The 57,671-nt window shown below is 38.5% G+C and carries 58 protein-coding genes and 4 tRNA genes (1 of these 62 running past the window's edge); 39 read left to right on the top strand and 23 right to left on the bottom strand.

All coding sequences use genetic code 11. From position 1 onward, the window contains the following. Positions 1-944, bottom strand: the 5' portion of a protein-coding gene (locus tag BMW38_RS04750) for an MgtC/SapB family protein (protein WP_092706232.1). 328 nt of this gene lie to the left of the window's left edge; 944 of the gene's 1,272 nt are visible here — the first part of the coding sequence; it begins with the start codon at positions 942-944; its stop codon lies beyond the left edge, outside the window. 288 nt (positions 945-1,232) lie between these two features. Between BMW38_RS04750 and BMW38_RS04745 the strand changes: the two genes are divergently transcribed. From BMW38_RS04745 to BMW38_RS04730, 4 genes are all read left to right on the top strand, one after another. After that, positions 1,233-2,990 carry a GspE/PulE family protein gene (locus BMW38_RS04745; protein WP_092706229.1) on the top strand — a complete coding sequence of 586 codons (1,758 nt, stop codon included), beginning with the start codon at positions 1,233-1,235 and terminating at the stop codon, positions 2,988-2,990. A gap of 80 nt (positions 2,991-3,070) precedes the next feature. Next, complete coding sequence (locus BMW38_RS04740; RefSeq protein ID WP_092706227.1) at positions 3,071-3,430, top strand: NirD/YgiW/YdeI family stress tolerance protein; 360 nt, start codon at positions 3,071-3,073, stop codon at positions 3,428-3,430. Positions 3,431-3,533: 103 nt separating this feature from the next. Continuing rightward, positions 3,534-4,196 carry a response regulator transcription factor gene (locus tag BMW38_RS04735; RefSeq protein WP_092706225.1) on the top strand — a complete coding sequence of 221 codons (663 nt, stop codon included), beginning with the start codon at positions 3,534-3,536 and terminating at the stop codon, positions 4,194-4,196. Then, positions 4,193-5,533, top strand: coding sequence for a sensor histidine kinase (locus BMW38_RS04730; RefSeq protein ID WP_092706223.1), 1,341 nt, complete (start codon positions 4,193-4,195; stop codon positions 5,531-5,533). Before BMW38_RS04735 ends, BMW38_RS04730 begins: the two co-directional genes overlap by 4 nt. A gap of 71 nt (positions 5,534-5,604) precedes the next feature. Here BMW38_RS04730 and BMW38_RS04725 read toward each other — a convergent pair whose 3' ends face one another. Then, positions 5,605-5,775 carry a hemin uptake protein HemP gene (locus BMW38_RS04725; RefSeq protein WP_004643472.1) on the bottom strand — a complete coding sequence of 57 codons (171 nt, stop codon included), beginning with the start codon at positions 5,773-5,775 and terminating at the stop codon, positions 5,605-5,607. A 136-nt stretch (positions 5,776-5,911) separates the two neighbouring features. Here BMW38_RS04725 and BMW38_RS04720 point away from each other — a divergent pair, with 136 nt between their 5' ends. Continuing rightward, on the top strand, positions 5,912-6,814 hold the full coding sequence (locus BMW38_RS04720) for an NUDIX domain-containing protein (protein WP_092706221.1): 903 nt from the start codon (positions 5,912-5,914) through the stop codon (positions 6,812-6,814). Between the two features lie 25 nt (positions 6,815-6,839). On the opposite strand, the gene BMW38_RS04715 is transcribed toward BMW38_RS04720, so the two are convergent. After that, on the bottom strand, positions 6,840-7,391 hold the full coding sequence (locus tag BMW38_RS04715) for a hypothetical protein (protein ID WP_092706219.1): 552 nt from the start codon (positions 7,389-7,391) through the stop codon (positions 6,840-6,842). A gap of 21 nt (positions 7,392-7,412) precedes the next feature. Then, on the bottom strand, positions 7,413-9,809 hold the full coding sequence (gene mrcB, locus BMW38_RS04710) for a penicillin-binding protein 1B (protein ID WP_092706217.1): 2,397 nt from the start codon (positions 9,807-9,809) through the stop codon (positions 7,413-7,415). A gap of 185 nt (positions 9,810-9,994) precedes the next feature. Here mrcB and BMW38_RS04705 point away from each other — a divergent pair, with 185 nt between their 5' ends. From BMW38_RS04705 to BMW38_RS04695, 3 genes are all read left to right on the top strand, one after another. Then, the gene (locus tag BMW38_RS04705) at positions 9,995-10,903 is read left to right on the top strand and encodes an NAD(+) kinase (protein WP_003650688.1); all 909 of its coding nucleotides are present in this window, start codon (positions 9,995-9,997) and stop codon (positions 10,901-10,903) included. After that, complete coding sequence (locus BMW38_RS04700; protein WP_004643467.1) at positions 10,900-11,172, top strand: YeaC family protein; 273 nt, start codon at positions 10,900-10,902, stop codon at positions 11,170-11,172. The genes BMW38_RS04705 and BMW38_RS04700 overlap by 4 nt, the downstream gene beginning before the upstream one ends. Positions 11,173-11,234: 62 nt before the next feature. Continuing rightward, positions 11,235-11,642: a hypothetical protein gene (locus BMW38_RS04695; RefSeq protein WP_092706215.1), complete on the top strand. Its 408-nt coding sequence runs from the start codon at positions 11,235-11,237 to the stop codon at positions 11,640-11,642. A gap of 38 nt (positions 11,643-11,680) precedes the next feature. Here BMW38_RS04695 and BMW38_RS04690 read toward each other — a convergent pair whose 3' ends face one another. Next, a complete protein-coding gene (locus BMW38_RS04690; protein ID WP_092706213.1) occupies positions 11,681-12,676 on the bottom strand; it encodes a glycosyl transferase family protein in 996 nt (331 codons plus the stop codon). Positions 12,677-13,179: 503 nt separating this feature from the next. Here BMW38_RS04690 and BMW38_RS04680 point away from each other — a divergent pair. After that, complete coding sequence (locus BMW38_RS04680) at positions 13,180-14,538, top strand: dicarboxylate/amino acid:cation symporter (RefSeq protein WP_092706211.1); 1,359 nt, start codon at positions 13,180-13,182, stop codon at positions 14,536-14,538. 163 nt (positions 14,539-14,701) lie between these two features. Continuing rightward, complete coding sequence (locus BMW38_RS04675) at positions 14,702-15,847, top strand: acyl-CoA dehydrogenase family protein (RefSeq protein ID WP_092706209.1); 1,146 nt, start codon at positions 14,702-14,704, stop codon at positions 15,845-15,847. 52 nt (positions 15,848-15,899) lie between these two features. Here the strand turns inward: BMW38_RS04675 and BMW38_RS04670 are convergent, their stop codons facing one another. Next, entirely contained in the window at positions 15,900-16,526 is a 627-nt protein-coding gene (locus BMW38_RS04670) for a hypothetical protein (protein ID WP_092706207.1), read from the bottom strand. Positions 16,527-16,633: 107 nt separating this feature from the next. Continuing rightward, positions 16,634-17,578: an alpha/beta hydrolase gene (locus BMW38_RS04665; RefSeq protein WP_092706204.1), complete on the bottom strand. Its 945-nt coding sequence runs from the start codon at positions 17,576-17,578 to the stop codon at positions 16,634-16,636. Positions 17,579-17,765: 187 nt separating this feature from the next. On the opposite strand from BMW38_RS04665, the gene pheA reads away from it, so the two are divergent. The 4 genes from pheA to BMW38_RS04645 all read left to right on the top strand — a co-directional run bounded on the left by pheA (position 17,766) and on the right by BMW38_RS04645 (position 23,371). Then, complete coding sequence (gene pheA, locus BMW38_RS04660; protein WP_003650703.1) at positions 17,766-18,875, top strand: prephenate dehydratase; 1,110 nt, start codon at positions 17,766-17,768, stop codon at positions 18,873-18,875. A gap of 107 nt (positions 18,876-18,982) precedes the next feature. Next, complete coding sequence (locus BMW38_RS04655) at positions 18,983-21,229, top strand: bifunctional prephenate dehydrogenase/3-phosphoshikimate 1-carboxyvinyltransferase (protein ID WP_213031099.1); 2,247 nt, start codon at positions 18,983-18,985, stop codon at positions 21,227-21,229. A gap of 127 nt (positions 21,230-21,356) precedes the next feature. Beyond that, a complete protein-coding gene (locus BMW38_RS04650; RefSeq protein WP_092706200.1) occupies positions 21,357-21,740 on the top strand; it encodes a hypothetical protein in 384 nt (127 codons plus the stop codon). 170 nt (positions 21,741-21,910) lie between these two features. After that, positions 21,911-23,371, top strand: a complete 1,461-nt coding sequence (locus BMW38_RS04645; RefSeq protein ID WP_092706198.1) for an aminoacyl-histidine dipeptidase — start codon at positions 21,911-21,913, stop codon at positions 23,369-23,371. 34 nt (positions 23,372-23,405) lie between these two features. Here BMW38_RS04645 and rtcA read toward each other — a convergent pair whose 3' ends face one another. The 5 genes from rtcA to BMW38_RS04620 all read right to left on the bottom strand — a co-directional run bounded on the left by rtcA (position 23,406) and on the right by BMW38_RS04620 (position 28,068). Beyond that, positions 23,406-24,452: an RNA 3'-terminal phosphate cyclase gene (rtcA, locus tag BMW38_RS04640; protein WP_092706196.1), complete on the bottom strand. Its 1,047-nt coding sequence runs from the start codon at positions 24,450-24,452 to the stop codon at positions 23,406-23,408. Positions 24,453-24,711: 259 nt separating this feature from the next. Further along, entirely contained in the window at positions 24,712-25,170 is a 459-nt protein-coding gene (locus tag BMW38_RS04635; protein ID WP_092706194.1) for a DIP1984 family protein, read from the bottom strand. 13 nt (positions 25,171-25,183) lie between these two features. Further along, on the bottom strand, positions 25,184-25,567 hold the full coding sequence (locus BMW38_RS04630; RefSeq protein ID WP_092706192.1) for a DUF7684 family protein: 384 nt from the start codon (positions 25,565-25,567) through the stop codon (positions 25,184-25,186). 2 nt (positions 25,568-25,569) lie between these two features. Continuing rightward, positions 25,570-26,838 carry an RtcB family protein gene (locus BMW38_RS04625; protein ID WP_092706190.1) on the bottom strand — a complete coding sequence of 423 codons (1,269 nt, stop codon included), beginning with the start codon at positions 26,836-26,838 and terminating at the stop codon, positions 25,570-25,572. Positions 26,839-27,093: 255 nt separating this feature from the next. Then, positions 27,094-28,068 (bottom strand): ribonuclease Z, encoded by a 975-nt coding sequence (locus BMW38_RS04620; protein WP_092706188.1) that lies wholly within the window; start codon positions 28,066-28,068, stop codon positions 27,094-27,096. A gap of 67 nt (positions 28,069-28,135) precedes the next feature. On the opposite strand from BMW38_RS04620, the gene rtcR reads away from it, so the two are divergent. Then, positions 28,136-29,740: an RNA repair transcriptional activator RtcR gene (gene rtcR / locus BMW38_RS04615; RefSeq protein ID WP_092706186.1), complete on the top strand. Its 1,605-nt coding sequence runs from the start codon at positions 28,136-28,138 to the stop codon at positions 29,738-29,740. Between the two features lie 60 nt (positions 29,741-29,800). Here the strand turns inward: rtcR and BMW38_RS04610 are convergent, their stop codons facing one another. Next, the gene (locus tag BMW38_RS04610; RefSeq protein WP_092706184.1) at positions 29,801-30,433 is read right to left on the bottom strand and encodes an alpha/beta hydrolase; all 633 of its coding nucleotides are present in this window, start codon (positions 30,431-30,433) and stop codon (positions 29,801-29,803) included. A gap of 125 nt (positions 30,434-30,558) precedes the next feature. Between BMW38_RS04610 and yaaA the strand changes: the two genes are divergently transcribed. Both yaaA and BMW38_RS04600 read left to right on the top strand, forming a co-directional pair. Then, positions 30,559-31,332, top strand: a complete 774-nt coding sequence (gene yaaA, locus BMW38_RS04605) for a peroxide stress protein YaaA (RefSeq protein WP_092706182.1) — start codon at positions 30,559-30,561, stop codon at positions 31,330-31,332. A 19-nt stretch (positions 31,333-31,351) separates the two neighbouring features. Beyond that, positions 31,352-31,981: an HD domain-containing protein gene (locus tag BMW38_RS04600; RefSeq protein WP_092706180.1), complete on the top strand. Its 630-nt coding sequence runs from the start codon at positions 31,352-31,354 to the stop codon at positions 31,979-31,981. 148 nt (positions 31,982-32,129) lie between these two features. Here the strand turns inward: BMW38_RS04600 and BMW38_RS04595 are convergent, their stop codons facing one another. From BMW38_RS04595 to BMW38_RS04575, 5 genes are all read right to left on the bottom strand, one after another. After that, a complete protein-coding gene (locus tag BMW38_RS04595) occupies positions 32,130-32,915 on the bottom strand; it encodes a thiazole synthase (protein WP_005039404.1) in 786 nt (261 codons plus the stop codon). A 13-nt stretch (positions 32,916-32,928) separates the two neighbouring features. Continuing rightward, complete coding sequence (gene thiS / locus BMW38_RS04590) at positions 32,929-33,126, bottom strand: sulfur carrier protein ThiS (RefSeq protein WP_003650729.1); 198 nt, start codon at positions 33,124-33,126, stop codon at positions 32,929-32,931. Positions 33,127-33,139: 13 nt separating this feature from the next. Beyond that, entirely contained in the window at positions 33,140-33,505 is a 366-nt protein-coding gene (locus BMW38_RS04585) for a DUF423 domain-containing protein (RefSeq protein WP_004643452.1), read from the bottom strand. Positions 33,506-33,615: 110 nt separating this feature from the next. After that, the gene (gene rpoH, locus BMW38_RS04580; protein ID WP_003650733.1) at positions 33,616-34,482 is read right to left on the bottom strand and encodes an RNA polymerase sigma factor RpoH; all 867 of its coding nucleotides are present in this window, start codon (positions 34,480-34,482) and stop codon (positions 33,616-33,618) included. Positions 34,483-34,615: 133 nt separating this feature from the next. After that, entirely contained in the window at positions 34,616-34,861 is a 246-nt protein-coding gene (locus BMW38_RS04575; RefSeq protein WP_004643450.1) for a sulfurtransferase TusA family protein, read from the bottom strand. Positions 34,862-35,236: 375 nt separating this feature from the next. On the opposite strand from BMW38_RS04575, the gene BMW38_RS04570 reads away from it, so the two are divergent. Together BMW38_RS04570 and rhlB are read left to right on the top strand one after the other, a co-directional pair. Further along, positions 35,237-35,449, top strand: coding sequence for a cold-shock protein (locus BMW38_RS04570; RefSeq protein ID WP_000126912.1), 213 nt, complete (start codon positions 35,237-35,239; stop codon positions 35,447-35,449). Positions 35,450-35,551: 102 nt separating this feature from the next. Then, entirely contained in the window at positions 35,552-36,703 is a 1,152-nt protein-coding gene (gene rhlB / locus BMW38_RS04565; protein WP_003650737.1) for an ATP-dependent RNA helicase RhlB, read from the top strand. Between the two features lie 39 nt (positions 36,704-36,742). Here rhlB and BMW38_RS04560 read toward each other — a convergent pair whose 3' ends face one another. Continuing rightward, positions 36,743-37,123 (bottom strand): hypothetical protein, encoded by a 381-nt coding sequence (locus BMW38_RS04560; protein WP_005046134.1) that lies wholly within the window; start codon positions 37,121-37,123, stop codon positions 36,743-36,745. 209 nt (positions 37,124-37,332) lie between these two features. Here BMW38_RS04560 and BMW38_RS04555 point away from each other — a divergent pair, with 209 nt between their 5' ends. The 12 genes from BMW38_RS04555 to BMW38_RS04500 all read left to right on the top strand — a co-directional run bounded on the left by BMW38_RS04555 (position 37,333) and on the right by BMW38_RS04500 (position 49,687). Next, positions 37,333-37,908, top strand: coding sequence for a nitroreductase family protein (locus tag BMW38_RS04555; RefSeq protein WP_092706178.1), 576 nt, complete (start codon positions 37,333-37,335; stop codon positions 37,906-37,908). A gap of 34 nt (positions 37,909-37,942) precedes the next feature. Next, a complete protein-coding gene (locus BMW38_RS04550; RefSeq protein WP_004643449.1) occupies positions 37,943-39,016 on the top strand; it encodes an NAD(P)H-dependent glycerol-3-phosphate dehydrogenase in 1,074 nt (357 codons plus the stop codon). 56 nt (positions 39,017-39,072) lie between these two features. After that, positions 39,073-39,528: a SixA phosphatase family protein gene (locus BMW38_RS04545; RefSeq protein WP_003650745.1), complete on the top strand. Its 456-nt coding sequence runs from the start codon at positions 39,073-39,075 to the stop codon at positions 39,526-39,528. A 22-nt stretch (positions 39,529-39,550) separates the two neighbouring features. Further along, entirely contained in the window at positions 39,551-40,690 is a 1,140-nt protein-coding gene (gene gspL / locus BMW38_RS04540; RefSeq protein WP_092706176.1) for a type II secretion system protein GspL, read from the top strand. Then, positions 40,690-41,169, top strand: a complete 480-nt coding sequence (gspM, locus tag BMW38_RS04535) for a type II secretion system protein GspM (protein WP_092706174.1) — start codon at positions 40,690-40,692, stop codon at positions 41,167-41,169. Before gspL ends, gspM begins: the two co-directional genes overlap by 1 nt. A gap of 89 nt (positions 41,170-41,258) precedes the next feature. Beyond that, positions 41,259-42,263: a quinone-dependent dihydroorotate dehydrogenase gene (locus BMW38_RS04530; RefSeq protein WP_004643444.1), complete on the top strand. Its 1,005-nt coding sequence runs from the start codon at positions 41,259-41,261 to the stop codon at positions 42,261-42,263. A gap of 6 nt (positions 42,264-42,269) precedes the next feature. Further along, on the top strand, positions 42,270-42,857 hold the full coding sequence (locus BMW38_RS04525) for a CvpA family protein (RefSeq protein WP_092706172.1): 588 nt from the start codon (positions 42,270-42,272) through the stop codon (positions 42,855-42,857). A gap of 25 nt (positions 42,858-42,882) precedes the next feature. Then, positions 42,883-44,424, top strand: a complete 1,542-nt coding sequence (gene purF, locus BMW38_RS04520; protein WP_092706170.1) for an amidophosphoribosyltransferase — start codon at positions 42,883-42,885, stop codon at positions 44,422-44,424. Between the two features lie 78 nt (positions 44,425-44,502). Beyond that, positions 44,503-46,392, top strand: a complete 1,890-nt coding sequence (locus BMW38_RS04515) for a M48 family metalloprotease (protein ID WP_092706168.1) — start codon at positions 44,503-44,505, stop codon at positions 46,390-46,392. Positions 46,393-46,492: 100 nt separating this feature from the next. Then, positions 46,493-47,140 carry a hypothetical protein gene (locus BMW38_RS04510; protein ID WP_092706166.1) on the top strand — a complete coding sequence of 216 codons (648 nt, stop codon included), beginning with the start codon at positions 46,493-46,495 and terminating at the stop codon, positions 47,138-47,140. An 11-nt stretch (positions 47,141-47,151) separates the two neighbouring features. Continuing rightward, positions 47,152-48,117 (top strand): 2-hydroxyacid dehydrogenase, encoded by a 966-nt coding sequence (locus BMW38_RS04505; protein WP_092706164.1) that lies wholly within the window; start codon positions 47,152-47,154, stop codon positions 48,115-48,117. A 142-nt stretch (positions 48,118-48,259) separates the two neighbouring features. Then, complete coding sequence (locus BMW38_RS04500) at positions 48,260-49,687, top strand: M48 family metalloprotease (protein WP_092706611.1); 1,428 nt, start codon at positions 48,260-48,262, stop codon at positions 49,685-49,687. A gap of 90 nt (positions 49,688-49,777) precedes the next feature. On the opposite strand, the gene BMW38_RS04495 is transcribed toward BMW38_RS04500, so the two are convergent. Together BMW38_RS04495 and rpsU are read right to left on the bottom strand one after the other, a co-directional pair. Next, the gene (locus BMW38_RS04495) at positions 49,778-50,224 is read right to left on the bottom strand and encodes a GatB/YqeY domain-containing protein (RefSeq protein WP_003650763.1); all 447 of its coding nucleotides are present in this window, start codon (positions 50,222-50,224) and stop codon (positions 49,778-49,780) included. A gap of 25 nt (positions 50,225-50,249) precedes the next feature. Then, positions 50,250-50,465, bottom strand: a complete 216-nt coding sequence (rpsU, locus tag BMW38_RS04490) for a 30S ribosomal protein S21 (RefSeq protein WP_001136722.1) — start codon at positions 50,463-50,465, stop codon at positions 50,250-50,252. Between the two features lie 145 nt (positions 50,466-50,610). On the opposite strand from rpsU, the gene tsaD reads away from it, so the two are divergent. Continuing rightward, complete coding sequence (gene tsaD, locus BMW38_RS04485; protein WP_003650765.1) at positions 50,611-51,621, top strand: tRNA (adenosine(37)-N6)-threonylcarbamoyltransferase complex transferase subunit TsaD; 1,011 nt, start codon at positions 50,611-50,613, stop codon at positions 51,619-51,621. Between the two features lie 2 nt (positions 51,622-51,623). On the opposite strand, the gene BMW38_RS04480 is transcribed toward tsaD, so the two are convergent. Next, the gene (locus BMW38_RS04480) at positions 51,624-52,727 is read right to left on the bottom strand and encodes a DUF6670 family protein (RefSeq protein ID WP_092706162.1); all 1,104 of its coding nucleotides are present in this window, start codon (positions 52,725-52,727) and stop codon (positions 51,624-51,626) included. A gap of 110 nt (positions 52,728-52,837) precedes the next feature. Then, on the bottom strand, positions 52,838-53,719 hold the full coding sequence (locus tag BMW38_RS04475; protein ID WP_092706160.1) for an ATP-binding protein: 882 nt from the start codon (positions 53,717-53,719) through the stop codon (positions 52,838-52,840). Positions 53,720-53,896: 177 nt separating this feature from the next. Here BMW38_RS04475 and BMW38_RS04470 point away from each other — a divergent pair, with 177 nt between their 5' ends. From BMW38_RS04470 to BMW38_RS04440, 7 genes are all read left to right on the top strand, one after another. Next, complete coding sequence (locus BMW38_RS04470; RefSeq protein ID WP_092706157.1) at positions 53,897-55,405, top strand: DUF3336 domain-containing protein; 1,509 nt, start codon at positions 53,897-53,899, stop codon at positions 55,403-55,405. Continuing rightward, positions 55,392-56,195 (top strand): protein kinase domain-containing protein, encoded by an 804-nt coding sequence (locus BMW38_RS04465; protein ID WP_170834033.1) that lies wholly within the window; start codon positions 55,392-55,394, stop codon positions 56,193-56,195. Before BMW38_RS04470 ends, BMW38_RS04465 begins: the two co-directional genes overlap by 14 nt. 105 nt (positions 56,196-56,300) lie before the next feature. After that, a tRNA-Leu gene (locus BMW38_RS04460) sits at positions 56,301-56,385 on the top strand. A gap of 53 nt (positions 56,386-56,438) precedes the next feature. Further along, a tRNA-Trp gene (locus BMW38_RS04455) sits at positions 56,439-56,512 on the top strand. 27 nt (positions 56,513-56,539) lie between these two features. Continuing rightward, positions 56,540-56,624, top strand: a tRNA-Leu gene (locus BMW38_RS04450). A 68-nt stretch (positions 56,625-56,692) separates the two neighbouring features. Beyond that, positions 56,693-56,766 (top strand) — tRNA-Trp (locus tag BMW38_RS04445). Positions 56,767-57,224: 458 nt separating this feature from the next. Next, positions 57,225-57,434, top strand: coding sequence for a cold-shock protein (locus BMW38_RS04440; RefSeq protein ID WP_003650775.1), 210 nt, complete (start codon positions 57,225-57,227; stop codon positions 57,432-57,434). Positions 57,435-57,671: the final 237 nt, after the last annotated feature.

The raw sequence follows: 57,671 nt of genomic DNA, 5'->3' as shown, positions 1-57,671 counted from the left end.
GCAATAATAATGGCTTCTTTAAGACTAAACATTCTTGAGTCGAGTTCGGGTAAAGTAGTACTAGGCTCTGCTTTACGTAATAAAATAAAAGCCCATACCGCTAAAACAACTAATGCAATAAGGGCAGGAAATATAATTAGCTTAAACCAAGCAAAGCTAATACCGATCACAATAATTAAAGTTTGAATAAGTGTTGAAACGCAGGACATTAATGCAGCGCCCGCATTAGTCGTTGCATTTGCACGACCAGAACGTACTTCTAAACCCAGACTGGCAATAGCTGCTGTACTGGAAACAAAACCTGAAGCCAAAGACGAAAGTAAGAGCGCATTTTTAGAAGATAATAATCGTTTGGCAATATGAGCTAGTGCCTGTACAAATAAAATTAAAGTGAGCAATTTTAAAATAATATTCGGATTTAAAACTGGTCCCCAAAAGGGTTTATTCGGGACTAAAGGTAAAGCAATTAAAAGTAAGGCGAGTAGAAAAATTCCATCGCGCAATTCTGCCTCGGTAATCCATTGGCTAGCAATACCATGCATAGACTGCTTAGCTATTAAGATAGCCGTCATGATGACTGCTAAACTTGCTGCCAATGAAATATTCCAAATACAGAGAGCTCCAATGAAATAAGTCATGATAAATGCAAGTTCGGTAGTAACGCCTGGATCATTTGGCTGATTTTTTAGGGAAACGATGCTGATTGCACCGATGATTAAAGCTCCAACGATCCCAATTGAAATACCGAATAAAAAACAGATCGCACCTAATAAAGCACTAATTGCAAAAGATCGAAAACCAGCGAAAGTTTTATATTCATGTTTGAGTTTACTGTGTTCTCGTTCTAAACCAATTAATAAGCCACAGCCAAGCGCAGCAGCAATTATAGTAATGAATTCCTCAAAGGATGCAGTTTGTAATGACATTGTCATTGGAAGTCCCATATTACTTCCTCTTATGCTTATCGTTATATGTGGATTTTAATCATTTTAAAATCATGTGTTCGTTTCCAGTTTATGCTTTTTATTATAGTCAGCATAGTATCTTTTTTAGACAATGTAACATACAAAATATTTTAATAAACATGAACTATGACGCAAAAAAATATCAAGTTGAGAGTTAGTTTAATTATTTGAAGCTGAAGGATATTTAAATGTTAGGTTTGTCAATTTTTTGATGAGTTAAATCAAAAACATCTCTGTTATATTATAAAAATATATTGGGGATAACGCATGAATGCACATGTAGAAATAGATACCTATTGGTGTCTAGAACAACTATTACAAGAAGGCCGTATCACAGAACGAGATAAATTACTGGTACAGTCAAGCCACCGCCAAAAAGACCAGCTAAAGTGGCATCCATTACAATGGATTGCGCATTTTAATTTAAAAGATCAGCAACACATACAGGCCCATTTAAGTTTAAACCGTTTGTGTTTATGGTTTGCAGATCGAGTTCAACTTCCTTTATTTGTGATTGATCCTTTAAAGGCAGATGTGAGTGCTTTAACTCAGGTAATGTCGCAAGAATTTGCTATTCGTAATCATATTTTAGCTGTTGAAATCCATGCCGATCGAATTGTGATTGGAACAGACCAGCCATTTCAAACAGATTGGCTCAATAATCTTGAACGAAGTCTAGCTCCTAAAAAAATTGAGCGGGTACTACTTAATCCCGAACAGTTACAGCGTTATTTACGCGAATATTATCAGGTCAGTCGAGCGGTAAACTCAGCTCAAAAAGATGCAGCTCATGATCGTGATAATAAAAATGTTGAGGCTCTTTTACAGCTTGGCGATAGCCAGAACCCTGATGCCAATGATCAGCATATTGTGAAATTAGTCGACTGGATTTTACAGTTTGCGTTTGAGCAGAGTGCCAGTGACATTCATATGGAACCGCGCAAAGACAATGGTAAAGTCAGGTTTCGTATCGATGGTGTTTTGCACACCATTTACAACATGCCTTCAAATACGCTAACCGCAGTGATATCTCGAATTAAAATTTTAGGACGTTTAAATGTCGCCGAAAAGCGTAAACCACAAGATGGTCGATTAAAAACTCGGACGCCAAAGGGCCAAGAAACAGAGCTACGTTTATCAACCTTGCCAACAGCCTTTGGTGAAAAACTGGTTATGCGTATTTTCGATCCCGATGTCTTGGTACGTTCTTTTCATCAACTGGGTTTTGAAGAGAGTTTATTACAACAGTGGCAACAGTTAACAAAAAATAGCCATGGCATTATTTTAGTCACTGGTCCTACAGGTTCAGGTAAAACGACAACGCTATATTCTTCGTTAAAGCAGCTCGCAACAGATCAGGTCAATGTCTGTACCATTGAAGATCCAATTGAAATGTTAGAGCCTAGTTTTAACCAGATGCAGGTCAACAATGCAATTGAATTAGGCTTTGCAGATGGTGTTCGTGCGCTCATGCGTCAAGACCCCGATATTATTATGATTGGGGAAATTCGTGATCAAGATACAGCGAATATGGCAATTCAGGCTGCATTAACAGGTCATTTAGTATTATCAACTTTACATACCAATGATGCGCCGTCTAGTCTGACCCGTTTGCATGATTTAGGTGTGCAGCCATTTTTAACAGCAGCCACAATTTTGGGTGTTCTCGCGCAGCGTTTAGTGCGACAGCTTTGCCCACACTGTAAACAACAAACTTATATTAATGAGGACGAGTGGCAACATCTCACATTCGACTACATTATGGAAATGCCAGAAAAAGTTTATCAGGCAGTAGGGTGTGAACAATGTCGTCATACAGGTTATAAGGGAAGAGTCGGTATTTATGAATTTATGCCGGTCAGTCTTGAGCTTAAGCATCTTATTAGTAGCCATATGACCTTAAATGATTTGAGAACACAAACTAAAAAAGAAGGTATAGAACCCTTAAGAATTGCGGGTGCTCGTAAAGTCATTGATGGTCTTACGACATTAGAAGAGGTATTACGGGTTGTTCCCTTAAATTAAGTTTTTCTTAAGATTCACCTCATTTATGCATGATGTAATTGCTTTATCCCAAGAGGAAACCATAAACAGAGGGTAATTATATGAATATGCTTAAAGTGATGTTGTTAACTGCTGGTATGACTGCTGCTGGCGTAGTTGTAGCGAATACACCAGTGAATCAGGCCGCAATTGCTCCGGCAACTGTCACCACAGTAAAACAGGCATTAACGTCTAAAGATAGTACACCGATAAAATTACATGGTCAGGTTGTAAAGTCTTTAGGTGATGAAAAATATCAATTTCGTGACAAGACAGGTAGCATTACGGTTGATGTAGATGATGAACTTTGGCAAGGTCGTCCTATTTCACCAAATACAAATGTAACTTTAATTGGTGAAGTAGATATCGACTATAAGCCTTTAAAACGTGTAGAAATTGATGTAGATCAAGTTCAGTTTTAATTAATAATCATAGGTATTGCCTTTAGCCGCATTTTAATAATGCGGCTTTGCTTTTTCTAAAAAGGCTTGGCAAGATCAAATCAGGATATAACAGGAAAAACAGATGAGAATTTTGCTTGCAGAAGATGATCGCTCTCAAGCTGAAAGTATTCAATCGTGGCTAGAGTTAGACGGTTATCAGGTAGATTGGGTCGAAAGAGGTGATTATGCGCTTACAGCAATCGAGCAGCATGACTATGATTGTATTTTGCTTGATCGGGGGCTGCCTCAACTGGCTGGTGAAAAAGTTTTAACAACGATCCGCCATAAACAAAAAAATGTTCCTGTTATTTTCATTACAGCACGTGACAGTATCCATGACCGGGTAGAAGGACTAGATTTAGGCGCAAATGATTATTTGGTTAAGCCTTTTAGTTTAGAAGAGCTCTCTGCTCGAATCCGCGCTCAATTGCGCAAGCAAACGTTGAGTCAGCAATCGGTTTTAATATGGGGCGATCTGCAACTTGATACACAAGCGAAAGTTGTATCATGTGCTGGAAAGTCCATTGAGTTAACCGCTAAAGAGTTCCAAATTTTACGTAAGCTTATGGTTCATCCTGAGCATATTATTACCCGTGATCAATTAGAAGAAGCGCTCTATGCATGGGGTGAAGAAATTGAAAGTAACGCGATAGAAGTATTTATTTATCAGCTCCGAAAAAAAATCGGAAGCAGCAGCATTAAAACCATACGGGGGTTAGGCTACCGTATGGGAGATTTAAAATGAAATCTAATCGCTCATCCTTGCAGTCGCAACTGGTTAAAACCACCATGTGGAGTAGTGTCGTGGTGGGCTTGCTGGCTTTAAGCTTACTCACCATATTTTCTGTTTATCACAACATGTCAGTGCAAGACGAAATCATGGATGAAATTTCAGATACTTTGCTGGTTTCTGATCTTTCTCAACACTCTATGAAACAGTTTGATGAGCTCAGTGACGAATTTGATATTCAGTATGAATTATTAAGTTCTGGGCAGTTACTTACTCACTCTCATAGCTATCAGCACGAGCTTTTTGAACAAGGCAACTTGTCAGAAGGTTTTTCATATTTTTGGTTTGATGGCCAATTATGGCGTAGCTTAGCTGCACAGCAAGAAGACTCAAAGTTACAAGTTGAAGTTTTTCAGCCAATGAGTACACGTATCGAAGAAGTACTTAAAGCCCTTGCTGGGTATAGCGGCCTTATGGTGTTGTTCTGGCTCCTACAATGGGTCATTGTAAGTTGGCGTACCGAGCATCAATTGGCTGCGCTAAATTTACTTTCTAGACGAATTGCTCAAAAAACCGCATCAAATTTAGAACCCATTCAAGAACCAGATGTCATTACAGAAATTCAGCCTGTGATTGATGCGCTAAACCAATTACTTGCAAGGTTGCAAAGGGCATTAGTCGCTGAACAGCGTTTTACCGCAGATGCTTCACATGAGTTACGATCTCCATTATCTGCCATACAAATGCGTCTTCAGGTTTTACAGCGTAAATATCAACATGTTCCAGAACTTCACCAGGACTTTGAGCGTATACAAGAAGACGTTTCTAGAAGCACAAAAATACTTGAAAATTTACTCCTTCTTGCTCGCTTAGAACCCAATGAAGCAGAGCAGCCACAACTTCCCAAGACGATTATCGATTTAAATTATTTATTGGCTAGAGTCATTGAAACTGTAACTTTAGATGCGCAAGCTAAACAAATGTTAATAGAAACAAATACTTTATCGACAGAAACTAAAACCTTTGCGAATGAAGAATTACTATTTATTGCTTTTAGAAATTTATTTGATAATGCCATTCGTTATAGCCCTACTTTAGGCTCTATTTATGTTGAGATTAGTCAGGATGAACAGCAAATTAAGGTCGCTATAGAAGATACAGGAAATGGGGTAGATGATGAGGTATTGCAACGTTTAGGGCAGCGTTTTTTTCGAGTATTAGGCACTCAGCAGCAAGGTTCAGGGTTAGGAATTTCGATTACACGAAAAATTATTGAATTGCATAATGGCAAATTACATTTTATGCATGCCGAACAGGGTGGTTTAAGGGTAGAGGTGAATCTACCTTTATAAAAAATAGCATGGTTACCCATGCTATCCATTTTTTGTTTTCCCACGAATATTATTGAAACGCGAGTGTATTTTTATTTAGTTAAAATTAGACGATTATTGCGAGTGAGGCGTAAACGATATTCCTCGCCAGCATGCATAATGCGGATTTCACGGCCTAATGCAAAGAGGTTATTAGAATGTAACATTGGTAAGGCGTGAGCTGTTTCATTGTTACGGGTAAATAAGCTAAAAGGTGCGTTCATTTGTTGTGCTCCGTGGTATGTTCTTGAACGATTTAAATGATAATCATTATCGAATAGGTCTGTCAATGAGATTTTTAAGATTTTATAAAATGATAAAATTTGCTTACACTTGAGAAAAGTTTTAGAGAATAGAAAAATGCCCAAACCAATTGTTGATGTCGCAATAGCCATCTTAATTCATCGTGGAAAAATATTAGTCGGTTGGCGCGGGGAGCAGCAGCATCAAGGTGGAAAGCATGAGTTTCCTGGCGGAAAGGTTGAGCAAGGTGAAACACTCGGAGAAGCCTGTCGCCGTGAAATCTATGAAGAAGTCGGTATCGGTTTAAAAGATTGGCACCAATTCGATTATATTCACCATGAGTATGATGACATTATTGTCAATTTACATTTGTTCCATAGTTATGTGCCTGATGAACTATTAAATCTTATTCATCAACCATGGGCATGGTACACAAGGGAACAGTTACTTCATTTAAACTTTCCAAAAGCCAATAAAGACATCATAAAGCGACTCTATTGGCCGCATTTTATTAAAATTAGTCCTACGCTGACACCAGCCGAAAATGATGAAACTTTAGTGTATTGGCGTAGTGAAAAAGATAGTTTTGATCAGGCAGATCTAGAAAAATTAGCTCTTTTAGATACCGATCAGTTTTCAAAATTAATCGTGAATGTCGATGTTTGGCACAAGCTAAAACTTGAGTTAAAAAAGCAGATTAAGACCGTTCATTTAAAACAATCTCAGCTCATGAATTTGCATAAGGGCGATTTAACAGTAGGCTTACGTTATATTGCAGCTTGTCATGATGCGGTTTCTTTAAAGCAGGCTGAGCAGATTGGTTGTGATGCTGTTTTTATTAGTCCAGTACAATCGACAACCACCCATCCAGAAGCCTTGGCATTAGGTTGGGAGCGTTTTGCTGATCTAGCCCAAAAAAGCCAGATTCCGGTTTTTGCATTGGGAGGAGTGCATCCTGATGATTTAGCTACTGCACAACAGCATGGTGCATATGGCTTAGCAGGTATTCGTAATTTCTAATAAGAAAATAGAAGAGCATTAAAAGCTAGAGGGCTCTTAATGCTTGTTGCGCTTCTTGAACAGTTTTTTGATTATTGCGTTGTTGTCCAGCTTTTAAGATAGTCAACCAAAGCTGCTTTTTCATGGCCTGACTTTGGGCAAAACTCAAACCACGTCGTGCTAAAGACTCAGCATTAGAATATTGCTGTTTATGATTTGCCGTAAGGGCAAGAAATAAATAAGTCTCAGCCGCTTGTGGTGCTAAACGCTGTGCTTGAAGCGCATAGCGTTCAGCCTCTGACCATTGCTGGTTTTTGTAAGCCTGTTGTGTTTTCTGCATTAAAACTTTAAATGCAGGTAACTGGCTGCCATCATCACTAAAATGTTGAGGCTTTTTTTGCTGAGGAACAATAACCTGTAAATTTTTGCGTTGAATTTCTGGATGCTCATAAGGTGTAATTTTTACACCCGATGGAGTTTCCGTATTTTTCTTCACTGGCGGAGTAGGTGTTTTCTCTTTGGAGCCAGAATGATCCGGCAAAGTTGTACAGCCGACCATAAGTACAGCACCAATATAAAAAACACCTTTCTTCAACATATCCTACTTTCCTGTTAACGCTTAGTTGTTATAACTACCACTTGAAATCACACGTGAGTTATTTGACAGATCTTGTTGCATCTGGCTTTCACTTTCACGAATATAACTGTCGGTATTATCATCCTGAGAGTCAGGAGTTGTGTTATCACTTTGTGGCGTATATGTTGGATCAACTTGATAATAAGGTGCTCCACATGGCGTAGCACGGTGCGGAATCGTGTGCGTTAGCATCGGAATATACATAGCACCATCACAAGCCTGTGCAGATAAATCACCCGTTGCACGATCAATCCACTGCCACTGTACAGTGTCTGGTTGACGTATATTCACAGGTGTTTGACGTAATTGCTTCATCACATTTGTCCATACTGGCAATGCACCAGATGAACCTGTTAAGCCAGTCACTTTATTGTCATCTAAACCTAACCATACTACAGCTACATGGTTACCCGAATAACCAGCAAACCATGAGTCACGTGTATCATTAGTTGTACCTGATTTACCTGCCAATTTTAAAGCTGGAGATAAGCTGCTATAAGCTGCACGACCAGTACCCGAAGACATGACCTGTTGTAAACCATAATTCATGATATAGCCAACAGATGGATCGATCGTTTGTTGAACATTCAGGCCATAACGGTCAAGTAAACGACCATTCGCATCTACCACAGATCGAATTGCACGAGTTGGATATTTAAAACCGCCTGTAGCGAAGTTCTCATAGATTCCGAGCACTTCCATTGGTGACATATTGACTGCCCCAAGGAAAATAGAAGGATAGGCAGGAATTGTTGATTCAACACCAAACTTTCTTAAATTATTGCTAAATGTAGATAGACCAACCTCTTGACCCAAACGTACAGCAGAAAGGTTATATGAGTTTGCTAATGCTTCACTCAGACTGACTACACCATGCCCACCGCCACTGTAGTTCTTAGGAGTCCAGCTTTTACCACCATCTACAGGAACACTGATCGGCGCATCTTCAATTTGGCTTGCCCAGTTATAACGTCCAGATTCAATAGCACTTAAATAAATCACAGGTTTCAATAAAGAACCGACTTGACGTTTTGCATCTAAAGCACGGTTAAAACCAGTAAAGTCTTGTGTTGAACCAACCGCTGCAACTAACTCACCGTTTTCAGGATGTGCAATCAGTACAGCACCTTGTAAGTTTTTCAAACGCGCTGGATTACTGTTAGCCAAACGGTCTACTGAAGCTTTAAAAGCATTTTGAACTTGAGTTTGAGTAATTGGATCTAAGGTTGTAAAAATACGTAATCCCTGATTGGTTAAATCACTTTCTTGATATTCTGTACGTAATTGACGACGTACAATATCTAAAAAGTCTGGGAATTTTGCAGGCCCTAAACTTGGTTTACTTAACACATTTAAAGGACGCGCAATTTCATCTTCATATTCGGCTTGAGTTAAATAACCCATCACACGCATATTATTTAACACGGTATCGCGGCGTTTTTTTGCACCTTCAGGGTTTTTCCAAGGGTTATATAAAGAAGGACCTTGCACCAAACCGACTAAATAAGCTTGTTGTGCGACACTGAGTTCACGTAGCGGCAGGCCGAAATAAAATTGTGAAGCCAAACCGTAACCATTAATTGAGTAGCTACCATTTTGGCCCAGATTCACTTCATTTAAATACGCTTCTAAAATTTCATCTTTGCTGTAATGCAGTTCGATGAGTAAAGCCATTAATGCTTCATTGACTTTACGTTTTAATGTGCGTTCAGGGGTGAGATAGAAGTTTTTAACTAATTGTTGAGTCAGGGTTGAGCCACCTTGACGTTTTCCACCAGTGACATTACTGACCAATGCACGAGCCGTACCGCGAATTGAAATACCATGATGGTGATAAAAATTACGGTCTTCTGTAGAAATTAAAGCTTCAATGAGTGGTTTAGGGACATTATTCAGTTTAATGAGTACACGGTCTTCATTGTGTTGAGGATAAATTCCTCCAATGAGTAACGGTTCCAAGCGTGCAACGCCGGTTGAAGAGGGTTTAGTACTTCTAACTTCAACAACTTGATCATTTGCAAAACTTAATTCTAAGACTTGTTCTGGTTCAACGCTGTCACCGTAGTCAAAACCACGTGTGTGGATATACATATTGCTGCCTTGAGCAACATAGCTTCCAGACTTGTCATAATTACTTGAAGTTTTGTAACCCAATAACTTTAATTCTTGAGTGAAATTTGCTTGAGAAATAGGCGCGTTGTTATAAATTTCCAAAGGTCGTGCAAACACTTTGGCAGGAATATCCCACCGCTGTCCTTCAAATTTTTCACGGATAATATTATCTAAACGAATCAGATAGATACTAAGAGCAATAAAAGCACCAATGACCAAAATGGAAAATATTAGTGCAAAGAAACCGATACCACGTTCAAACTTCATAAAAATGAGATAAAACCCTAACAATGCCTGTAATGATGCGATAGCTTGTCATCAATTTGCAATGATAAAACTGTGAATAATTGGAAAAGTTAGATTGAATTTTACAGCATCTTGTAGTTATGTTTTTTTAAATTAATCGGGTTAATGTTATTATAGGCGAGTATCGCAGCGGAGCTTACTCATTCGTGCAAATTTCACATAAGTCCTTCAGAAACGTCGGGTTAATCGGTCGACCAGATAAATCATCAGTTGTAGAAACACTATGTTTAATTCATGATCATTTATTGAACTTAGGTTTGAACCCCATTTTTGATCAGGAAACAGCCGAATTAGTGCCTTATGATCATGCACAGATAGTAAGCCGTCATCTATTAGGTGAAGTTGCTGATTTAGTTATTGTGGTTGGAGGCGATGGTTCTCTACTCCATGCGGCAAGAGCGTTGGTCCGTTACAATACCCCGGTTATTGGCATCAACCGTGGGCGATTAGGTTTTTTAACTGATATCAAACCTTCAGAAGCCATTTTTAAACTTGACCAAGTGCTTCAAGGTCATTTCCAGCTTGATCGCCGTTTCTTACTTGAAATGGAAGTACGAACAAATGGCGAAGTCATTTATGATGCAATTGCTTTAAATGATGTCGTTTTGCATTCGGGTAAGTCCGTCCATATGATTGACTTTGAGCTCAACATTGATGGTCAATATGTTTATCGCCAGCATAGTGATGGTCTAATTGTTTCGACTCCAACCGGATCAACGGCCTATGCTTTGTCAGGTGGTGGACCAATTTTACATCCAAGTATGGATGCGATTGCATTAGTTCCAATGCATCCCCATACATTGTCATCACGTCCCATCGTAGTCGGTGGTCAGAGTGAAATTAAAATCGTTATTCGCGAAAATCGGGTGTTACCGATGGTGAGCGCTGATGGGCAACATAGTATATCGCTCAATGTCGGAGATAGTTTACACATCCGTAAACATCCATTTAAACTAAGTTTATTGCATCCACCAGGTTATGATTTCTATATGGCCTGCCGTACCAAACTTGGTTGGAACCAAGATTTTGAATCTTTTCAAAGAGATGAATCATGAATATTGAACAAATGCTATCTGTTTTAAACCCTGAAATTGTAGAGCGTTTAAAAACAGCAGTAGAAATTGGTAAATGGCCAAATGGCGTTGTTTTAACAAAAGAGCAGCGTGAGACTTGTATGCAAGCTGTTATCGCTTGGGAGTTGAAAAACTTACCAGAAGAACAGCGTAGCGGCTATATTGACCGTGGTACGAAAGAAGAAGGTGAAGAGTGTGATGATGATCATCACAAGCATGAACCTGAGTTTAAACCAATTCGTTTTGTTTAATTTAAGAAGCTCAGTGATTACTGGGCTTTTTTTATGTTTATCAAAATATAATAAAGAATCCTATGAAACGTTTAAAACCTATTTACGTACTATTATTTCTAATATTGTTTAGTGGTGCTGCATTAGCCAAACAGCCGATTGAATGTTTACTCAACGTGAAGGTTGTTGCGAGTCAGAAATACCCTTCACCTCAAGCTAAATATACAAGTATAAAGAACGACGGTTATCCCATGTTATTGATTGGGATTCAGGTGCTGGAGTCGCAAACAATACGAAGCTCCCAAAAGATCAAAGCGCATTATTTATATTGTAAGACACTTATTGGTCAACAACGAGATGCTTATCTTTCGGGTTCCTACGATTCTAATAAGATTACAATCAAAATAGGTGATCACTTGAAACTAAGAAATATTCATTCTTCAGGTCAGGAATATCCATTTTGGCCAGATTTTTATTATATTGAACCTTAAAACCAAGGCTATCCGATATAACCTTGATCATTCATATATTAGAAACGACTATGCCATAACGCTTTTGCTTTCAGCATTGCCTCTTCAAAACTAGTAACAACTCCCATGGTATATAGTGCAATTCCGATGGTTTCTGTTACTGCCATTTCACCGTATTCATGGTGCTGCTGACCTAACCATACTGCTTTAAAAGTTGCTAAATCTAATTCTTCTTCAGTTGGACTACGTTCAGGTGTGAGCTTTGGTAACTCATGTTCATAGAGTTCACCATTTTTAATACCACAAATAAGTGTTTTTGCATCTGGATTTCGCTCAAATTCACCGCCTTCACCCTTAATGACTGCACTATTTTGATAGCCTAAGCGCAGTGCACTATGTTGATGGGAAGTTCTATAAGCTGGATGGAATATAGCTTGTAAGGTGGCTTTTGCATTAAAAGGATTTATTAAGCGGGCTAAAGTATGAATAGGCGAGCGTAATCCCATCACATTTCTTAAAGAAATCAGTTCACTTAAAATAGGTGAAATCACGTCTAAAGGTAAGTAAGCGAAATTTTGCTCTGCTAACTGAGTACGCACTTCTTGTTCTGAATGACAAATTGGATAACCAAGATATTCTAAAACCTGCTCGGTATAGACGCGGTTAAGGGTATGGCCTGAAGCACCATGCATGACGATTTTATAACCGTGTTGAGCAAGCGTGAGAGCAGCTAAAAGAAACCACGGGTAATGTTTACGTTTACCTGCATAAGATGACCAGTCTAAATCAACTTCTAAAGGCTGGAAATTAAGCTGGTCTCTGGTCGCTTGAACAAATCCTGCGAGTTCATCAATAGATTCTTCTTTAACCCGAAGCAGCATTAAAAAAGCGCCTAACTGCACATCAAGCACTTCACCTTTTAAAATCATGGTAAACGCTTGATACGCTTCTTCATAGCTTAAAGAGCGTGAACCACTTTTTCCTTTACCTAAAATACGGACATATTGAGCAAAGGGATGTTCAGCATCTTTATAGATATTACGTTTAGTATTCATCGTAGTTCAAAAACAATAAAAATGATGGGATGCAGGCAGCTCAAAATGAAATGTCCACAAGTATTTAATCAATATGACATAAAAAACTGTCGAAAAAATATCAAAAGTGTTTCTTATACTAAAGTCTTAGGGCCACATGAGTGTTTTTTGCGCGTATTAGCCAAAAATTTAATCGAATCATTATTTAATTCGAGTACACTTTCTCGTGCTTTTTTGAGCACTCATATCATAATTTTCTGTGATTCTCCTATATCTTCAGCTTTTTATTAAAAAGTAAGAGGTTATTTCTAACTACTCAAAGTGGTTAGGAACTTCAGGTATTCTCCTGTTTTAGAAAACAGCTTTTTTGTTTTCATTGAGGTAGTAGGAAGGTTTTTTGTTTACAAAGAACCGTTTCCCTTTTGCGGTGTTCATGTGAAAGGTTAGGGCTGTGTATTCGTAAAGAATAGACGTTTCATTTTGGTATTTCCAACGGACTTGGAAATATAGATTGAAGTAAAGTTATGGCTAAAAAACCGATTTATAAATCACTTTATTTTCAAGTGATTATTGCGATTATTGCGGGTGTTTTGGTAGGACATTTTTCCCCAAGCACAACGCAAATTGTCAATGGTGTCGAACAACATATCCCAGGTTTAGGTGAGCAACTCAAGCCATTAGGTGATGCCTTTATTCGTTTGATCAAGATGATCATCGCACCCGTTATTTTCTGTACCGTGGTGAGCGGTATTGCTGGCATGGAAAGCATGAAGTCAGTCGGAAAAACTGGCGGCGTTGCGTTGTTATACTTTGAAGTTGTTTCAACAATTGCACTTCTGATTGGCCTTGTTGTAATTAACATTGCTAAACCGGGTGTAGGGATGAATATTGACCCTACCACTCTAGACACCTCGGGCATTCAAAAATACGTCAGTTCTGGTGAGTCACAATCTACCATTGATTTCTTAATGCACATCATCCCGGATACGGTTGTTGGTGCATTTGCAAATGGTGAAATCTTACAAGTCCTTCTTTTTGCAATTCTCTTTGGTTTTGCTTTACATAAGTTAGGTGATGCAGGACGCCCAGTTTTAAAATTTATTGATCAAGTTGCACATGTGTTCTTTAACATTGTGAATATGGTCATGAAACTGGCTCCAATTGGTGCATTCGGTGCAATGGCATTCACCATCGGTAAATATGGCGTTGGTTCACTCGTACAATTAGGGCAATTAATTCTCTGCTTCTATATTACGTGTCTACTCTTTATCTTCTTGATCTTGGGTACAATCAGCCGTATTAGTGGATTCAGTATCCTCAAGATGATCCGCCTGATTCGTGAAGAGTTATTAATTGTACTTGGTACATCTTCTTCTGAATCTGTTTTGCCGCGTATGCTACGTAAACTTGAAATTGCAGGTTGTGAAAAGTCTGTAGTCGGTTTAGTGATTCCAACCGGTTATTCATTTAACCTTGATGGAACGTCAATCTATTTGACCATGGCTGCGATCTTTATTGCCCAAGCAACGAATACTCAGCTTGATATTCAACATCAGATCACTTTGTTATTAGTCCTCTTAATCTCATCTAAGGGTGCGGCGGGTGTAACTGGTTCTGGCTTTATTGTTATGGCAGCAACGTTGTCTGCTGTTGGACATATTCCAGTTGCAGGTTTGGCATTGATTCTAGGTATTGACCGTTTCATGTCAGAAGCACGTGCTTTAACTAACCTTGTCGGTAACTCTTTAGCAACGATTGTTGTTGCTAAATGGGTCGGTGCTTTAGATAAAGATAAGCTAAATGATGCCTTAAATAATCCAGATGAAGTCGACAGAAAAATGATGGAACCAAAAAGTCCTCAAGTCGCTGAAGGTCTAGATTAATTCGAATAAACCTATATAAAAAAGGAAGCTAAAGCTTCCTTTTTTATTGGCTGACTGAAAAGTACAGTTTTAATGAGCAGCTATGCCATGACAGTTGCTTGAAAAATGATTAGCATGCACAACAACGAGATTCGATAAAACAATAAAGCTGAAGGAAAATATTATGTTGGCATACGATGCAGATTTAGAATTATTCCGTGATAATTTTAAGCGTTTTATGGGTGAGCATATTGCGCCACACTATGATCAATGGGAACGCGAAGGAATCATGCCTCGTTCAGTTTGGAATCAATTGGGCGAAAATGGCTTTTTATGTGTGGATGTCCCTGAAGAATACGGTGGTTATGGGGTTCCGACATACTATTCATTAATGTTGGTTGAAGAGTCTGCTCGTGCTGGTTTTTGTGCATTATCAACAGCCATTTCTTGCCACTCTGAAATTGCTGCACCATATATTTTACACATCGGGACAGAAGAGCAAAAACAATACTGGTTGCCGAAAATGGTGACAGGTGAAGTGGTTGGTGCAATTGGTATGACTGAACCAGGAGCGGGTTCGGATTTACAATCAATGCGTACTAGCGCCATCTTGCAAGACGATCATTATGTGTTAAATGGTTCAAAAACCTTTATTTCAAATGGCCAACATGCTGATCTTGTTGTGCTTGCGGTAAAAACAGATCCTCAAGCCCGCGCTAAAGGCGTGTCTTTATTATTGGCAGATACTCACTTAGAAGGCTTTAAAAAAGGAACCAACCTCGACAAAATCGGTCTGCATTCTCAAGACACATCTGAGCTATTTTTTGACAATGTGAAAGTGCCTAAAAACCAGTTACTTGGTCAAGCTGGGCAAGGTTTTGCTTATTTAATGCAAGAATTACCACGTGAACGTACTGCAATTGCATCTACTGCAATTGGTGCAATCCGCGGTGCAATTGATTTGACAACGGCTTATGTAAAAGAACGCCAAGCATTTGGTCAACCCATTTCACAATTCCAAAATACGCGTTTTGTTTTGGCGCAAGCGAAAATTGATGAGCTTGCTACAGCGGCTTTTTATGAAAGAAATATTGCTCTATATCAAGAGGGCAAACTTGATGTTGAAACAGCTGCGGCATTGAAAAGTTTCAGTAGCGATATGCAAATGAAAGTTGCAGATAACTTGCTTCAGCTTTTTGGTGGTTATGGCTATATGACCGAATATCCAATTTCACGTTTCTTTGTAGATGCACGTATTCAGCGTATTTACGGTGGTACAAATGAAATTATGAAAGAAATCGTAGCGCGTGGATTAATTGGCAAAGCCTAATTAAATAGATTTAAAAAACAGCCTGTCCTAGAATAGGCTGTTTTGTTTTTAACTATTTGGTCTTCTGTTGAATGGCAGGATAGTCTTGTTGTTTCGGTAATTGCTGTAATGCATGATTCATCTTTCTTAAAAACTCATCGGCTTCATCTTGACGGAATGAGTCTTCGGTATACTCACTGCGTTTTTGAAAGACGACACCACAACCTGTTATTTCCATATTTTTAGGATTAAATGACCAGTCATTAGGATCCTTTAGGTTAATGTCTAAATCACTTTCACAACCTTTCCATAAACGTAAAAACTCATTTGATAATTCTGTTTTAAATCCTTTCGCAGGATAGACCGAGAATCCTTTCATTTCGGGATTAGGAAACTGTATAAACATGTCTACTGGCATGCCACCCCAAACGATTGCCGTATTTTCTGGTAACGCGATAGCTGTTAAATTTTTCTCTTTTAAGGCATGTGTTTGTTCAAATTTCTGCCTGAAATGTTGCGACTGGTAGGTCAGCTTGGTTTGGGGTGGGATTGGAATACCACGAACTTGATTGCTGGCAGTCGTCATATAGTACGGGGACGGATCAGTACCATTGCACCCCGCGATGAGGGGGCAGCCACCACAAGCCGTTAGACTGACACTAATAAAACTCAGTAGACCTAAAACAATAATTTTATTCATTCTATTTTACTGTTGTTATGACATCTTCAGACAGTATAACTAATCTCTCGATTGAGAGCTTTGCCTTTAAGAGGAGTGAAATGCTCCTCTTTAAATTTAAGTGGGTTTTATTCAGTTGTTTGCTGTGTAGGCTCATCAAATAAAGATTTGCAGTTTTCTAAATTTTGGCATGCAGCAAACATAAGTGCTTTAGGCAAACTCGCATACAAATTGGTAATATGTTGTTCAGCAGGATTATAAAAATGCCAATAAGAAAATTGGGCTGAGCGGCGATTTTCCAAAGCTTTAAAGAAATCTTTTTCGTTAAAGTTATGATCAGATTGAGTACGAGGTCCTCCTTGCTCATGAGTGCCGACTATAGTCAAAAGCATCGGAGAATTACTTTGTTTTTGACTCTGCCAATGGTTTAATTTTTGAAATAGCATGCCTTGATCAAACCAAAGGGAAGGGCTGGCTGCGATGTAACGTTGAAATGCTTCAGGTTTTTGAAAAAAGTGATAAAGCACAAATAACCCTCCAAATGAGTGGCCATAAATACTTTGCTGCTGGTTATTAATTGGAAACTGTTTGGCGATTTCAGGTTTGAGTTCATCATTTAAAAATGTAATGAATTGGTCAGCACCACCATATTTATATTTACCTTGAGCCTGAAATTCAGCAGAAGGTTTTGGGGTGTAGTCATAAGCACGTTTTTTTACATCAAAAGTTTTTTGCTGAGCATAACCAACCGCAACGATCATGAGCGGGTCTAGGCCTAATTTTGTAGAACCTGCCCCAATAGATTGAGCGATATTGACTGCACTTGGAAAGGTTGCATTTCCATCTAATATATAAAGTACCGGATAACCATGTTGCGGTGGGGCAACTGGTGGTTTATAGACCTGAATCAAATAATCATGGCCTGTATTTTTAGATTTAATTTGAAATTGGGCCTGATTATTTTGAAAAACGATTTTTGATTGATTTTGTGTAGAGGTTTGAGCCAAAACAGAGCCACTTATTAATGAACTCAAAAGAAAACAGCAAGGTAAAAGGAAAAATGATTTATGCATAATGGGGGGGAGAATAAAATTTATTACACAAATGATAAATGAAAATCATTATCAAATAAAGCGATCTGGGGAATCCGACCAAGACGGTTTAATGAAAAAAGCCAATACAGCCATATTGCCTAACAAATCAAAGCAGACTATTGTTATACTCTCGTTTAAAAGATGATTTTGCTGAGGCTGCATTCCAATGATCAACGATGATCAAAACAAAACGACTTCTCTTAGTTTAGAACAAATTCGCGAAGATATTGATAGCGTGGATCAACAGATTCAAGAATTATTAAATCGACGCGCAAGCCTTGCTGAAGCAGTTGCGAAAGCTAAATTTGCTTCCGAAGAGAATCCTTTGTTTTATCGTCCTGAACGTGAAGCACAAGTCTTACGTAAAGTCATGGAGCGCAATCAAGGTCCTTTGTCTGATGTAACCATGGCGCGTTTGTTCCGTGAAATTATGTCTGCTTGCCTTGCTTTAGAAGCGCCGCAAAGTATTGCGTTTTTAGGGCCAGAAGGTACTTTTACTCAATCTGCTGTGCTTAAGCATTTTGGTAAAGATGCGGTTGTACGCCCACTTCCAACAATTGATGAAGTCTTCCGTGAAGTGGAAGCGGGTAGTGCACATTACGGTGTAGTTCCAGTTGAGAACTCATCTGAAGGTGTTGTAAACCATACCTTAGATTGCTTTAAAACATCGAATTTAAACGTGATTGGTGAAGTTGAATTACGTATTCATCATCAATTCCTTGTATCTGAAAATACACGTAAAGACAGTATTAAGCAGATTTATGCTCACCAGCAAACTTTAGCTCAATGTCGCCAATGGTTAGATGCACATTATCCGGGTGTTGAGCGCGTTGCTTTAAACTCAAATGCAGAAGCGGCCCGCCGTATTCGTAATGAATGGCACTCGGCAGCGATTGCATCTGATATTGCAGCAGGCATGTATAACCTTGAAATCTTACATAGCAATATTGAAGATAATCCGGAAAATACAACACGTTTCTTAGTGATCGGCCGTGAAAAAATTCCACAAAGTGGCAATGATAAAACATCATTATTGATTTCAGCGCATGATCGTGCGGGTGCTTTATTAGAAATTTTAGCGCCATTTGCAAAACATAATATTAGCTTAACAAGTATTGAGACTCGTCCAGCATTACCTGAAAAATGGGCCTATGTATTCTTTATCGATTTAGAAGGTCATATCGAACAAGAGAATGTTGCTGCTGCGATTAATGATATTCGCCCAATGGTGAAAGAGATTCGTATTTTAGGTTCTTATCCTGCCGCTGTTCTGTAATCACTTATGTTGGAATAATGACATGTATTAAGATAAGCATGTCATTATGCTTAAAAACAAATTGCTCAATGGTTTAAATAACTTTGAGCAAAAGCAAAGTTGAAGTTATGTCACAACCCCTATTTAAAAAAGTTGCATTTATTGGTTTAGGACTCATCGGGTCGAGTTTAGCTCGTGTTATTGTTGCAGAAAAGTTGGCGACAACTGTTGTTGCATCTACACGCTCACAGAAAACTTTAGAAGATGCAAAATCACTTGGCTTAATACAAGAAGGATTTTCTGATCCTGTTGAAGCCGTGAAAGGGGCAGATTTAGTCGTTTTAGCCTTGCCAGTGCGCGCTACGCAAAAAGTGCTTGAGCAAATTAAACCTTATTTGTCAGAAACCACGATTGTAACTGATGTGGGAAGTACAAAAGGTAATGTCGTTGATGCAGCAAAAGCTGTATTTGGTGAAGATTTACCAGAAGGTTTTGTGCCAGGGCATCCTATTGCTGGTAGCGAACATACAGGCGTTCACGCGGGTAAAGTTGACTTATTTGCAAATCATAAAGTGATTTTAACGCCGTTACCAACAAGTGCAGAATGGGCTGTTGATAAACTGATTCAACTTTGGTCGGCAGCAAAAGCTGAAGTCATTTGTATGGATGTTGCCAAACATGATGAAGTGCTGGCACATACGAGTCATCTACCACATTTAATGGCATTTAATCTGGTCGAGCAACTTGCGAACCGTGAAGATAATCTCGATATTTTCCGTTATGCAGCAGGTGGTTTTCGTGACTTTTCGCGGATTGCTGCTAGTGATCCCCAAATGTGGCATGACATTTTCTTTGCCAACAAAACAGCCATATTAAATGCTGTAGATGGCTTTGAAAAGCAGCTTACAGTACTTAGAAAATTGATTGAAAACGAAGACTCTCATGCATTAATGGGTTTGCTTGGCCATGCTCAGGCAGCCCGTCAGCATTTCAATCATATGTTAGCCAAAAAACCTTTAATGGAGAAAAATAAGGTGACACAGCAATTCAGTATCTTACCGGGAAATAAAACTTTTAAAGGTAAATTTACCGTACCGGGTGACAAATCTGTGTCACATCGCTCCATTATGTTTGGTGCTATTGCCGAAGGCACTACGCATGTCACTGGCTTCCTTGAAGGTGAAGACGCGTTAGCAACTTTGCAAGCTTTCCGTGATATGGGTGTAAGCATTGAAGGCCCTAAAAATGGTGAAGTGACCATTCATGGTGTAGGCATGCATGGCTTAAAAGCACCTGCAAGTGCTTTATATATGGGTAACTCTGGTACAAGCATGCGTTTGCTTTCAGGCATGTTATCAGCGCAAAAGTTTGACTCAGTGATGACGGGTGATGCTTCACTTTCTAAGCGTCCAATGGAGCGTATTGCTAAACCGCTACGTTTAATGGGCGCACAAATTCAGACTACAGGTGAAAAAGGTACACCACCTGTAAGCATTACTGGTGCTCAGCAATTAAAAGGTATTCAATACGATTTACCTATGGCATCTGCTCAAGTGAAGTCTGGTATTTTACTTGCGGGCTTATGGGCTGAAGGTGAAACTTCGGTAACTGAACCAGAACCAACTCGTGATCATACTGAACGCATGCTTCGTGCATTTGGTTATGATGTTAAGACTGAAGGCAACAAAATTTCCCTTGTTGGTGGGGGTAAATTAGTGGGTACTGACATTCAAGTACCATCTGACATTTCATCTGCTGCTTTCTTTATGGTGGGTGCTGCAATTACTGAGGGTTCCGACGTTGTGCTTGAAGCTGTAGGTATTAACCCAACACGTACTGGTGTGATCGAAATTTTAAAACAAATGGGTGCTGACCTGACTGTTGAAAATGAGCGTATTGCGGGTGGTGAACCTATTGCTGATATTCATATTAAAGGCTCGCGTACACTTAAAGGCATTCATATGCCTGAAGACCAAGTGCCTTTAGCAATTGATGAATTCCCAGCTTTATTCATTGCAGCAGCTTGTGCAGAAGGACAGACCGTATTAACTGGCGCAGCAGAACTTCGTGTGAAAGAGTCTGACCGCATTCAGGTCATGGCAGATGGCTTAAAAATCATGGGCATTGACTGCACACCAACTGAAGATGGCATCATTATTGAAGGTAAGGGTAAGTCTGGCGATTGGTCACCAATTTTTACTGGTGGTGAAGTTGAATCGCACCATGACCACCGTATTGCCATGAGTTTTAGTATGGCAGGTCTTCGTAATTCTGGTCCGATTACGATTCAAGGTACGGAAACAGTTGCTACCAGCTTCCCAACTTTTACTGAGTTGGCGAATCGTGCAGGCTTAACGATTGAAGTTAGCCAATAACTTTTTACCTAACACATTTTATAATTGCTAACACAATAGCAACGGCAGCAGCGGGCTAAATGCTTGGCTGCTGTTTGTTTATTGCTTATGCTAAGCGCAGATAATGATAATAGTGTTAGGACAAAGGATGAAAAAATTACAATTTATTGCCAGTTGCCCACAACATGGGGTGCTTGATCATCCACCAAATGAATGCCATATCACTCAAGAATATGTAGCGGCTTTATTATTTAAACAATTGGGGCATTATGGTTTTGATGCGCAACATATTGTGCATGAACATGAAAAAGTAGAAGTGAGTATTGATAATCATCTTTTACCCTTGTCTATTACTTGCCAAAAAACAGACTCTGATGGGCATTTGATGTGTGAAATCTCTGCCAATCCAGATGAAGAACAAGACTGGTTTGAGAAAATTGAAACACAAAGCATTATTCGTCAGCTCGCACAGGCAGTTGAAAATAGTTTGAAAGCCGATCAAAGCTTTTCAGCATTTGAATGGAAAAGTTAAATAAAACGATTATAAAGACTCTTTTATTAAGTACGGCTTTTAGAAAAGTCGTACTTTCTGTTTAAATTAAATATAAAAATACAAAATCTTTCCCGAAATCCCTACCTATCTTTAATGCATTGTGTATATTGAAATTATTACGATATTTACATAATTAGAGTGTGGTTTTCATGACACAAGTTGATATTGCAGCGTTATCTCCTCAAGTCGTTTGGCAGCATTTTCAAACACTTTGCACTATTCCTCGTCCATCAAAGCATGAACAGCAACTTCGTGAGTTTTTACAAAACTGGGCACAAAATCGAAATTTAGAAACTTATGTAGATGAAGTGGGTAATTTGATTATCCGTAAGAATGCGACTGCGGGTAAAGAACATGTATCTGGAGTCATTCTTCAAGGTCATTTAGATATGGTCACACAAGCCAACACTGGCACAGTACATGACTTCTTTAAAGACCCGATTCGTCCAATACTTGAGGATGGCTGGTTAATTGCCAAAGACACCACTTTAGGTGCTGATAATGGCATTGGGGTGGCATTGGCTTTAGCCGTTTTAGATTCAAACGACATTGCTCATGGGCCAATTGAAGTTCTTTTAACAGTTGATGAAGAAGCAGGTATGAGTGGTGCACGGCTTTTACAGGCAGGTGTGCTAAAAGGGAAATGGTTATTTAATATTGATACAGAAGAGTGGGGCGAGTTATATCTCGGATGTGCTGGCAGTATTGATGTTGAATTAGAACAGCCACTCACTTATGAGACAATTCCTGAAAACTTGACCGTTGTAAACATTCAGGTTGCTGGCCTTAAAGGTGGTCATTCTGGTGTAGATATTCATTTAGGACGTGGCAATGCTAACGTTATTTTAGCTCGCTTTTTAAATCAGCATTTACAACAACTTGGTGGACGTCTTGTCGAGTTTAGTGGTGGTTCAGCTCGTAATGCACTACCTCGAGAAGCAGGCGCAACCATTGCAATTTCACCTAGCCAGTTACCTGAACTAGAAAAATTACTTGCTGAATATCAAACGACATGCAAAAAACTGCTACAGGGTATTGATGACAATCTACAATTAACTATTCAACCGAATAGCGCTGACGTGACGGGAGTGATTGCTCAACAGCAGCAAAACGAATGGTTGCAAGCTTTGGCAACAAGCCCATACGGCGTTGCAAGTATGAGTCAAGCTCTTCCAGATGTGGTTGAGACTTCAAATAATATTGGGGTTGTAAAATTAAATCGAGAGGGTGGAAAAGCTGTCTTAATGGTCCGCTCAATGGTGAACCAAGAAGCTGAAGATTTTTCAAAGAAAATTCAGGCGCATTTTAGTCAATTTAATATCGCTTCTACACTCACGCCGTTGGTTTCGGGGTGGACGCCAAATCCAGATTCGGCTGCTTTAAAGTGCTTACAGCAAGCCTATCAAAAGGCGTTTAACATTGAGCCCAATCTCAAAGTAATTCATGCAGGTCTAGAGTGCGGGATTATTGCCGAGCACTATCCAGATTTACAGATGGTTTCATTTGGACCTGATATTCAAGGTGCGCATGCACCGGGTGAGCGAGTAAAGGTTGATACTGTAGATAATTGCTGGAAGTTGTTGGTGACGGCTTTGGCATCTGTAGAGTAATTTTTTAGAAATAAGAAGCTCAGTCATGAGCTTCTTAAACTTTGACCTTTACATGAAAATGATTTGTACCTAACTCGATAAATTCGATTTCACAATCAATAAATTTTTCAATCATAGCTGCTTGAGTGCGAGTGTGTTCGCTAATACATTGTGCGGTGAACTCACCACCTTGACCTAAGGCCAAAGGCAATAACAACTGATCTGCTAAATACTCATCCACAGCAGCATTAGATTCCGTATATTGCTTCACTTGTTCAGCCAAATGATTGGCAATTTGTTCTGCACTTTTGCGCATTTCACCTAAAGCTGTAAACACTTGAGTGTGATATTGATGAGTAACTTTCACATACACTGTATTGCCTTGGCTAATTCCATTTAAATGAAATTGCTGCTGAGAGCTTAAATTTAGCTTTTTACTTAATGTAGTTAATTCACGTTGTGCAATTTGTGCTTCTTCTGAAAGATTTAATATTGCTGCAAAAGCTTCATTGCATTGCAAAGCACCACGATTTAATAAATTTAAGCTGTTTCGATGTTGCCATGGCTGAACGGTAATTTGAATTTCGCCCGCACCAATTGGAAAGAAGCCAGCTTTATTTAATTTAAAATCGACGTTAATTCCAATCTTCGTTAGAGCAGGTAAAAAGCACTGTTCAATAAACTCTGCTGTTGGTGCAAGTGGGTTGTGTGTACCCCCTGAAATGGTGAGTTCGGTGGCTTCATTTTGTAATAACAAAACAGGTAGAAGCGTTTGTAAAACTAGTGTTGTACTACCCGCAGAACCGATTTGAAATTGATATTTACCACTTTGAACATGTTGAGGTACGAAATACAACCGTTGGCTATGTAATTCAGCACCTTCAACATAAGCTTGGCTAATTTGTTGAGATGCCTGTACACAAACTAAATGTTGGCGCATTAAACCTGGTTTTTTACGACCTGCACGTATATTAATTAATTCAAAAGGCTGACCTGTAATCATTGAAAGGGCAAGGGCAGTTCTTAAAATCTGTCCACCGCCTTCACCTTGTGAACCATCAATTTGAATGGTTGTTGGCATATTTGTCAAAACTGTATTCACTTCTATTTTCCTTATTTTTTAATTTAATGAACATACTGTCAGTACATGGTAATGCGAAGTAACGCGTGACTTTGCTTTCGACAAAGGTTTGCTAGGTGCATAGTGCTGAGCCTGATAAGTGAATATCGATGCACGGCTCACATGCTGCCATAGCCGCCTGAATTATTTTCAATCCCTCAGATCGGAGTAACGCAGGATCTTGTACTCGCCCAGTATGTCCAAACTTTGATTGTGAAACGGATTTCACAAAATCTATTGTTTAATCGATTAGATCAATTTGCCAATTAGCAGCCTGAATTTTTACGTTTAAGTCGCGGAGTTTCACACTGATATCATCCGCCTGCTTTTGTAAGCTAGAAACAGGAATGACTTTCTTCCACTTAATTTCACGTGAGCTATAACGATCAGGTTCTCGATGCGTATTGGCAATCGCATCGATTAGAATCTTATGCTGTTCAGCATAACTATCGCGCAAGCTTAATAGAGACAATAATACTTTGCCATCTTCCAGTTTTGCTTGCGCATTGGTCAAATGAATACGACAAATCAATTGATTGCTTTCCTGAGTTAAAGCAAATACCTGTTTGATGAGTTCATTAGGGTCTTCACTAGGTTCATCACCGTCTTGTACCAATACATTGGCATTGATTCGTTGTTTTAACGAAGCGAGCTTTTTTTGTTGATCGCTTCGAAGTAAAAGTGCTTCTGCGAGTTTCATTTTATTTACCTTTTTATTCAATATGTACAATCACTAAGTTTGAAATATCTTCTAATTGCATAGTAGTTTTTGCACATTCAGTAATGTCTTCTAAAGTTTCATCTTCATGCCAAGTTGTTATGAAGCAATGATCGGCTGGTGGTTGATAGTTATGAAAAAATAGATACTCTTCATCTAGAACATCATCCCAAAGAGAACACTCATATCCTGTAACCATTGCTTGAATACAGTGTTTTGAATAGACAATCTGCTCACAGATCCAATTACGCCATTTAGGCGGAATTGCATCAGTCTTCACAACCAAGATGATGTAATACGGTTGTTCAGGTAGAATCAGATGCTTTTCTTCATTTGCCCTGATTCTATAGCTTAGAATATCTAAACAATATTTTTCCATGATCACCCCTTAACACAAACCACTTGTCTTAATGTATAAATCACTTCAACCAAATCGCTTTGGGCTTTCATTACATCTTCAATAGGCTTATATGCTGATGGAATTTCATCAATGACAGCGGCATCTTTACGGCATTCCACACCTTCAGTTTGTGCAATTTGATCCTCAACAGTAAAACGTCGTTTTGCTTCAGTACGGCTCATAACACGACCTGCACCATGCGAACATGAACAGAAAGATTCCTGATTTCCAAGTCCACGTACAATAAATGACTTAGCACCCATTGAACCTGGAATGATTCCATATTCACCTAGACGCGCACGTACTGCACCTTTACGGGTGACCATTACTTCTTCACCGTAGTGTTCTTCCTTTTCTACATAGTTATGGTGACAGTTCACTGCTTCCAAACGTGCCTGAAAAGGTTTTGGTACAATCGTAGCCAAGGCTTTAATTGCAGATTGCATCATGATTTCTCGGTTCTTCATCGCAAAGCGTTGAGCCCAACCTACAGCAAACCAGTAATCATCGAAATGTTCAGTGCCTTCGACTAAATATGCTAAATCTTTATTTGGTAAGTTAATGAAATGTTTCTGCATGTCTTTACGTGCAAGCTCAATAAAATGATTACCGATGGCATTTCCTACACCACGAGAACCTGAGTGCAACATAACCCAAACATGATCATGCTCATCTAAACAGATTTCGACAAAGTGGTTCCCTGTACCTAAAGTTCCCAAATGCTTGCGGTTATTGGTGTTTTTCAAACGTGGATGTTTGGCACAAATGTATTCAAAATCTGCAACCAAATCAGCCCAAGCTTGATCTACCATTTCTGGTGGAGTTTCCCATGAGCCGCGATCTCGCCCGCGTTTAGTCATTCCATGTGGGATCAAACGTTCAAGTTCAGTACGTAGAGCATGTAAGTTATCTGGTAAATCTGAAGCAGTTAAGCTTGTACGGGTTGCCATCATTCCACAACCAATATCTACACCCACAGCAGCAGGAATAATTGCCCCTTTAGTTGGAATCACGCTACCAATAGTTGCTCCTAAACCGAAGTGTACATCTGGCATTACAGCCATCCATTTATAAATAAAAGGCATTTGAGCAGTTTGCAATAATTGTTGTTTTGAGTTGTCATCAACAAGCACGCCTTTAGTCCACATTTTGACTGGCATAGTTTTTTCATTTTGCAGAACTTGGTAAGCACGTTCTTGCTGCTTTTGTTCAAATTGAGCTTGTTGGTTAATTTCTTCAATGACAGACATTTTCTTTTCCTTTCAAAGCCTGCCTGCCAAGCGTTTGCAGGCAGGTGTTATTCACAATATCCCAATGATGTTGTGTGCTTTGTACTATTGCACTGAATGTGCCAACTTTTTTAAAAAGCACTTAATTTTAAATTAAGTTATTGAAATTAATGTATAAAAATAATTCATTTCTCTGTGTGATTAATTTTTATTGGAGATTTTAACGTTTAAAATATATCTAAAAATATATTTAAATATCTTTTTAGATATATGTTGTTAATGAGCTTTACGATTTTTATCGACTTTTAAAAGCTGTCCAGCTTCGTTTAAAGTAAAATCATCAAAATCATTTGCTAAATAAAAATGACCTTTATAAAACTGGCGAACTTCTTCAATAATAGCTTGTTGTCCAGCTTTATCCTGATGTCTAGGGCTAAAGTGCGTCAGAATTAAATTACCCAGAGATTGCTGCTCTGCAAATTCAGCCACCATTTTTGCTGAACTATGCATTGGACCTTTGCCGACTTTATCTAAAACCGTTTGCAAGTAAGTTGATTCGTGAATAAGTAGTTGAGCATCTTTGCAAGCGTCTGCTAATAGTTCAGGTTGGTCATTATCTCCACCTATAACTGCATGAATTTGCTGGTTTTGAACTTTGATAAAGTCTTGAGCTTTTAGAGTTTGTCCCTCAAATTCAACATCATAGCCTCGTTTTAAATGGCCCCACACATCGCCTTGAGGTACGCCAAGCTGAGTTAGAGTTTGGGTATCTAATTTCTTGTGAATAGATTTGATATAAATGCTAAAAGCAAAACTTGGAACACGATGGCTTAGTGGGTGTGCTTGAACGATGAATTCATCGGTGATCTGCTGTGGCTGTGTCGCTTCATTCACATCAATAAATTGGAGTGAATAGGGCAAATATAAATCTGTAAGTTGGGCGGTGATTTCAAACCATTGCTGAATTTCTTTTGGCGCAATCACGATTAGGGGTTTGCTGCGGGCATTCATTCCTGCACTTGCAAGTAAACCAACTAGACCATAACAATGGTCGCCGTGAACGTGTGTAATACAAATGGCAACTAGGTTTTGTGATGAAAGTTTAGCTTGTTGAATGCGGTGCTGTGTACCTTCTCCTGCATCAATTAAAATCCAGTCCTTATTTTTGCTGTTACGAACCGCTAATCCTGAAACATTACGTGTCAGGGTGGGTACACCTGAAGATGTGCCTAAAAAAGTAAAATGAAGCATATTCTTGGAATTTTTTGGTCAAATGCGTATTGTATATTATAGACACTTATAAAATTTTATAGAAATTATGGCGGATGCAAAGAAAACAGTCGTTATTGGCTTTGTCGGTTCTACACTTGATCAGGGAAGAAGGCCAGATCGCTGGCAGCGTTGGCGTCCTACAATTAGCCTGTTAATGCATGAAGATTTGCTTGTAGATGAATTGGTGTTGTTACATGATCGGCAACATCATAATTTAGTTAAATCTATAGCAGCAGACGCGAAAGAAATTTCTCCACAAACACAGATTTCTGGACATAAGGTCAGTATTAAAGATCCTTGGGATTTTGCAGAGGTGTATGGGGCACTTTATGATTTTGTAAAGACCTATCCGTTTGATGTCGAAAAAAATAACTATTTATTGCATATCACTACGGGAACACATGTTGCTCAAATTTGTTGGTATTTATTGGTCGATGCACATTATTTGCCAGCTCAACTTATTCAGAGCTCACCTAATCAACAAAAGACCCCAGAAGGTGAATATAGAATTATTGATCTGGATTTATCTCGATACGATGTCTTAAAACAGCGATTCGATGATGAACAAAAGCAAAATTGGCAACAACTTAAAGCAAATATTTCTACTCATAATAAAGCATTTAATCAGCTTATTGAGGAGGTTGAATTAGTTGCAACCCGCTCTAGCGCGCCTATTTTAATTATGGGTGCAACAGGTGTTGGTAAATCACATTTGGCAAAACAGATTTTTCAGTTAAAGAAAGATAAATTTCAATTAAGCGGTCGTTTTATTGATGTTAACTGTGCGACCTTACGCGGTGATAGTGCCATGTCCACTTTATTTGGTCATATAAAAGGTGCATTCACAGGAGCAGCTGCTTCTCGCGCTGGTCTACTAAAAAGTGCTGACCAAGGCATTTTGTTTTTAGATGAAATTGGTGAGTTAGGGCTTGATGAACAAGCAATGCTTCTTAAAGCGCTTGAAGACAAAAGCTTCTTTCCAGTTGGAAGTGATAAGGAAATTCAGGCCGATTTCCAACTAATAGCTGGTACTAACCGTGATTTGCGTAATGAGGTTCAAGCTGGCCGTTTTCGTGAAGATTTATGGGCTCGTTTGAATACATGGACATTCTTTTTACCAAATTTAAAAGACCGTATAGAAGATATTGCCCCCAATATTGATTTTGAGCTACAACGTTTTGCAGCAATTCATCAAAGACAATTGCGTTTTCAACGTGATGCTTTAGAAATGTATTTAAAATTTGCTAAATCAGCAGATGCATCATGGCAAGGAAATTTTAGAGATCTAGCCGCGAGCGTGACTCGTTTAGCAACTTTATCGCAAGGTGAGTTAATTCGCCGTGAAACTGTAGAAAAAGAAATTCAACGGTTAAAGCAACTTTGGCTTATTCAGACCGCATCTTGCAATGATGGAAATAGAGACGCAGACATTCTATTGAACTATTTGAGTTCTGAGCAACTAGAGCAAATAGATGAGTTTGACCAGATTCAATTACGTGGGGTACTTAAAGTTTGTGAAAATTCAAAATCAATGGCAGAGGTGGGAAGACAACTCTTTTCGGTGTCTCGTCAACAACGTAATACAACAAATGATAGTGATCGAGTGAAAAAATATTTGGCCCGTTTTGGATTAAGTTGGAATCATTTTTAGTAGTTACAGGGCTTATGAAATGATGGACATAGACTCAATCTATGTCCATCAAACTACTGCTTATTTCATAATAATAAAGCGTGTAATGATTTGGCGAAGCTGTTTTAAATAGCCTGTAAAGAAGTGGTTAGCGCCCGGTAAAATCGTAATTGGGTGCTTTTGAGGTTTTGCCCATGCAATCGCATCTGAAAGCAAGGTAATGTCATCTTGCTCACCATGAATGAGTAGAATATCACCTTGAATTTCAGGAGTTTTATAGTGGCGCAAACCCACTACGGTAGCCGTTGGTAAACCACACAAAATTAACTGTACAGGTCGTAATTCAGGATTAAGCTGTGCAAAGCATTTTGCCAAAACATGTGAGCCGAAGCTAAAGCCGCCTGCATAAAATGGCAAGCCTTCATGTAGCTTACAAACATGTTCAATTACAGCTAAAATATCTTCGGTTTCGCCATGGCCTTCATCATGAATACCTTCACTGCCGCCTAAGCCACGGAAACTAGGGCGATAAACAATGCAGCCATATTCATTAAAGATTTGGGTTAAAAGGGCCGGGACTTTATGTTGAGGGGTTCCACCTTGCAATGGGTGCGGATGACAAACAACCGCAAAGCCTTTGATTTCACCTTCAGGGCGGTCAACGAAAAGTTCAATTTTACCTACTGGACCCTGGATGAAAGTTTGCTCAGACATATAAGAACCGCTAAATAACAATACGTGATGCTATTTTACCGATAGTCGTCATTGAAAACACGAGTTAGCATTAAAAAATATCTACTGTTATAGTTGGGATTAAGAATAATTTTTTCAGGTTGTCTATGCTTGCTTTAATTTCTCCTGCAAAAACTTTAGATTATGAAACAGCGTTACCTACAGATGAGTTTACTCAGCCTCGCTTGTTAGAACACTCAACGCAATTGATAGATGTTTGCCGAAAACTTTCTGCTTCGGAAATTGCCAATTTAATGAGTGTGAGTGAAAAAATTGCTACACTAAATGCCGACCGATTTAGAGATTGGAAGCCTGAATTTGATTTTTCAAATGCTCGTCAGGCGATTTATGCATTTAAAGGGGACGTGTATACAGGTTTGGATGCTTATCATTTAAAAGATAAAGATATTGATTTTGCACAACAGCATTTACGTATGCTATCTGGCTTATATGGTTTATTACGTCCTTTAGATTTAATGATGCCTTATCGTCTTGAGATGGGCACTAAATTAAAAAATTTACGTGGTCATAATTTGTATGAGTTCTGGGGTGAAATTATCACGAACCAGATTAATGAAGACTTGGTGGCAATTAAATCTGAGTTACTTGTAAATCTAGCTTCAGATGAGTATTACAAATCGGTCAACGAGAAGAAAATTAAGGCTGAAATTGTGAAGCCTGTTTTTCTTGACCAGAAAAATGGTAAATATAAAGTCATTAGTTTCTATGCGAAAAAAGCACGCGGTTTAATGGCTCGTTTTATGATTGAAAACCAATTAAATAAAGCTAAGGATATTAAAGCGTTCAATACCGATGGATACTACTTTGATGCTGAAAACTCATCAGCAAAAGAGCTGGTATTTAAACGCGATGAGCAATAATCCTGAGCGTGGTTAATATATGATGATGCAGCTTTACTTATTAAAACTGGAACATGTTTGGTTTGAGCTGCATCAACATTATCATTTTTCTGAGCCACAAAAAATCTTAAATATACTCATCGCTGCTTATAGTGAAAAGCAGCGGGCCTATCATACTGTTCAACATTTATATGAATGCTTAGCTTTGCTTGAATCAGTTCGATCTGATTTGAATGATGCCTATGCGGTTGCATTGGCACTCTGGTTCCACGATGCGATCTATAACCCACACGCTAAAGATAATGAACTTAAAAGTGCTGAGCTTTTTGAGCAATGTATGGCTCAAAATTTACCAGTAAATACAGTTCAGAAAATAAAGCAGTGGATTCTTGCCACGCAAAAACATATACCGACTGATGAGTTAGATTTACAATTTTTATTGGATATTGATTTAGCTATTTTGGCAGCAACTCCAGAACGTTTTATGCAATATGAACAACAGATTCAGCAGGAATATGCTTGGGTCGATCCAGAAGTATATTCAATTAAAAGAAAGGAAGTTCTAGCGCATTTTTATCAGTCAGACCCACTTTATCAGACGACTTATTTTCAACAGAATTTTGAGTTAAGAGCAAAGCAAAATTTACAGAGGACATTAGGCATAGCCTAAGTAAATATAAGAATTTTTATCTATGGATTAGGGTGAAGTGATATGGGTTTCTTGAGTGATACAGATATTATTGGTCATTTTATTTTGAAAGATAAATATCTATATAAGAGTCGAGAGGTCACTGAAAAACAATGACCTCCCAAATAAATTACTTAAAGAAATAACCTGTTTCTGGCGAGCTCGCATTTGCCATACGTTTACGTGGCATGCGACCTGCTAAAAATGCTTCACGCCCAGCTTCAACAGCTTTTTTCATTGCAGAAGCCATCAAAATAGGATTCTGAGCAGCTGCAATCGCGGTATTCATCAACACGCCATCACAACCAAGTTCCATTGCAATAGCTGCATCACTTGCTGTACCAACGCCTGCATCCACCAAAACTGGTACTTTTGCATTTTCTTTAATAATTGAAATAGTATGTGGGTTTAAAATACCTAAACCTGAACCAATGAGACTGCCTAAAGGCATAATTGCAACACAACCCATACTTTCAAGTTCTTGAGCAATGATCGGGTCATCAGAGGTGTAAACCATAATCTCAAAACCGTCATCAATCAAAGTACGAGCCGCTTTTAAAGTCTCGGTTACATTTGGATATAATGTCTTTTCGTCACCCAAAACTTCAAGTTTTACCAAGTTGTGACCGTCTAGAAGTTCACGCGCTAACATGCAAGTACGTACTGCGCTATCAGCATCAAAACAACCTGCGGTATTTGGCAAAATTGTATACTTTTCTGGCGGAATGACAGATAGTAAATTTGGCTGATCTGGATGTTGTCCAATATTCACACGGCGGATTGCAACAGTAACGATTTCTGCACCACTCGCTTGAATGGCTAAATCTGTTTCATTTAAGTCTTTATATTTGCCAGTTCCTACCAATAAACGAGATTGAAAAGAACGTGAACCAATAATGAGAGGGGTGTCTTGCATGGATAACTCCGACTTAGCCGCCGCCAACAGCGTGAATAATTTCGATACGGTCATGTTGAGCGATAGAAATCTGCTCTAATTTGCTTTTTGGAATAATTTGCTGGTTGTATTCGACCGCAAATCTTTTTCCTTCAAGTGCCAAAGCCTGAATGAGCTGCATTAGGTTTTGACAAGGCGTGTCCGTTAATTCGCCATTTAAATAAATTTGCATGATCACATTCCAATTATTTTGCGTATTTGAGGGCATTCCAAGCCAAAACGAGCCATCCAGCTATCATAAATGCTCCACCAATTGGGGTAATTGCCCCTAAAATTCTCGGTAATCCAAGCGCCATGATATAGAGTGAACCACAGAAGAATAAAATACCAATCTGAATCAATATGAATGGCAATTTAATGGGGAACGTAAGGATAACTTTGCTTAAAATACCAAGTGCTAAGAGACCTAAAGCATGGTAGAAAAAGTAGTCGGTTGCAGTATGCCACCAAACAAGTTGCTCAGGACTCGCATGAGCTTTAAGACCATGTGCTCCAAAAGCACCCAACATGACTGCAAAGGCAAGATTAAGGGCTGAAATGGCAATCCACATAACAAAAAACGCAAATGAATAATGAAGGGCAACGTTATCATAGATTGGGTTGGCTAAACATAGCCAGATAAAACAAAAGGGCTAATCGCCCTTTTATTTTTAAACTTATTTTAGCTTGCAGACATGGCAATTTTAATTTTTTCCATTGCATTCTTTTCAAGCTGGCGAATACGTTCTGCTGATACATTATATTCGGCCGCTAACTCGTGGAGAGTAGATTTGTCATCATCTAACCAACGTCGTTGTAAAATATTACGCGAACGGTCATCTAACTGATCCATTGCATTATGTAGGGCAGATGTACTTTGCTCTTCCCAGTCCTCATTTTCGACTAAACGGGCTGGATCATAGCGATTATCTTCAAGATACAATGCCGGTGCAGTATGTGGGGTGTCATCGTCGTCATCACCTTGAGCTTCGAAAGCAGCATCATAAGCGGTTAAACGACCTTCCATCTCCAGAACTTGTTCTGCAGTTACATTTAAGTCATTCGCAATCGATTGAGCTTCTTCGAGCGTTAATTTTTTACTCGATTTTTTTAAACTACGTAAATTAAAAAATAATTTACGCTGTGCTTTGGTCGTTGCAATTTTGACAATACGCCAGTTACGGATAACGTATTCGTGAATTTCTGCCTTAATCCAGTGGACGGCAAAAGATACAAGACGCACGCCCATATTTGGGTCGAAACGCTTCACGGCTTTCATTAAGCCTAAATTACCTTCTTGAATAAGGTCGCCTTGTGGTAGGCCATAACCTGCATAGCTGCGCGCAATGTGAACGACGAAACGTAAATGCGACATTACCAGCATTTTTGCGGCATCAAGATCTTGGTCATAATAATAACGTTCAGCAAGTTCTTTTTCTTGCTCGGCCGTTAAAATAGGAATCTGATTGACAGTACTGATATATGCACCAAGGTTTACACCGGGCGCAGACAATGACAGGGGCATCAATTGATTGCTGCTGTCACTCATGATTTCTCCTTATAGGATCGGATGGGATAACCAATAAATTCATCTTAGTTTGAATCAGCTTCATAATTAAGGAAAATTGGGTAGAGAAATGTAAAATTTTATGCAATTTCTAATCTTTTAGTTTATCAAAGAATTATTGAGTTTCAATTAAATAGTGAAATTCTCTTTCGGATATATGTGTGGTTTGACACATAAAATGATGTAAACCACAGTAACGAGTTACATCTATTTCACTATGGGGGTCAGAAGATTTTAATAAAAATAGCTGTTTACCCGATACTTTTTTGAGTTCGCGTTTAAGCATTAATAAAGGCATCGGACAAGGTTGGCCCAAGGCATTAATTTCAATAAGTGCTGTAGTAGAAGAAGTGTTGGTCATTCATCATCAAAACAACTAAAAAGATTATTCTAACAAATTTTTTTATAAACGCTGCACATTTTATAAAAGAAGAAACAAGCAATTACCTATAAAAAATATTGTAATAAGCTGTTTAAAAAAAGGACTAAAAATAGGGGGAATAATTGAAAAAAATTCTATTAATTGTCATAAACCCGTGGTAAGCTCGAACCGTTTTAGGATTTACCACACACTTAAATTGGTTTAAAAATCCTATAACAAATGGATGTAACCGGAAATTGTTGATAGTTTTACAGAATGATTACAAGCTTTAAGATTATAAATATTTTAAACACTTGTTTGCTCTGCTGTTTGCAACACCGGAAGGTCCTTTTTTCAACATCTGAGGATTGACTTATGACAGCTCGCGAACAAGGCGTAGTAAAGTGGTTTAACGACACTAAAGGTTTTGGCTTTATTCAACGTAACGGCGGTGACGACGTGTTCGTTCATTTCCGTGCAATCGTTGGTGACGGTCACCGTTCTTTACGTGACGGCCAACGCGTAGAATTTAGTGTAGTACAAGGTCAAAAAGGTTTTCAAGCTGAGAACGTTCAGCCTTTAGACTAATTCATCTTTTGATGAATCACGGACGCTCCAATTTTTGAATTGGGGCGTTTTTGTTTATAATGATCTTCTCATTAGAGAGATTGTTTGTTAGAGCACGTATTTATGACATCTGGTTTTGAAACCTTGAATTTACATCCGCAACTTAAAAAGGCGATTGATGCTTTAGGGTTTAAGCAAATGACCCCGATTCAGCAAAAGGTTTTAAAATATACGTTGGGCGGGCATGATGCAATTGGTAGAGCACAAACAGGAACAGGTAAAACTGCTGCTTTCCTGATTAGTGTAATTAATGACTTGTTACATAACCCGATTCAAGAGCAGCGCTTTCGTGGTGAGCCACGTGCCTTGATTTTGGCGCCTACTCGTGAATTGGCATTGCAAATTGAAAGCGATGCGAAGTTACTCACAAAATTTTCAGATTTACACGTCGTGACATTGTTAGGTGGTGTAGATTTTGATAAGCAAAAGAAACAGCTAGATGCTAATTTTGTCGATATCATGGTTGCCACTCCTGGGCGTCTAATTGATTTTGTAGAACAAAAAGAAGTTTGGCTCGATCAAATTGAATTCCTAGTCATTGATGAAGCTGACCGCTTATTGGACATGGGTTTTATTCCTTCTGTAAAACGTATCGTGCGTTATTCCCCGCGTAAGGAAGAACGTCAAACCCTCATGTTCTCGGCTACTTTTAGTTATGACGTGCTTAATTTGGCGAGACAATGGTTGTTTGAACCAATCACTGTTGAAATTGAGCCTGAGCAAAAAACCAATAACGATGTTGAGCAACGTGTTTATGTAGTGGCTAAACAAGATAAATATCGTTTGCTACAAGATATTTTACGTGAAGAGCCTATCGATAAAGTCATGATTTTTGCTAATCGACGTGATCAAGTACGCCGTCTTTATGACCATTTAAAGAGAGATGGATATCGGGTCGGGATGCTTTCAGGTGAAATTGCTCAAGATAAACGTTTAAAAATGTTAGACCAGTTTAAGCAGGGTAAAAATAACATCATGATCGCAACTGATGTTGCTGGCCGTGGTATTCATGTTGATGGTGTATCTCATGTGGTTAACTATACCTTACCTGAGCAGTCAGACGACTATGTGCACCGTATTGGTCGTACAGGCCGTGCTGGGTCACAAGGTGTAAGTATTAGTTTTCTTTCAGAAGATGATGCTTTTTACTTGCCGGAAATTGAAAAAGCAATTGGTAAGAAATTGCCATTAACCCGTATAGAGGGTTATTGCTAATAAAAAAAATCCCAATCATTTGATTGGGATTTTTTTTGATTAATTAATTTTGCAATAGAAAGTAAGTGTTGTTTGATAATCATCATCTTTTGCTAGAGAGGCATTTTTACCAGTTAATGTACCAATCACACCAGCTGCTGCTTCAACCATTTGGCCTGTTTTCTCGCTTACTACATCTTTTAATACACCGTTGTATGTTGTTTTTTCATCTACAACGACGGGCGTAGTATTTTTTGAACAAGTTTTTTGAGCGGCAGTAATCGCATTATTTTTTGCAATTAGATTTGTTTTACCAATGCCTGTGACTTCAAATTGATTATTTTCTTTTTGAACTGCCAAGGTGTTTTTAGGGGTAGTAGCACAAGCTCCTAGTAATAAAACAACACTGCTCAACGCACTCGCTAAAATTATTTTTTTCATGTTTCACCTAATATCGTTAATCGTCAAAAGATCTGACTATTTGAACACAAGTTTTCTCATTGACTTTGAAGACGTTGTATTAGTTTTGATGTTTTGTCTTAAAAAAATGTCAAAGCATGAGCTCGTTGTTTTTATGTTCTAGATACAATGGTGGATTATCTGTAGATTATGCTAATCTATTTTGAATTTTTTGAGTTAGATCAATATTAATGACGGATTCAGCAACACAGATAATTCATCAGAATATTCACCAACGTCAATCTATTGGTCAATTGATTGAGCCTGCACCAAATGCAGATCAACTAGAGTTGGCCTTTCAAGCTGCTTTAACTGCTCCTGACCATCATAGGCTTAAACCAACACGTTTTGTCGTCATTGAGGCTGAACAACGTGCTGCTTTTGGTGAGGTTTTAGCGAAAGCATTGGCTGATTTAGGTGAAACTGATTCAGCGCAACTTGAGCGGGTTAAGCAACATCCTTTCCGCGCACCTTTACTGATTTTAGCGCTTACGCAATTGCAAGACCATCCAAAGGTTCCGCATTTTGAACAGATTTTAAGTACAGGGGCTGCCGTACAGAACCTTTTATTGTCTTTACAAGTTCAAGGCTTTTCCACCATGTGGCGTAGTGGCGCGGTTGTTGAATCAAATTGGTTAAAGCAGCATTTAGGATTGCAACCACATGATTTAATTTCAGGTATTATTTATGTGGGCACGGCAGCTAAAGCGATTGCACCGCGTGCAGAGATTGAAAGTAAAGAATTTGTAAAGGTTTGGCAGGTTTAACGAGCCTCAAAAGTAAGAAATAGGATAATAAAGCATGGCTGAATTTAAGTTTACAGATTTAGTGGAACCTGTTGCGGTTGATAAAAAAACAGCATTACGTATTACTGTGTTAGGTGGAGGTAGCTTTGGTACGGCGATGGCCAATTTAGCTGCACGTAATGGTTGCGACACCATGATCTGGATTCGTGATGCCGAAACAGCAGAAGAAATCAATAAAACCCATATTAATAAACGTTATTTGCCAGACTTTGTTTTAGAGTCATCATTACGTGCTGTGTCTGACCTTGAACAAGCCGTGTGTGATCGAGATATTATTTTGGTGGCAATTCCTAGTCATTCATTTCGTGATGTATTAAAACAAATTGCTCCTTATATTACGGCACAAGCGGTTGTCTCTCTAACGAAGGGCGTCGAGGCTAAAACTTTTAGCTTCATGAGCGATATTATTCGTGAAGAATTGCCAGAAGTTCCTTATGGTGTGTTATCTGGACCAAATCTCGCTAAGGAGATTATGGCAGGTATGCCATCTGGTACTGTTATTGCCAGTGATTCTGAATTAGTTCGTTATGCTGTGCAGCATGCTCTTCATAGTGCTTTATTCCGAGTTTTCGGTAGTGATGATGTGCATGGTGTTGAACTAGGGGGCGCACTTAAAAATATTTATGCAGTTGCAATGGGAATCGGTGCTGCTTACAAGATTGGTGAAAACACCAAGAGTATGATTTTAACGCGTGCTTTGGCTGAAATGAGCCGTTTTGCAGTCAAACAAGGGGCAAATCCGCTAACGTTCTTAGGTTTATCTGGCGTTGGTGATTTATTTGCAACCTGTAATAGTCCTTTAAGCCGTAATTATCAGATTGGTTATGCTTTGGGTTCAGGTAAAACACTTGACCAAGCGAGTAAAGAGTTGGGGCAAACCGCTGAAGGAATTAATACAATTGTTCAGGTGCGTGGTAAAGCAGAAGAACTAGACGTATATATGCCTATTACCAATGCCTTATATGAGGTTATTTTCGAGGGGGCACCTCCTTTAAATATTGCATTATCTCTTATGAAAAATGGACACCGTAGTGATGTTGAGTTTGTTTTACCTCATCATGAAGTCTGAAGAAGAAATGTCATAAATTACGGTTATAATGCAAGAATTATTAACAAGGAATATTTATGCAACTGACATTGGTTCGTCATGGGGAAGCCGCTCCTCCAGTGAATGGTAATGACACTAAACGTCCACTTACCGCTCGTGGGCATGCTCAAGCTGAGCAGACAGCAACATTTTTAAAAGATATTGTTAAGCCTGATATTTTTGTAGTTAGTCCTTTATTGCGTGCTCAAGAGACATTGGCGCATATTCAAGCTTATTTTAAAGATGTTCCAGTCTTGTTATGCGATAAAATTAAACCAGATGATAATGCCAAAGAAGCAGTTGAGTGGTTGTCTCAGGTTCCTTATGAGTCAATTGTCGTCGTGTGTCATATGAACGTGGTAGGGCATATTGCTGAACTACTAACACATGAAAACTTTAATCCATTTGCACTTGCCGAAGCCCGAATTTATGATCAGGCTGTTATTGCAACTGGTTTATCAACACAAAAAAATAGTTTTATACCCACAATATAATTAAAAGGTCATTTAGCCCATTATGCTGTATTTATGGATGCCTGAAACCAATGGAGTATGGCATTGGTCTAACGGAGAAAACTGGTTGCAGGCAGCAAGTCTTGATCAATTAATACAAGACCTGCAATTACATCAAGAAAAAGAAGCTGTCATCTTTTTCCCTAGTCGCCATGCTCAGATACTCCAGCAGCACATGGCAAAGTCTCATTACAAGCAACTAGGGGCAGATGGTGTTAAATATTTGCTTGAAGAATTTGTAACTTTGCCTATTGATCATATGAAAGTGGTTCATCATTTTCATGCTGATCAACTCACCGTATTGGGAGTGGCAAAAACAACAGTGGAAACATGGCAGCATGCGATGGCTTTGCTGCCTATTAAACTCGTTGCTTTATTGCCAGACTTTCTAATTTTACCGGAACCTCAAGAGCAGCAAGTGGTCTTATGTAATATTGACCAGAAATTACTTGTGCGTGAAAGTAAATGGGTGGGTAATTCGCTAGATGATTTAGCATTATTTTTAGAGCTTCAACCAGTCGAAGCTCATTATCAATATAGTGGTTTGACAACAGAGCAACTTGAAAGCTTGGTGGCAGCATCGGATGCTGAGCATCATTCTGAATTTATCTATCAATTTCAGGGTTTAGATAAACCTAAACAGCATCCTTTTAATGTTTTACCGAAAGCCAAAGGGCAAGAGCACACTGTTTCTGGGTACTGGAAAGCATGTGCTGTTATTATTTTAGCAATCATTGTGGTTCAGTTTAGCTATGATTTGCTACGCTGGATCAAATTAAGAAATGTGGCTAATCAAACCGCCGAACAGACGGTCGAGCAATATAAATATTGGTTTGGTCCTTCTAGTCGGGTAAATGAGCAAAATATAAAAAGCCAATTTGAAAGTCATTTACGCATGAGTAAACAAGGCGATACACAAGCACTTTCTTTATTGAGCCGTGTTGGTCCTATTTTAATGCAAAGACAAATTTTAGCTCAGCAGTTAAATTATGATGCTTCAACACTAACTATGGCATTAAAAGCAAAGTCGGCAGATGATTTGCAAGCTTTAACACAGCAACTTAACCAGCAGGGATTCAAAGCGGAGCTAGGTAATGTTCAAGCCGATGGTGGTGGGGCAATTGGGGTGGTGAAAATACAATAATGAAAATGATAACTCAATTGCAAAACCGCTTTGACCAGTGGATTGAACAGGTCACTCAATATTTAGACCGTTTGACTGTGCGTGAGCGGGTTATGGTGGTCTTTACTACAATTTTTGTTGTGGTTGCCATTGTGGGTGCTTCACTTTGGAAAATGCATTCCTTGGCAGAACAACAGCAACAACGGTTAAATGATTTAAAAGATTTAATGGTCTGGATGCAGAGTAATGCAGTTACCATGAAACCAGCGAATGAACTCGAATTAGGCCAATCTGAAAAAATACAACGAGTAGCTCAGCAACAAGGCTTAACGGTCACTTCTCAACAAAATGGTGAGCAGTTACAAATTATTGTTACTCATCAGAATTATGCAATTTTAGCGAACTTTTTAACCCAACTTGCGCAAATGGGCTTAAGTATTGAAAAAATGGAAATGGTTTCAAGTGATGGACAGATTAAATTAACAGCGACGGTTCAATAACATATTAAAATATGCTGTTCTTAAGCATGGTGTTTTGTGCTACCTGTGCCTATAATATGCCTACCTAAAATCAGTAGACTGTGATTGGTATGTTATATTCACTTGCTCGCCCGATGTTGTTTAGTTTAGCACCAGAGCGTGCCCATGAATTAACATTATCTATGCTTGATAAAGCACATAAGTTCGGCCTGCTGCGCCAGAGCGTAGAATCAAAACCAACAACGTGTATGGGAATTGAATTTCCAAATCCGGTAGGTTTAGCGGCTGGACTTGATAAGAATGGTGCACATATTGATTCTTTAGCCGGACTGGGTTTCGGTTTTATTGAAATTGGAACAATTACACCTCGTCCTCAGTCGGGTAATCCACAACCACGATTGTTCCGTATTCCTGAAGCGAAAGCCATTATTAACCGCATGGGTTTTAATAATGATGGTGTTGATAAACTTGTTGAGAATGTCAAAGCTTCAAAATTTAAAGGAATTCTAGGTATCAATATTGGTAAGAATGCAGATACGCCTGTAGAAAAGGCTGTTGATGATTACCTGATTTGCCTTGAGAAAGTTTATAACTACGCTTCTTATATTACCGTTAATATCTCATCTCCAAATACTAAGAATTTAAGAAGTTTACAAAGTGGTGATGCATTAACTGAATTATTGCAAACCTTAAAAGAAAGACAACTTGAGCTTGCCGAGCAATATAACCATTATGTTCCTTTGGTTTTAAAAGTTGCGCCTGATTTAACAGCAGAAGATGTCGAGTTTATTGCAGCACAATTATTGCAATTTAAAATTGATGGTTTAATTGTTACCAATACGACTTTATCTAGAGAGGGTGTAGAAAATCTTCCTTATGGCAATGAGTCGGGTGGCTTATCAGGTGCGCCTGTTTTTGAAAAAAGTACCGAATGCTTACGTTTATTTGCCCAAACGTTAAAAGGACAAATCCCGTTAATTGGCGTGGGTGGAATTTTGTCGGGTGAACAAGCAGTAGCCAAACAGCAAGCTGGAGCAACACTAGTACAGATCTATAGCGGATTGATTTATACCGGTCCTATATTAGTAAAACAATGTGTTGCAGCCATGACTTAAGTGAATATGAACACAATTGATATCATTATTCTGATACTTTTGCTCATTGGGGGGCTAAACGGTTTGCGACAAGGATTTATCAAAGCCTTTGCGAACTTGGTAGGATGGATCATTGCATTAATTATGGGTGCAAAATATGCTGTCCTTCTTGCGCCGTCCATGTCAGGTTTAAGTCATGATCCGGTTGTTCAAAAAATTGCAGCTTTCGCATTTATCGCACTTATGATCATTGTTTTAACATGGATCGTCACTGCATTTTTAAATGGCCTCTTGAAAAGTCTGAAATTGGGGCCATTAAATCGTTTAGCAGGTGGTGCTTTTGGTTCTTTGAAAGGCTTGTTGGTTGTGTTGATTACAATGCAGGGCGTAGGGCCTTGGGTTGAAAGTTCACCACACTGGAAACAGTCCAAACTTATACAATTTTTACTGCCTTATGCGCCTTTAGCTACCGAATTGTCTAAAGATGCAGCAAGTGAGGCATTTCATCAAATAACATCTGGAGGTAGTGCATCAAGCACCCCTTCAAAACCAATGGACGAATCGGAAGATTTAGAAAACCGATCCGACCATTCGACAAAGAATCCTTTTTATTAATTCCTAGCTTGTCTGCGAGGTTGCTATGTGTGGAGTTGTTGGTATAGCCGGTAAATCGCCAGTGAACCAAATGTTGTTTGATGCTTTAACGATGTTGCAACATCGTGGGCAAGATGCAGCTGGAATAGTAACCTGCCATGAAGGCCGTCTTTTCCTTCGTAAGGATAACGGTATGGTGCGTGATGTTTTTCATACTCGTCATATGAGAGCATTACTTGGTAATTATGGTATTGGCCATGTACGTTACCCAACTGCTGGTTCTGCTAGCAGTGCTGAAGCACAACCATTTTATGTGAACTCACCTTACGGTATTACGCTTGCACATAATGGTAATTTAACCAATGCTGAAGACATTCATGATGACCTGTTTAAAACAGATTTACGTCATATGAATACTGATTCTGACTCAGAAGTTCTTTTGAACGTATTCGCGCATGAGTTGCAGAAGAACGGTACTTTAAACCCTACACCAGATGATATTTTCCATACAGTTACTCGTGTACACGAGCGCTGTCTAGGTGCATATGGCGTAGTGGCGATGATTACCGGTCATGGTTTAGTTGGTTTCCGCGATCCAAACGGTATCCGCCCACTCATTTATGGTTCACGTATGACTGAACAAGGCGAGATGGAATACATCATCGCTTCTGAGTCAGTTGCTATTACAGCGCTTGGTTTTAAAATTGAGCGTGACATTGAACCTGGTGAAGCAATTTTTATCACTGCTGATGGTGAAATGTTCACAAGACAATGTGCAGCTAATCCAAAATACCGTCCATGTATTTTTGAATATGTTTATTTTGCACGCCCTGATGCCATTATTGACGGAATTTCAGTTTATAAAGCCCGTTTAAAAATGGGTGAAAAGCTTGCTCATAAAATTTTACGTGACTGGGGTGAAGACCATGATATTGATGTGGTTATTCCAATCCCAGATACGAGCCGTACTTCAGCATTAGAACTTGCAAATATTCTAGGTGTGAAGTTCCGTGAAGGTTTTATGAAAAACCGTTATATCGGTCGTACCTTCATTATGCCAGGCCAGCAACAGCGTAAAAAATCTGTACGTCAGAAATTAAACCCTGTTGAGTTGGAATTTAAAGGCAAGAACGTTTTATTGGTTGATGACTCAATTGTTCGTGGTACTACCTGTAACGAAATCATCCAGATGGCGCGTGATTCTGGTGCAAAAAAAGTATACTTTGCATCAGCTGCACCTCAGGTTATGTATCCAAACGTTTACGGTATTGATATGCCTGCTAAAACTGAGCTAATTGCTTCAGAACGCAGCGTAGAAGAGATCCAAGAAATTATTGGTGCGGATCGTTTGGTTTTCCAAGAATTGGAAGACTTGAAAAATGCTGTACGTACCAGCAAAGTGCCTGATCTAACTGAGTTTGATTGCTCTGTATTTGATGGAATCTATGTAACAGGTGATATTGATGGTGCTTATCTAAATAATTTGGAGCAGAAGCGTAATGATTCTGCTAAAAAGAAAAAAGATGGTTACATTGATGTGAATGTTGATGCTGCTTCTGTAGATTTAACAGGCATTAAAGAAGAATAGGAATAGCTGAAAAAAGCGGGTGTTTCCCGCTTTTTTCTTTTATGATGAAACCTAACAATGTAATTGGGATTATTTACATTGAAAGAAGTAAGCCACTATCTAATCGAAAATAAGAATATGGCATGGTCCATCACTATGTGTTTGGTTGCTGTGTTGCTTACTATTTTCATTTTAAATTTAATTTTAGGTTTGCTTGTCCATTTTTTTGATTATAGTCAGCCCATTTGGTGGCACACTTTAAGTCCTTATTTTGTCGCACTATTACTTTTTATTATGGTTTGGTCTGTGGTTACCGAACTTTATATCCTGCGTAAAGGTGGACATTCTTTAGCGAAACAGCTTAAAGCGCGTCGTTTGGTGAAAGAAGAAAGTACCCCGGAAGAACTTGCAGCATTAAAAATTACAGAAAATTTGGCGCAGAATTTCTCACTAAAAGTTCCAACCTTGTATGTTTTGCCTGATGAGGTCGGGGTCAATGCACTCACAGCAGGTTTTCACCCTAAAGATATTGTGATTATTCTGACATGGGGAGCCTTGCAGAATCTGGATAAACTTGAACTATATGGCTTGTTGGGCCATGAGTTTAATCAGATTTTATCGGGGGAAGCAGTTGAAAACACTAAATTAAAGATTCTATATAGTGGATTAACAACCTTTAGTCAGTGGGGCAGTAAATTAGCGAAACAGGGTTTTAAACGCTATAGCCCAGGTTATAAGCATAAGTTTGAAACCGTCTTTGTTGCGGTGGGTGGTGTAATTTGGTTGGCGGGTAGCCTTGGTGTATTGATTACTCGATTTATTAAATACTTAACTCTGAGTGGCCGCACATTTCGTAATGACCAAAAAACAGTACGATTATTAAAAAATAGTGCGAATACCCAGACTTTATTGCGTATTTATGTTCACCATTCGGGTTCACAAATTCATAGCGCTTATTCCGAATCAATCGCCCATATGTGTTTTGCTAACTCACTTAGCCCTCAAAGCTGGATGAATATTCATCCGAGTATTCGTGAGCGCATTTATGAATTAAACCCGACTTTGCTTCAAGATTTACAATTAGAAAATTTGAAAAAACTACGTAACCGTCCGTTATTTAGCTTATTTCATTTTTTAGAAGAATCTGAGAAAGAAATTTATATTCCATGGTCATCTCCACAACCACTGCCTTTACTAAGGTTGTCGCCTATTAGTTTTGCATTAAATGATGCGATTAAGCCTCTTAGTAGTGATGTTCGTCGAAATAAAAAGCGCCCTGAGTTAATTCAGCGTGCACTACAAACAGCTACGGGGTCACGTGAGGTGATGGTGGCTATTTTGATGATTCGTCAATATCGAGAATTCATCCCTAAAGATGCGCCAGTTAGCCATGCCATTATCGATGCTTTATTGAATTTGGACGGTCGTATTCATATTCAGATATTCCATGATGCCTGTAAAAACATTGGACATATGCCAGCAAGTATTGCGCGGCAATTTCTCACAAAACTAGCGCTCATTATTCAAGAAGATGGCGAGATTGGGTTGCTGGATGCACTTTTGTTAGAACGGGTTAAATATGAACTGAGTTTGATGCCGCTGCATTTACCAACGGCATTTGAAGAAGTAAAACCCCAAATTGTTCGCTTGGTTGATGCTTTACTTCATGTTCAACAAATTAACAGCCCAAATCAGTTAGAAGTCCGTGATCGTATTTTACGTTCTTTGCTCAATCCTGATGAAATGAATATTTATGATGAAATTTCGGATGAGCCTTTAGATCTTGCTGAAATTTTAAATGATATTGCGGGTTTATTGTTACGTGACCGTCTTAGTATTTTAGCGATTGCGGAAATGTGTTTGTGGAGCGATCGCATCATTACTCAAGATGAGTTGGATGTACTTGAATTGCTTTATTGGCGTTTCGGCTTTGAGACAGAAGAAATTGTTGAGCAAATGCAAAAAAGAAATAGTGTTATGATTATTTAAAAGACATCTACGATTATAAAAACAGCTGAACGAAATAAAACACTGAAAAAAAAACTGAAGCCCGTTAGAATGTAGATTGAGTAGAGGTATTGATTCAAACATGATTGGGCAGCAAAGAAATATACTGGCAACTTTAGGAATTGATTTATGGATTCCTAAGACACAGGTATGCCAAAAAAATAATGCTCAAAGCCTTTGGCGAGATCATGTTGTTGAAGAACCTGAACCGATTATATTGTCTTCTGTAGAACCAGTTGTTCTTGAGCAGCCTACAAAGCCACAAATCAACGACATTCCAAAAGTTGAACCTGAAATTGTTGCGCCAGTTTCAATAGATGTTCAGCCCGTTATAGCACCTCACAATGAAGTACAAGCACCTATAATTAAGATTGCATCATTTGAGTTGCAGGCTTTTTCTCTTGAAAAATGTGTTATTTTTTTAGATGTTACAAATTTAAGCGAAGAAGAAAAACATCTTTGGAGCAACATACAAAAAGCAAAAATAGGGCAGTATGCTGAATTAAAATGGCCTTTCCCTTTAGTGACTTATCAAGATCAACGGGGCGCTGGTTCATATATACAAGGCTTTTTAGATGCTGTCGCAGCAGAGAAAAAGATATTGTGTCTCGGTGATTGTTCTTATATTCAACACGCAAATATTATTTATTTAGCAAGTTTAAAGGAAATGTTGGAGAAACCACTCCTTAAAAAAAGGTTATGGAAATTAATGCAAGATAACAACGAGTAGCAGGGATTTACATGAAAAAAGTTGTAGTATTTAGCCAAATTGATGAAGAAATTTTGTCTCGATTACAACAGAATTATCATGTTGTAGTTCTTAACCCAAAACTGGGTGATATTAATGAACAAATACGACAACACGTTGTAGATGCTGACGGGATGATTGGTGCAGGACGGTTGCTGAATGAAAATAACCTTTCACCAGCCCAAAAACTAAAAATTATTTCATCTGTAACGGTGGGTTATGACAATTATGATCTGGCTTATTTAAATCAAAGAAAAATCTGGTTATCAAATACGCCTCATGTTTTAACAGAAACAACAGCTGATCTTGCTTTTACATTATTACTAAGCGCTGCTAGAAAAGTTCCTTTTCTTGATCATTGGACAAAGCAAGGTGAATGGAAAAGAACTGTAGGGCCTCAGCAATTCGGTCTAGATGTTTTTGGAAAAACACTAGGAATTATTGGACTTGGCAATATTGGGGCTGCAATTGCTCGACGTGGTTTTTATGGATTTAACATGAATATTGTTTACCATAATCGTCGTGAAAAGCCTGAATTAGCTGAGCCGTTAAACGCACAATATCTTGGTTTGGATCAATTACTACAACAGTCTGATTTTGTAGTAACCGCAGTTGATTTAAATAACGAATCGAAAGCTTTAATGGGTAAAGCTCAATTTGAGCTTATGCAAAAACACGCTATTTTTATTAATATTGCGCGCGGTTCGGTAGTTGATGAGCAAGCTTTGATTGAGGCTTTGCAGCAAAATCAGATCTTTGCTGCTGGTTTAGATGTGTATGAAAAAGAACCTTTACAAGATTCAGCACTTTTTAAATTGCCGAACGTAGTCACTTTACCTCATGTAGGTTCAGCTACTGCTGAAACCCGTAAAAAAATGGCAAATCTTGCCTATAAAAATCTGGTTGAGGCTTTAGAGGATAAAACACCTAGATATCTGGTAAACCCAAACTTTATATAAGTAATGAATAACACTTCATTGCAAAACTAGTCGATTTCGAGTGATATAGTAAAAGTCTATTGATTGAACATCATTTTTTATGGTTTACATCAGTAGGCTTTTTTTATGGTTTAATTTTAATAGAGAAAAACTTTTGAGATTTTTGCCAGTTATTTTAAGTGCGACTTTTATAGCAAATGCTGCGTATGCACAGTCTTTCGACCCTCGGTCATCTGCGAATCAGGTGGAAATTCCAAATATTGGAAGTGGGATAGGCTTGCTTGATCAACAAAAAGAAAAATTTATTGGTGAAAAAGTATTCCGTGAAGTTCATAAACAAATGCCAGTTCTCCAAGATATCTGGCTCGAAGACCAATTTTTCCAAGTATTTTCAAGTATTTTGAGTGAGACTCAACTTGGACAGCCTATTGGTCTAGTTGTAATTAAAGATCCACAAATTAATGCGTTTGCTGTTCCGGGTGGTTTATTCGCGCTTAATACTGGCCTTATTGCTTCAGCTCGCAATATTGATGAAATTGCTGGGGTTATGGCGCATGAAATTGCACACGTATCTCAAAGACATTTTAGTCGTTCGGAGGAAGCCTTTAAGGGGCAAACTTTATTAAGTTTGGCTGGGCTTTTGGCAGGTGTGGCAATCGCAGCACAAGGCGGTGGAGATGCTGGGGCAGCAGTGATGTTGGGAACACAGGCTGCACTAATGGATCAACAATTAACATATAGTCGAAATCAGGAACGTGAAGCAGACCGTATTGGCATGCAATATATGTATACAGCGGGTTATAACCCTCAAAGTATGGCAGACTATTTTGAAACAATGCACCGTGCGACGAGTCGGGTAAGTTTTTTACCAGATTTCTGGCTGACTCATCCATTGACAACTGAGCGTATGAGCGAAGCTCGACTTCGTGCGAACCAGATGCCTAAAGTCAAAAATCGTATATATGATGCCGATTTTGAAATTTTAAAATGGTACACAATGGTGGTTTCAAATCAGGCTACTGAAAATCAACTACAGAGTTTGGCCTCTCAAAAAAATATTGCTGGTCTTATTGCTTTGGCGGCTTTTTACGTAAAACAAGGTGATTATGCACAGGCACAGCCTACCTTAGATCAAGCCAAATCTAGCGGAAAACCTCTTGTTGCACTATTGCAGACAGATATTTATCTAGGGCAAAACAAGCTGGATCAAGCCTATACTTCAATTGCTTCTACACAGATGACTATGCCTGAAAATAGAGCTTTTAGCTATAAATTGGCTGAAGTGCTATTACGTCAAGGAAAATTTGCACAAGTTCAAACGCTTGTTCAGCGATTTATTAATAAAAACCCAAGAGATATACAAGGTTGGCAATTTTTACAGCAAGCTGCGAATTTGGATAAAGCAGGAAAGTTGAGAGCAGTTAATGTTTTGCGCTATCGGGCGGAAGCTGAATATTGGTCGGGGAGTGAAGAGAATGCAATTAAATCGATGTTGCATGCTCAGCGATTGGCAAAAGACAATCAAGCAATGTCGGCTAGAATAGACAGCAGATTAAAACAAATGCAAGATGAGCGACGAATGAAAATCTAAAAATATATCTTTTAAATTTTTCAGATATGCAAATATGCACAAACTAAAAGGAATTTTGGTTTGAAGGAATATAAAATTTAAGAGAGGAAATTAAGCTAATTTAGCTTTAATTTTTGCTGAAACGATAGAAGGATCGGCACGCCCGGCTATGATCGGACGTAGAGAATTCATCACCTTACCCATATCTTTCATGCTAGTTGCTTCTTGAGCAGAAATCGTTTGCTCAATGAGAGAATCAAGCTCTTCCTCAGTCATAGCTTCTGGTAGAAACTGAGATAAAATCTCAGCTTCGGCTTGTTCTTTACTAGCTAAATCATCACGACCAGCACCTTCAAAGGCTTTGATCGATTCTTTACGTTGTTTAATTTGCTTTTCAATGACCGCAAGAACCTGAGCGTCGCCAAGCTCTATGCGCTCATCGACTTCGATTTGCTTAATTGCTGCTTGTAGACTACGCAAAACCGTCACTGTTGCCATATCTTTGGCACGCATAGAAGTTTTTAATGCATCAGTAATTTGGTTTTTTAAAGTAGTCATAATTCAGCAGTCAATCACAAATTAATTAGTAAAGGCGAGTAGTACGTACAGATTCGCGAGCCAATTTCTTTTGGTAGCGTTTAACTGCAGCAGCTTTTTTACGCTTACGTTCTTGAGTTGGTTTTTCGTAGAATTCGCGTTTACGAACGTCAGCTAAAACACCAGCTTTTTCGCATGAACGTTTGAAACGACGGATAGCTACGTCAACTGGTTCGCCTTCTTTCAACTTAACTTGTGGCATGTAAAATCCTCTAGATTATGGATAAGATCAAGCACACTATTGTGCCGGATCACAAGTGAAGGTCAGTATTTTACTCATTTACAACTCATATCACAAGTCTATAATAGCGATTGCAATATTTTGACTCATATAAAAGGCAGTTTTGATGATTGTTTTAGGCTTGGAAACTTCTTGTGATGAAACAGGGTTGGCACTTTATGATAGCGAACTCGGCTTGCGGGGACAGGTTCTTTATAGCCAGATTAAACTTCATGCCGAATATGGTGGGGTAGTACCTGAACTTGCTTCTCGTGACCATGTTCGTAAATTAATTCCTTTAATGAATCAATTGCTTGAACAAAGCGGAATAAAAAAGCAAGAGATTGATGCAGTTGCTTATACGCGTGGTCCTGGCTTAATGGGAGCCTTAATGACAGGAGCTTTATTTGGAAGAACTTTAGCTTTTTCTTTAAATAAACCTGCAATTGGCGTTCACCATATGGAGGGGCACATGTTGGCACCTCTACTCTCAAGTCAACCACCCGAATTTCCATTTGTTGCCTTATTAGTTTCAGGTGGACATACACAATTAATGGCAGCTCACGGTATTGGTCAATATGAACTCTTGGGTGAGTCTATTGATGATGCGGCTGGTGAAGCTTTTGATAAAGTTGCAAAAATGATGAGCTTGCCATACCCAGGCGGTCCAAATATTGCAAAATTAGCTTTAAGTGGTAATCCGTCAGCATTTGAATTTCCGCGACCAATGCTTCACCAAGGTTTAGATTTTTCTTTTAGTGGTTTAAAAACAGCGGTTTCTGTGCAATTGAAAAAATTGAATGGTGAAAACCGAGACGCGGATATTGCAGCTTCATTCCAAGAAGCAATTGTAGATACCTTGGTAAAAAAATCAGTAAAAGCTCTAAAGCAAACTGGACTGAAACGTTTAGTTATCGCAGGTGGCGTAAGCGCAAATTTACGATTACGTGAACAGTTGGAAACTTCATTGGGTAAAATTAAGGCACAAGTTTACTATGCTGAACCTGCCTTATGTACTGATAATGGTGCAATGATTGCTTTTGCTGGTTATCAACGTTTAAAAGCAGGCCAACATGATGGTTTGGCAGTAACGACAACACCACGTTGGCCAATGACGGAACTCACTATTCCTGAATAAAACTATTCATCTTGAAAGGTATTTTGGTTTTCGACATCAATGTATTCGATATAACCACGGCCTTGAACTTCATTGCCGAAGTAATTACCAGTAAATTTATAGCCACTAGCATAACCACGCCCATGACCATAGCGGAATGGGCAGTCAATTTCTGCCTGAATATTCAAAATAATTTGTTTATTCTCATTTCGGGCAATCCATGAAAAGTATTTCGGAAGTCGCATCTTTTCCCCAGTCGGTGAGATGTAGTCATCGAGTTGATGAGAAATAACGTCAAAGCTAACATCTGTATAAATTTCTGCGGGTCGCCCAAGATATCTAATATGCAGGGTATAAGCTGCCGTCTGTCCTGCAATATCTGCTTTAGTAAGAAGAAGTTGAGTAGTGTCGTTTAAATTAATAATTTGATAAGTAAAAAAATCAAGCGGCAGTTTATAAGCGTCAGGAAGAAGTTTGTTTATGAAACTATGTGGACCAGCTGCTCGTGCATATTCATACGTACAGAGTCCTTCACTTTCAATGCGTTCCGCTTGATAACTTAAAAAGCCTTTAAACTTTGCTAATAAACTAAAATGATCATAAATCGGTGTTTTTATAAACCACGAAACATGTGCTGTAACATCAATATCAAAGTCGAAATTAAGCCCATCATAATGTCCATGGATATGAACTTGCGGGAATTTTCCTTGAATTGAAATCTCATTGCCTAGTTCTATTAAGCTGCCATCTTTATTAATTTGTGTCTCTTTGGGAATGATATATGCCTTAAGCAAAGCTTGCTCAACCGCGGCAGTACTTGAAAAGAACGTGGCTGTTTTTCTTGGGTCTTCATTAATTATGTCGTCATGATCAAAGGCTAGCGCACCAGGTGTGCCTAATAAAATCATAATGTTTAGATAACGATGTGGTTCTGGTAAAAGGGGAAAAAAGATACCGTAATGTGTCCAGCTATAATATTTTTCGTCAACTCGAGGTTGGATGATATGAGACTGAGTAAAAGGAAGAGTTGAGTATTTTTCTGCTTGATCCAAGGCGCCTTGCGCGAGCAATAAGCTTCGACCAAGAACTTTGCTGCCTATAGAAATTTTTGGCAATTGTTTTTTCATATATAAACCTAAATCAGGATAGGACTATCTTTGTTTTAGGTTATGAAAAACAACTGCCAAATCTAAGCGGTTTTCAGGCCAAAGCTAAGGCTTTGCGGGACATTCGTCATTTAATTGTTAGACAACTGTTTTAACCCATTTAAACCAATCCAATGCTTTGAGAACTGGTAAGCAGCACGTCCAGAGCGTTGACCACGCATTTGGCACCAACGTAAACTCTCGGCACGAACTTCATCATTAAAAGACATATTTGCCTTTTGGATATAATGTTCTACGATTTCTAAATATAAATTTTGATCCATTGGATAAAAAGATAACCACAAACCAAAACGATCTGACAAAGAGATCTTTTCTTCAATCGCTTCTTGAGGGTGTAGTTCAGTATATTGAGGAACATCGACCTTGGTTACAGGTGTATTTTCATGCATGAATTCTGGTAACAAATGGCGACGGTTACTGGTCGCATAAATAATAAAATTACTCGCACCAGATTGTAGTGAACCGTCTAATACACTTTTTAAACTACGATAATTTTCATCTTCAGCATTAAAAGCCAAGTCATCGCAATATACGATGTATTTTTCAGATCGATTTTGAATGAGTTTTTGAATTTTAGGTAAATCTGCCAAGTCATCACGTTCAATTTCAATTAAACGTAACCCTTGAGGGGCATATTCAGTCAATAAAGCACGAACAATAGATGATTTACCTGTACCACGTGAGCCCGTTAAAAGTACATCATTTGCTGGTAAGCCATTTAAAAATTGCAAAGTATTTTGAATGATTTTTTCTTTTTGGCGCTGAATGCCTTTTAAGTCATCTAAATAAATATTCTTTGGGGTATGGATGGCTTTAAGTTGCTGATTTTCCCATCTAAAAGCAGGTGCAGTAAAATCTGTTTCTTGTTTAGGTTCAGGTAAGACCTGCTGTAATTGATTTAATACAAGTGATAATGTCTGAACTAAATTGTCTGGTAAATCAATGGTAGCCATGGTAAGTCAATCATGTTAAACAGTAATTTACTAGGATACTAACACCGAAATTAACAGGCTGACAAAAAAGTTGTTGCTATACAGTTTATCGGTTTTGCAATTGATTGAAATCTTCAGACCGCGCATAGTGTGGTCATGTCTATTTAGTAAAATCATCTGTGAAGATGAGGACGAAATATGTTTGAAAAAATACGAAGTGATATGAATCCGCATCAGGCTTACCGTATCAAAAAATTACAACGTCAATTAGACATGGCTGAATCTTATGAAGAGTGGAAGTCTTTTGCATTAAAACTAGATGAAGAAACAGGGGTGCAAGAGTGGAAATTCGATAATAGTTCACCTTATTTTGATGCAGAACTCATTTCTTATCGATATACCTTACTGAAAAGATACCGCCAGCAACATCGAACGCTAGACCTCATTTATTTACTCAAAGAAGGCCTAACCTACGATATTGCAAATATTGGTCACCCAATGCTTTTTGCCGCAACGCATGTGGGCACAAAAAAACTAATTGAAGATTATATTGAAGAAGTTAGCCAAAGCTTGGCCTATATAGCTTCAAGTGAATGTATTACTTTCCAACGCAAAGAAAAAATTGAGTTTTTTGAAAATTGTGAAAAAGCATATGGACAACCGGCCCTTATGTTCTCGGGTGGAGCGACTTTGGGGCTTTTTCACACTGGGGTGTGTAAAGCTTTAATTGAACAAGATCTAATGCCTAAAGTGTTGTCTGGCTCAAGTGCAGGGGCAATTATGACAGGCATGCTCGGAACTTCTGCCAGTGAAGATGTTCAAAATTTATTAAATGGAGAACAATTCTTTAGTGATGCTTTTCATTTTAGAAAACTTCGTGAACTCATTAAAGGAAATGGTGGAATTGCCGATGTGCACTATTTGAAAAAGTTCCTTGTTGAAAATCTGGGTGATCTTACCTTTGAGGAAGCTTTCAAAAAATCTGGTTTAAATATTAATGTTGCGGTTGCACCCTATGATGCAACAGAAAACCCGCGAATTATGAATGCCATTATGACTCCGAACGTTTTGGTATGGAGTGCTGTGTTGGCTTCATGTGCCGTACCTGTGTTATTTCCACCAGTGCGTTTAACCAGTAAACGTTATGACGGTGAACATACCCCTTATATGGCAAATACAAAATGGGTAGATGGCAGTGTAAGAAATGATTTTCCGCAAGAAAGAATGGCGCGTCTATATAATTTAAATTACACCATCGCCAGTCAGGTTAACCCGCATATTGTGCCATTTATGCAAGATGATGCTGACCGTTTTCGTAAGGATGTTTTAAGCTGGCCAGAACGTATTTTAAGGCGTCAAGGCAAAGTACTGTCGATGGGAATTATGGACTTTACCCGTCAAAGACTTGGTTCTATTTCTCCGATTAGGAGATTGCTAGATCATGGATATGGCGTAATGGGGCAGCGTTATTATGGCGATGTTAATATTATTGCTAAATATGGCTTGAGTCACTATACCTATACTTTGCAAAATCCACGTCCACATTTGTTTAAACGTTTGCAACGAGAAGGGGAACGCGCGACTTGGCCAAAAATTTCTTCGATTGAGACCCATGCTCGTATTGGCAAGACGATTCAGCATTGCTTAGAAGTTTTGCGTTTTGAAGAAAAGCAACAACAGCCAGAGTCTTACTATGCTGAAGCATGAGTTTGCTTCCCATATAGAAAACTTAACATATGTTACAAAGCCCAGAAGTTCAGCTTTAGGACGGCATCTATGGACATGTTCTGTAGATGCTAGAAATTACTGGTTAAAATATCATTTACCTGAAACGCGTGTTCAAAGTGAGCAAGACTTCATACATGAACAATTGTTTTACGAAGAAATTAACAATAAGAATCCAACATGGCTTTTACCCCATAAATTAATCGAAGTTAGTACCATTCCTCAATTAAACCATTCTTTAGGGCAGGTTTTAATTTTACCTGATACTGATTTGTGGTTTGGTTCATTGCCTCATCAAACTAATTTAATTGATGTGTATCATACGATTTGGTTCGCACTAGATAAGCTCGCGGAACTTCATAGATTGGGTTGGATTCATGGAGATATTAAAAGAGAACACTTTCGAAAGTTTCAGCAAAAACCTTACTTGATTGATTTTGAGAAAGCCCGACTTTTGACGAGTTCAGATTCAGTGATGGATGCAACACCACGTTATATGGCACCTGAACTCTATCAAGGTCATGGCAAAAGTGTACAAAGCGATTTATATGCACTTGGAATTGTTCTGTATGAATGGTTAACCCAAACTCGCTTAGAAGCAGGGAGTTACTATGATTGGGCAGTATTGCATTGCCAAAATTTAACCATTCAATTACCAACACAGTTTATGAATTTTTATCCATTACTTTCAGGTTTATTGCAAAAACAACAAAAAAATAGGTTTGCAAACGCGTTTGAAGCGCTGAATTGTTTAAAAGCAGTTTCAATCTGATAAAAATCATTGATCTAGTATCTGTATACAATTTACACGGTCAGTTTTTTTTAGAAAAAAAACACTTGTCACTGTTAGATCTTATCGCTAATATACACAGCCATCGGGGGCGTGGCGAAATTGGTAGACGCACTGGATTTAGGTTCCAGCGCCGCAAGGTGTAAGAGTTCGAGTCTCTTCGCCCCCACCACTTTAAGTTAAATCTTAAAGTTGATTTAGATGTTAAGTCATCTAGATCTTGGAAGAGGATTGGTGTAATGGTAGCATGACGGTCTCCAAAACCGTTCGTCAAGGTTCGAGTCCTTGATCCTCTGCCACATTTATTTTAAATAAATGTCCCAGATGGGGGCGTGGCGAAATTGGTAGACGCACTGGATTTAGGTTCCAGCGCCGCAAGGTGTAAGAGTTCGAGTCTCTTCGCCCCCACCATTAAAGGAAGCAAGACGATGTTCTTGCTTTTTTTATGATTAAATCATTAGCTATTTAATCATAAATATAGAGGATTGGTGTAATGGTAGCATGACGGTCTCCAAAACCGTTCGTCAAGGTTCGAGTCCTTGATCCTCTGCCAATGATTTAAAAATGAAGCTCCTTTTTAGGAGTTTTTTTATTGCCTGAATTTTTAAAGCTCAAATTATTTCAAGTCTTCGTTCATATTTTCATCTGCCGCTTGATAAGTCATAAACAGTTATCTTTCTGTTCCTCGATATTTTAACTAATTAGACGTAAGGTGTTGGTTAAGTAGGGAATATACTAAATTTTTAGTGGCTTTATTAAGTTATTGTTTTTCTGATTTTTATTATAATTTATAAATTTTTTTTCATAAAAAGCTTGAATAGAAATTTATTTCATGTATCATGCTCTTAACTAGAAAAAAGTCTTGTTAGTAAATCTTCTTTAAAGTATCGTAGTTTTAGTCATAATCCTTCGTTTTTTAAGATCTTAACTCAATTTGTTATTCTTTTTTCAAAGTTATGTTAGTGTCATTATTAAATGATACTAAAATATTAGAAATCAGTAGGATATATCATGTCTAATACAGTAAGTGGTACAGTAAAATGGTTTAACGAAACTAAAGGTTTCGGTTTTATTCAACAAGATAATGGTCCAGATGTGTTTGCTCACTTCAAAGAAATTTCTGGCTCAGGTTTCAAAACTTTGCACGAAGGTCAACGTGTAACGTTTACTGTTACTCAAGGGCAAAAAGGCCCAAATGCTGTAAATATTATTCCACAATAATATTTCAGTAAGAAAAAAAGCACTTTTTAGTGCTTTTTTTTATTTTAGTCGTTTAAAAGAAATTCTGTTGTCCTTTTAAGTGCTATAAAAGCCCTCTAATAAGAGGGCTTTTTATTTTATATCCAGTATGTAAGTCTAATAATATCTCTTATCTCTTATCTCTTATCTCTTATCTCTTATCTCTTATCTCTTATCTCTTATCTCTTATCTCTTATCTCTTATCTCTTATCTCTTATC

Origin of the sequence: Acinetobacter sp. yr461 (assembly GCF_900110445.1) — a bacterium.
Lineage (GTDB): Bacteria > Pseudomonadota > Gammaproteobacteria > Pseudomonadales > Moraxellaceae > Acinetobacter > Acinetobacter calcoaceticus.
The sequence above is the reverse complement of the archived record's forward strand: the minus strand, read 5'-3'. Positions and strand labels throughout refer to the sequence as shown.

Bases quoted from the DNA above. Each gene is read 5' to 3' on its own strand.
- BMW38_RS04745 (WP_092706229.1), top strand. From the start codon at position 1,233: ATGAATGCACATGTAGAAATAGATACCTATTGGTGTCTAGAACAACTA.
- BMW38_RS04740 (WP_092706227.1), top strand. From the start codon at position 3,071: ATGAATATGCTTAAAGTGATGTTGTTAACTGCTGGTATGACTGCTGCT.
- BMW38_RS04735 (WP_092706225.1), top strand. From the start codon at position 3,534: ATGAGAATTTTGCTTGCAGAAGATGATCGCTCTCAAGCTGAAAGTATT.
- BMW38_RS04730 (WP_092706223.1), top strand. From the start codon at position 4,193: ATGAAATCTAATCGCTCATCCTTGCAGTCGCAACTGGTTAAAACCACC.
- BMW38_RS04725 (WP_004643472.1), bottom strand. From the start codon at position 5,775: ATGAACGCACCTTTTAGCTTATTTACCCGTAACAATGAAACAGCTCAC.
- BMW38_RS04720 (WP_092706221.1), top strand. From the start codon at position 5,912: ATGCCCAAACCAATTGTTGATGTCGCAATAGCCATCTTAATTCATCGT.
- BMW38_RS04715 (WP_092706219.1), bottom strand. From the start codon at position 7,391: ATGTTGAAGAAAGGTGTTTTTTATATTGGTGCTGTACTTATGGTCGGC.
- mrcB (WP_092706217.1), bottom strand. From the start codon at position 9,809: ATGAAGTTTGAACGTGGTATCGGTTTCTTTGCACTAATATTTTCCATT.
- BMW38_RS04700 (WP_004643467.1), top strand. From the start codon at position 10,900: ATGAATATTGAACAAATGCTATCTGTTTTAAACCCTGAAATTGTAGAG.
- BMW38_RS04695 (WP_092706215.1), top strand. From the start codon at position 11,235: ATGAAACGTTTAAAACCTATTTACGTACTATTATTTCTAATATTGTTT.
- BMW38_RS04690 (WP_092706213.1), bottom strand. From the start codon at position 12,676: ATGAATACTAAACGTAATATCTATAAAGATGCTGAACATCCCTTTGCT.
- BMW38_RS04680 (WP_092706211.1), top strand. From the start codon at position 13,180: ATGGCTAAAAAACCGATTTATAAATCACTTTATTTTCAAGTGATTATT.
- BMW38_RS04675 (WP_092706209.1), top strand. From the start codon at position 14,702: ATGTTGGCATACGATGCAGATTTAGAATTATTCCGTGATAATTTTAAG.
- BMW38_RS04670 (WP_092706207.1), bottom strand. From the start codon at position 16,526: ATGAATAAAATTATTGTTTTAGGTCTACTGAGTTTTATTAGTGTCAGT.
- BMW38_RS04665 (WP_092706204.1), bottom strand. From the start codon at position 17,578: ATGCATAAATCATTTTTCCTTTTACCTTGCTGTTTTCTTTTGAGTTCA.
- pheA (WP_003650703.1), top strand. From the start codon at position 17,766: ATGATCAACGATGATCAAAACAAAACGACTTCTCTTAGTTTAGAACAA.
- BMW38_RS04655 (WP_213031099.1), top strand. From the start codon at position 18,983: ATGTCACAACCCCTATTTAAAAAAGTTGCATTTATTGGTTTAGGACTC.
- BMW38_RS04650 (WP_092706200.1), top strand. From the start codon at position 21,357: ATGAAAAAATTACAATTTATTGCCAGTTGCCCACAACATGGGGTGCTT.
- BMW38_RS04645 (WP_092706198.1), top strand. From the start codon at position 21,911: ATGACACAAGTTGATATTGCAGCGTTATCTCCTCAAGTCGTTTGGCAG.
- BMW38_RS04635 (WP_092706194.1), bottom strand. From the start codon at position 25,170: ATGAAACTCGCAGAAGCACTTTTACTTCGAAGCGATCAACAAAAAAAG.
- BMW38_RS04630 (WP_092706192.1), bottom strand. From the start codon at position 25,567: ATGGAAAAATATTGTTTAGATATTCTAAGCTATAGAATCAGGGCAAAT.
- BMW38_RS04625 (WP_092706190.1), bottom strand. From the start codon at position 26,838: ATGTCTGTCATTGAAGAAATTAACCAACAAGCTCAATTTGAACAAAAG.
- BMW38_RS04620 (WP_092706188.1), bottom strand. From the start codon at position 28,068: ATGCTTCATTTTACTTTTTTAGGCACATCTTCAGGTGTACCCACCCTG.
- rtcR (WP_092706186.1), top strand. From the start codon at position 28,136: ATGGCGGATGCAAAGAAAACAGTCGTTATTGGCTTTGTCGGTTCTACA.
- BMW38_RS04610 (WP_092706184.1), bottom strand. From the start codon at position 30,433: ATGTCTGAGCAAACTTTCATCCAGGGTCCAGTAGGTAAAATTGAACTT.
- yaaA (WP_092706182.1), top strand. From the start codon at position 30,559: ATGCTTGCTTTAATTTCTCCTGCAAAAACTTTAGATTATGAAACAGCG.
- BMW38_RS04600 (WP_092706180.1), top strand. From the start codon at position 31,352: ATGATGATGCAGCTTTACTTATTAAAACTGGAACATGTTTGGTTTGAG.
- BMW38_RS04595 (WP_005039404.1), bottom strand. From the start codon at position 32,915: ATGCAAGACACCCCTCTCATTATTGGTTCACGTTCTTTTCAATCTCGT.
- thiS (WP_003650729.1), bottom strand. From the start codon at position 33,126: ATGCAAATTTATTTAAATGGCGAATTAACGGACACGCCTTGTCAAAAC.
- BMW38_RS04585 (WP_004643452.1), bottom strand. From the start codon at position 33,505: ATGTGGATTGCCATTTCAGCCCTTAATCTTGCCTTTGCAGTCATGTTG.
- rpoH (WP_003650733.1), bottom strand. From the start codon at position 34,482: ATGAGTGACAGCAGCAATCAATTGATGCCCCTGTCATTGTCTGCGCCC.
- BMW38_RS04575 (WP_004643450.1), bottom strand. From the start codon at position 34,861: ATGACCAACACTTCTTCTACTACAGCACTTATTGAAATTAATGCCTTG.
- BMW38_RS04570 (WP_000126912.1), top strand. From the start codon at position 35,237: ATGACAGCTCGCGAACAAGGCGTAGTAAAGTGGTTTAACGACACTAAA.
- rhlB (WP_003650737.1), top strand. From the start codon at position 35,552: ATGACATCTGGTTTTGAAACCTTGAATTTACATCCGCAACTTAAAAAG.
- BMW38_RS04560 (WP_005046134.1), bottom strand. From the start codon at position 37,123: ATGAAAAAAATAATTTTAGCGAGTGCGTTGAGCAGTGTTGTTTTATTA.
- BMW38_RS04555 (WP_092706178.1), top strand. From the start codon at position 37,333: ATGACGGATTCAGCAACACAGATAATTCATCAGAATATTCACCAACGT.
- BMW38_RS04550 (WP_004643449.1), top strand. From the start codon at position 37,943: ATGGCTGAATTTAAGTTTACAGATTTAGTGGAACCTGTTGCGGTTGAT.
- BMW38_RS04545 (WP_003650745.1), top strand. From the start codon at position 39,073: ATGCAACTGACATTGGTTCGTCATGGGGAAGCCGCTCCTCCAGTGAAT.
- gspL (WP_092706176.1), top strand. From the start codon at position 39,551: ATGCTGTATTTATGGATGCCTGAAACCAATGGAGTATGGCATTGGTCT.
- gspM (WP_092706174.1), top strand. From the start codon at position 40,690: ATGAAAATGATAACTCAATTGCAAAACCGCTTTGACCAGTGGATTGAA.
- BMW38_RS04530 (WP_004643444.1), top strand. From the start codon at position 41,259: ATGTTATATTCACTTGCTCGCCCGATGTTGTTTAGTTTAGCACCAGAG.
- BMW38_RS04525 (WP_092706172.1), top strand. From the start codon at position 42,270: ATGAACACAATTGATATCATTATTCTGATACTTTTGCTCATTGGGGGG.
- purF (WP_092706170.1), top strand. From the start codon at position 42,883: ATGTGTGGAGTTGTTGGTATAGCCGGTAAATCGCCAGTGAACCAAATG.
- BMW38_RS04510 (WP_092706166.1), top strand. From the start codon at position 46,493: ATGATTGGGCAGCAAAGAAATATACTGGCAACTTTAGGAATTGATTTA.
- BMW38_RS04505 (WP_092706164.1), top strand. From the start codon at position 47,152: ATGAAAAAAGTTGTAGTATTTAGCCAAATTGATGAAGAAATTTTGTCT.
- BMW38_RS04495 (WP_003650763.1), bottom strand. From the start codon at position 50,224: ATGACTACTTTAAAAAACCAAATTACTGATGCATTAAAAACTTCTATG.
- rpsU (WP_001136722.1), bottom strand. From the start codon at position 50,465: ATGCCACAAGTTAAGTTGAAAGAAGGCGAACCAGTTGACGTAGCTATC.
- tsaD (WP_003650765.1), top strand. From the start codon at position 50,611: ATGATTGTTTTAGGCTTGGAAACTTCTTGTGATGAAACAGGGTTGGCA.
- BMW38_RS04480 (WP_092706162.1), bottom strand. From the start codon at position 52,727: ATGAAAAAACAATTGCCAAAAATTTCTATAGGCAGCAAAGTTCTTGGT.
- BMW38_RS04475 (WP_092706160.1), bottom strand. From the start codon at position 53,719: ATGGCTACCATTGATTTACCAGACAATTTAGTTCAGACATTATCACTT.
- BMW38_RS04470 (WP_092706157.1), top strand. From the start codon at position 53,897: ATGTTTGAAAAAATACGAAGTGATATGAATCCGCATCAGGCTTACCGT.
- BMW38_RS04465 (WP_170834033.1), top strand. From the start codon at position 55,392: ATGCTGAAGCATGAGTTTGCTTCCCATATAGAAAACTTAACATATGTT.
- BMW38_RS04440 (WP_003650775.1), top strand. From the start codon at position 57,225: ATGTCTAATACAGTAAGTGGTACAGTAAAATGGTTTAACGAAACTAAA.